Source organism: Pseudomonas sp. MD330_10 (assembly GCF_042610415.1).
In the GTDB taxonomy this organism is placed as follows: Bacteria; Pseudomonadota; Gammaproteobacteria; order Pseudomonadales; family Pseudomonadaceae; genus Aquipseudomonas; species Aquipseudomonas rhodesiae.
In genome coordinates, this window is sequence record NZ_JBHGZU010000007.1 from 55,843 (window position 1) to 113,513 (window position 57,671).

The 57,671-nt window shown below is 60.6% G+C and carries 48 protein-coding genes and 1 other RNA gene (2 of these 49 only partly in view); 30 read left to right on the forward strand and 19 right to left on the reverse strand.

Annotated features, from left to right (window positions below; genetic code table 11):
- Both moeB and ACFZPT_RS13215 read right to left on the reverse strand, forming a co-directional pair.
- A protein-coding gene (moeB, locus tag ACFZPT_RS13210) for a molybdopterin-synthase adenylyltransferase MoeB (protein WP_099312255.1) crosses the window boundary here: on the reverse strand, window positions 1–808 show its 5' portion. 1,055 nt of this gene lie to the left of the window's left edge; the window shows 808 of its 1,863 coding nt (coding positions 1–808); the start codon lies at window positions 806–808; its stop codon lies beyond the left edge, outside the window.
- 38 nt (window positions 809–846) lie between these two features.
- The gene (locus ACFZPT_RS13215; protein WP_167389909.1) at window positions 847–1,740 is read right to left on the reverse strand and encodes a DMT family transporter; all 894 of its coding nucleotides are present in this window, start codon (window positions 1,738–1,740) and stop codon (window positions 847–849) included.
- A 160-nt stretch (window positions 1,741–1,900) separates the two neighbouring features.
- Here ACFZPT_RS13215 and ACFZPT_RS13220 point away from each other — a divergent pair, with 160 nt between their 5' ends.
- Window positions 1,901–3,325: a PLP-dependent aminotransferase family protein gene (locus tag ACFZPT_RS13220; RefSeq protein WP_040269118.1), complete on the forward strand. Its 1,425-nt coding sequence runs from the start codon at window positions 1,901–1,903 to the stop codon at window positions 3,323–3,325.
- A 69-nt stretch (window positions 3,326–3,394) separates the two neighbouring features.
- Here the strand turns inward: ACFZPT_RS13220 and ACFZPT_RS13225 are convergent, their stop codons facing one another.
- The gene (locus ACFZPT_RS13225) at window positions 3,395–4,213 is read right to left on the reverse strand and encodes a pyruvate, water dikinase regulatory protein (RefSeq protein ID WP_034099722.1); all 819 of its coding nucleotides are present in this window, start codon (window positions 4,211–4,213) and stop codon (window positions 3,395–3,397) included.
- A gap of 177 nt (window positions 4,214–4,390) precedes the next feature.
- Between ACFZPT_RS13225 and ppsA the strand changes: the two genes are divergently transcribed.
- From ppsA to ACFZPT_RS13265, 8 genes are all read left to right on the forward strand, one after another.
- Window positions 4,391–6,766 carry a phosphoenolpyruvate synthase gene (ppsA, locus tag ACFZPT_RS13230; RefSeq protein ID WP_034099721.1) on the forward strand — a complete coding sequence of 792 codons (2,376 nt, stop codon included), beginning with the start codon at window positions 4,391–4,393 and terminating at the stop codon, window positions 6,764–6,766.
- 105 nt (window positions 6,767–6,871) lie between these two features.
- A complete protein-coding gene (locus ACFZPT_RS13235; protein ID WP_034114829.1) occupies window positions 6,872–7,861 on the forward strand; it encodes an alpha/beta fold hydrolase in 990 nt (329 codons plus the stop codon).
- A gap of 187 nt (window positions 7,862–8,048) precedes the next feature.
- On the forward strand, window positions 8,049–8,540 hold the full coding sequence (gene rraA, locus ACFZPT_RS13240; RefSeq protein ID WP_034114828.1) for a ribonuclease E activity regulator RraA: 492 nt from the start codon (window positions 8,049–8,051) through the stop codon (window positions 8,538–8,540).
- A gap of 25 nt (window positions 8,541–8,565) precedes the next feature.
- On the forward strand, window positions 8,566–9,561 hold the full coding sequence (locus ACFZPT_RS13245; RefSeq protein ID WP_034099718.1) for a zinc transporter ZntB: 996 nt from the start codon (window positions 8,566–8,568) through the stop codon (window positions 9,559–9,561).
- A gap of 86 nt (window positions 9,562–9,647) precedes the next feature.
- Complete coding sequence (locus ACFZPT_RS13250; protein WP_005790375.1) at window positions 9,648–9,893, forward strand: hypothetical protein; 246 nt, start codon at window positions 9,648–9,650, stop codon at window positions 9,891–9,893.
- A 2-nt stretch (window positions 9,894–9,895) separates the two neighbouring features.
- Window positions 9,896–10,720, forward strand: a complete 825-nt coding sequence (locus ACFZPT_RS13255) for a mechanosensitive ion channel domain-containing protein (RefSeq protein ID WP_034099717.1) — start codon at window positions 9,896–9,898, stop codon at window positions 10,718–10,720.
- An 87-nt stretch (window positions 10,721–10,807) separates the two neighbouring features.
- Entirely contained in the window at window positions 10,808–11,398 is a 591-nt protein-coding gene (sigX, locus tag ACFZPT_RS13260) for an RNA polymerase sigma factor SigX (RefSeq protein WP_034099716.1), read from the forward strand.
- Window positions 11,399–11,505: 107 nt separating this feature from the next.
- Complete coding sequence (locus ACFZPT_RS13265; RefSeq protein ID WP_034099715.1) at window positions 11,506–12,486, forward strand: OmpA family protein; 981 nt, start codon at window positions 11,506–11,508, stop codon at window positions 12,484–12,486.
- A gap of 59 nt (window positions 12,487–12,545) precedes the next feature.
- On the opposite strand, the gene cobA is transcribed toward ACFZPT_RS13265, so the two are convergent.
- The 5 genes from cobA to ACFZPT_RS13290 all read right to left on the reverse strand — a co-directional run bounded on the left by cobA (window position 12,546) and on the right by ACFZPT_RS13290 (window position 18,219).
- Window positions 12,546–13,289, reverse strand: a complete 744-nt coding sequence (cobA, locus tag ACFZPT_RS13270) for a uroporphyrinogen-III C-methyltransferase (RefSeq protein ID WP_040269115.1) — start codon at window positions 13,287–13,289, stop codon at window positions 12,546–12,548.
- Window positions 13,290–13,313: 24 nt separating this feature from the next.
- The gene (locus ACFZPT_RS13275; RefSeq protein ID WP_099312271.1) at window positions 13,314–14,984 is read right to left on the reverse strand and encodes a bifunctional protein-serine/threonine kinase/phosphatase; all 1,671 of its coding nucleotides are present in this window, start codon (window positions 14,982–14,984) and stop codon (window positions 13,314–13,316) included.
- Window positions 14,984–16,195, reverse strand: coding sequence for a NarK/NasA family nitrate transporter (locus ACFZPT_RS13280; RefSeq protein ID WP_099312257.1), 1,212 nt, complete (start codon window positions 16,193–16,195; stop codon window positions 14,984–14,986). The genes ACFZPT_RS13275 and ACFZPT_RS13280 overlap by 1 nt, the downstream gene beginning before the upstream one ends.
- 208 nt (window positions 16,196–16,403) lie before the next feature.
- Window positions 16,404–16,979, reverse strand: coding sequence for an ANTAR domain-containing response regulator (locus ACFZPT_RS13285; protein ID WP_034114824.1), 576 nt, complete (start codon window positions 16,977–16,979; stop codon window positions 16,404–16,406).
- Window positions 16,980–16,992: 13 nt separating this feature from the next.
- On the reverse strand, window positions 16,993–18,219 hold the full coding sequence (locus ACFZPT_RS13290; RefSeq protein ID WP_099312259.1) for a CmpA/NrtA family ABC transporter substrate-binding protein: 1,227 nt from the start codon (window positions 18,217–18,219) through the stop codon (window positions 16,993–16,995).
- A gap of 271 nt (window positions 18,220–18,490) precedes the next feature.
- On the opposite strand from ACFZPT_RS13290, the gene sctC reads away from it, so the two are divergent.
- The 5 genes from sctC (at window position 18,491) to ACFZPT_RS13315 (ending at window position 22,282) form a co-directional block, all read left to right on the forward strand.
- On the forward strand, window positions 18,491–19,933 hold the full coding sequence (gene sctC, locus ACFZPT_RS13295; protein WP_379555456.1) for a type III secretion system outer membrane ring subunit SctC: 1,443 nt from the start codon (window positions 18,491–18,493) through the stop codon (window positions 19,931–19,933).
- Between the two features lie 12 nt (window positions 19,934–19,945).
- Window positions 19,946–20,173 (forward strand): FliM/FliN family flagellar motor switch protein, encoded by a 228-nt coding sequence (locus ACFZPT_RS13300; RefSeq protein ID WP_034099709.1) that lies wholly within the window; start codon window positions 19,946–19,948, stop codon window positions 20,171–20,173.
- A 152-nt stretch (window positions 20,174–20,325) separates the two neighbouring features.
- A complete protein-coding gene (locus ACFZPT_RS13305) occupies window positions 20,326–20,715 on the forward strand; it encodes a winged helix-turn-helix domain-containing protein (RefSeq protein ID WP_034099865.1) in 390 nt (129 codons plus the stop codon).
- The gene (locus tag ACFZPT_RS13310; protein WP_034099708.1) at window positions 20,708–21,166 is read left to right on the forward strand and encodes a transglycosylase SLT domain-containing protein; all 459 of its coding nucleotides are present in this window, start codon (window positions 20,708–20,710) and stop codon (window positions 21,164–21,166) included. Before ACFZPT_RS13305 ends, ACFZPT_RS13310 begins: the two co-directional genes overlap by 8 nt.
- Window positions 21,167–21,253: 87 nt before the next feature.
- Entirely contained in the window at window positions 21,254–22,282 is a 1,029-nt protein-coding gene (locus ACFZPT_RS13315) for a quinone-dependent dihydroorotate dehydrogenase (protein ID WP_034099707.1), read from the forward strand.
- 123 nt (window positions 22,283–22,405) lie between these two features.
- Here ACFZPT_RS13315 and rmf read toward each other — a convergent pair whose 3' ends face one another.
- Window positions 22,406–22,621, reverse strand: coding sequence for a ribosome modulation factor (gene rmf / locus ACFZPT_RS13320; protein ID WP_002553055.1), 216 nt, complete (start codon window positions 22,619–22,621; stop codon window positions 22,406–22,408).
- A 532-nt stretch (window positions 22,622–23,153) separates the two neighbouring features.
- On the opposite strand from rmf, the gene rlmKL reads away from it, so the two are divergent.
- Entirely contained in the window at window positions 23,154–25,418 is a 2,265-nt protein-coding gene (gene rlmKL, locus ACFZPT_RS13325; RefSeq protein WP_034099706.1) for a bifunctional 23S rRNA (guanine(2069)-N(7))-methyltransferase RlmK/23S rRNA (guanine(2445)-N(2))-methyltransferase RlmL, read from the forward strand.
- 138 nt (window positions 25,419–25,556) lie between these two features.
- Window positions 25,557–27,944 carry a diguanylate cyclase gene (locus ACFZPT_RS13330; protein ID WP_099312261.1) on the forward strand — a complete coding sequence of 796 codons (2,388 nt, stop codon included), beginning with the start codon at window positions 25,557–25,559 and terminating at the stop codon, window positions 27,942–27,944.
- 100 nt (window positions 27,945–28,044) lie between these two features.
- On the opposite strand, the gene dacB is transcribed toward ACFZPT_RS13330, so the two are convergent.
- Entirely contained in the window at window positions 28,045–29,505 is a 1,461-nt protein-coding gene (gene dacB, locus ACFZPT_RS13335) for a D-alanyl-D-alanine carboxypeptidase/D-alanyl-D-alanine-endopeptidase (protein ID WP_034099704.1), read from the reverse strand.
- Window positions 29,506–29,742: 237 nt separating this feature from the next.
- Here dacB and ACFZPT_RS13340 point away from each other — a divergent pair, with 237 nt between their 5' ends.
- Window positions 29,743–30,087, forward strand: a complete 345-nt coding sequence (locus ACFZPT_RS13340; RefSeq protein ID WP_034099703.1) for a YggL family protein — start codon at window positions 29,743–29,745, stop codon at window positions 30,085–30,087.
- Window positions 30,088–30,141: 54 nt separating this feature from the next.
- Here ACFZPT_RS13340 and ACFZPT_RS13345 read toward each other — a convergent pair whose 3' ends face one another.
- Window positions 30,142–31,332 (reverse strand): benzoate/H(+) symporter BenE family transporter, encoded by a 1,191-nt coding sequence (locus ACFZPT_RS13345; RefSeq protein ID WP_099312263.1) that lies wholly within the window; start codon window positions 31,330–31,332, stop codon window positions 30,142–30,144.
- 244 nt (window positions 31,333–31,576) lie between these two features.
- Here ACFZPT_RS13345 and ACFZPT_RS13350 point away from each other — a divergent pair, with 244 nt between their 5' ends.
- Entirely contained in the window at window positions 31,577–32,341 is a 765-nt protein-coding gene (locus ACFZPT_RS13350; protein WP_015885332.1) for a GntR family transcriptional regulator, read from the forward strand.
- 139 nt (window positions 32,342–32,480) lie between these two features.
- Here the strand turns inward: ACFZPT_RS13350 and guaD are convergent, their stop codons facing one another.
- The 4 genes from guaD to xdhA form a co-directional block, all read right to left on the reverse strand.
- Window positions 32,481–33,785 (reverse strand): guanine deaminase, encoded by a 1,305-nt coding sequence (guaD, locus tag ACFZPT_RS13355; RefSeq protein ID WP_034138943.1) that lies wholly within the window; start codon window positions 33,783–33,785, stop codon window positions 32,481–32,483.
- Window positions 33,786–33,792: 7 nt separating this feature from the next.
- Window positions 33,793–34,635, reverse strand: a complete 843-nt coding sequence (xdhC, locus tag ACFZPT_RS13360) for a xanthine dehydrogenase accessory protein XdhC (RefSeq protein ID WP_040269108.1) — start codon at window positions 34,633–34,635, stop codon at window positions 33,793–33,795.
- A 117-nt stretch (window positions 34,636–34,752) separates the two neighbouring features.
- Window positions 34,753–37,152: a xanthine dehydrogenase molybdopterin binding subunit gene (xdhB, locus tag ACFZPT_RS13365; RefSeq protein WP_099311927.1), complete on the reverse strand. Its 2,400-nt coding sequence runs from the start codon at window positions 37,150–37,152 to the stop codon at window positions 34,753–34,755.
- Window positions 37,145–38,593 (reverse strand): xanthine dehydrogenase small subunit, encoded by a 1,449-nt coding sequence (xdhA, locus tag ACFZPT_RS13370; protein WP_034099698.1) that lies wholly within the window; start codon window positions 38,591–38,593, stop codon window positions 37,145–37,147. Before xdhA ends, xdhB begins: the two co-directional genes overlap by 8 nt.
- Before the next feature lie 279 nt (window positions 38,594–38,872).
- Between xdhA and ACFZPT_RS13375 the strand changes: the two genes are divergently transcribed.
- From ACFZPT_RS13375 to ACFZPT_RS13420, 10 genes are all read left to right on the forward strand, one after another.
- The gene (locus ACFZPT_RS13375; protein ID WP_034099697.1) at window positions 38,873–39,532 is read left to right on the forward strand and encodes a GntR family transcriptional regulator; all 660 of its coding nucleotides are present in this window, start codon (window positions 38,873–38,875) and stop codon (window positions 39,530–39,532) included.
- A 2-nt stretch (window positions 39,533–39,534) separates the two neighbouring features.
- The gene (gene smc / locus ACFZPT_RS13380; protein WP_099311929.1) at window positions 39,535–43,023 is read left to right on the forward strand and encodes a chromosome segregation protein SMC; all 3,489 of its coding nucleotides are present in this window, start codon (window positions 39,535–39,537) and stop codon (window positions 43,021–43,023) included.
- Between the two features lie 292 nt (window positions 43,024–43,315).
- The gene (gene zipA, locus ACFZPT_RS13385) at window positions 43,316–44,179 is read left to right on the forward strand and encodes a cell division protein ZipA (protein ID WP_040269103.1); all 864 of its coding nucleotides are present in this window, start codon (window positions 43,316–43,318) and stop codon (window positions 44,177–44,179) included.
- Window positions 44,180–44,265: 86 nt separating this feature from the next.
- Window positions 44,266–46,632 carry an NAD-dependent DNA ligase LigA gene (ligA, locus tag ACFZPT_RS13390; RefSeq protein ID WP_099311931.1) on the forward strand — a complete coding sequence of 789 codons (2,367 nt, stop codon included), beginning with the start codon at window positions 44,266–44,268 and terminating at the stop codon, window positions 46,630–46,632.
- A gap of 119 nt (window positions 46,633–46,751) precedes the next feature.
- Window positions 46,752–47,918, forward strand: coding sequence for a putative zinc-binding metallopeptidase (locus ACFZPT_RS13395; protein ID WP_034099693.1), 1,167 nt, complete (start codon window positions 46,752–46,754; stop codon window positions 47,916–47,918).
- 147 nt (window positions 47,919–48,065) lie between these two features.
- Window positions 48,066–48,162, forward strand: an RNA gene (gene ffs, locus ACFZPT_RS13400) — signal recognition particle sRNA small type.
- Between the two features lie 174 nt (window positions 48,163–48,336).
- On the forward strand, window positions 48,337–48,765 hold the full coding sequence (locus ACFZPT_RS13405) for a hypothetical protein (protein ID WP_034099692.1): 429 nt from the start codon (window positions 48,337–48,339) through the stop codon (window positions 48,763–48,765).
- Between the two features lie 59 nt (window positions 48,766–48,824).
- A complete protein-coding gene (locus tag ACFZPT_RS13410) occupies window positions 48,825–50,786 on the forward strand; it encodes a hypothetical protein (protein WP_099311933.1) in 1,962 nt (653 codons plus the stop codon).
- A gap of 157 nt (window positions 50,787–50,943) precedes the next feature.
- Entirely contained in the window at window positions 50,944–51,990 is a 1,047-nt protein-coding gene (locus ACFZPT_RS13415; protein WP_099311935.1) for an N-acetylmuramidase family protein, read from the forward strand.
- A gap of 1 nt (window position 51,991) precedes the next feature.
- Entirely contained in the window at window positions 51,992–52,588 is a 597-nt protein-coding gene (locus ACFZPT_RS13420) for a hypothetical protein (protein ID WP_034099689.1), read from the forward strand.
- Between the two features lie 58 nt (window positions 52,589–52,646).
- Here ACFZPT_RS13420 and ACFZPT_RS13425 read toward each other — a convergent pair whose 3' ends face one another.
- Together ACFZPT_RS13425 and ACFZPT_RS13430 are read right to left on the reverse strand one after the other, a co-directional pair.
- Window positions 52,647–53,558, reverse strand: a complete 912-nt coding sequence (locus tag ACFZPT_RS13425; protein ID WP_034099688.1) for a DUF2167 domain-containing protein — start codon at window positions 53,556–53,558, stop codon at window positions 52,647–52,649.
- 74 nt (window positions 53,559–53,632) lie between these two features.
- A complete protein-coding gene (locus tag ACFZPT_RS13430; protein WP_099311937.1) occupies window positions 53,633–54,496 on the reverse strand; it encodes a LysR family transcriptional regulator in 864 nt (287 codons plus the stop codon).
- Between the two features lie 102 nt (window positions 54,497–54,598).
- Between ACFZPT_RS13430 and ACFZPT_RS13435 the strand changes: the two genes are divergently transcribed.
- Window positions 54,599–55,558, forward strand: a complete 960-nt coding sequence (locus ACFZPT_RS13435; protein WP_099311939.1) for a DMT family transporter — start codon at window positions 54,599–54,601, stop codon at window positions 55,556–55,558.
- Here the strand turns inward: ACFZPT_RS13435 and ACFZPT_RS13440 are convergent.
- Window positions 55,472–55,843 carry a VOC family protein gene (locus ACFZPT_RS13440; protein ID WP_099311941.1) on the reverse strand — a complete coding sequence of 124 codons (372 nt, stop codon included), beginning with the start codon at window positions 55,841–55,843 and terminating at the stop codon, window positions 55,472–55,474. The two genes, ACFZPT_RS13435 and ACFZPT_RS13440, sit on opposite strands and share 87 nt — an antisense overlap.
- A gap of 54 nt (window positions 55,844–55,897) precedes the next feature.
- Entirely contained in the window at window positions 55,898–56,659 is a 762-nt protein-coding gene (locus tag ACFZPT_RS13445) for an ABC transporter substrate-binding protein (RefSeq protein ID WP_099311943.1), read from the reverse strand.
- A 134-nt stretch (window positions 56,660–56,793) separates the two neighbouring features.
- Here ACFZPT_RS13445 and dnaX point away from each other — a divergent pair, with 134 nt between their 5' ends.
- Window positions 56,794–57,671: the 5' end (the start) of a DNA polymerase III subunit gamma/tau gene (gene dnaX, locus ACFZPT_RS13450; RefSeq protein WP_034099684.1), read on the forward strand. It continues 1,159 nt past the right edge of the window; 878 of the gene's 2,037 nt are visible here — the first part of the coding sequence; the start codon lies at window positions 56,794–56,796; its stop codon lies off the right edge, out of view.

Sequence of the window (57,671 nt, forward strand, 5' to 3'; positions counted from 1 at the left end):
TGAGGTTCAACTGACCTTCGCGACCCACGCCGGGGAGCGTGATGTGGCGCACGTAGCGCTGTACTTCTTCGTTGCTCAGGGTGTCCACGTCCATCCCACCGGACGTGGCGAGCAGCACTTCGATGCTGGCTTTTTCCGGCAGCGGGTCGTCGGCGCTGATCAGCTCTTGCTCGGCGGTAAACAGGAAGTGTTCCTTGAGCTGGTTGTTCTTTTCGTGGAACAGATGCGGACGCAGTTGCGGGTGGCTGCTGCAGAGGTTTTCAATGACTTCGCGCAATGTCGATCCGGTGCCCTCAAGGGTCGATTCCGGCAGCTTGGCCACGCGGACCAGAATGTCGGGGAAAGAGACAGCGTTCATGGACAACTCCGTGTGCAGGTCGTTGAAAGGGTTAAGAGCGAACTGTTTGCCATCCCAGGCAAACAGCTTGGAACCCAGGGCCTGGCCCTGGCGAACATCGACCACCAGGTAGCTGACCGGGTAGATCGGTTCGCCCATGAACAGTGCCTTGTCCTGGTCTTCGTCGCTGAAATAGGCGCCGACATCCGGGTGTGAGTGGTAGATCACTACCACCGGGTTGTCGCTGCGAAACGCCTTGTTCATCAGCAGGGTGTCGGCTACCGAGAAGGTGTAGCCATTGGCCGCGCTGCGCGGGTACATCTCGGGGTTTTTGCGGTGCAGCTCATTCTGGATATTGCTGCCCTGGTACACACTGCCGTCGGCGAAGACGAAGCCACAGCATTCCTCTGGATAGGTGCGGCTGGCGTGGGTGTAGATCTGTTCCAGGGCGTCGGGGCGGAGCACGTCCATGTTTCTCTCGCGTGGTTGAAGGTGATGGGTCGGGCAGGTCAATTTTTCTTGGCCAGCAATTTTTCGATCGGCAGTTTGGTGATTGCAAAACCGGCCAGCAGGATGGCCGAGTACAGCATCAGGTCGCGGGAAATCGGCACGCCTTCGTACCAGGCGCCGATGATCACTGCGAACACCGGAAAAATGATGAACACAAACGACAGGATGATCGGGCTCAAGCGCTTGAGCAGCATGAAATACACGATGAACCCGCCCACCGAGGCCACCAACCCGAGGTAAACCAGCGCGCTCCATGAACGCAGGGTAATGGCATCGAAAGTGGGGGTTTCAAATAACAGGCCGGCGATAAACAGCATCATTCCGGCAATCCCGATGGGCAGGGTGTTGTAGGTGATCACGCTGATGGCGCTACCTTTTTGCTTGGTAATGACATAGCACAAGGCATGCATGATCGCGGCGGTCAGAATCGCCAACACCCCGAAGAACTCGGCGTGGTCCAGGTGCAGGCCCTGGCTGCGGATGATCATGTAGAGACTGCCGAAGCCGATGCCGATGCCGACCACCTGGGAAAAATAGATGCGCTCGCGCAGGAACAGCGCCGAGAAAATCAGGATAAACACTGGCATGCAGCTGAACAGCAGGGCGGTGAGGCCGGACGACACATGCATCTCACCGTAATTGAGCAGGTAGTAGGGCACGCTGAAGTAGGACAGGGTCACGAACACAAAGAACCAGCGGCTCTCGCGGGGAAACAGAATCGGCTCGCGACGGGCCATGGCAAAGCATAGGAACAGTGGAAAGGCGATCAGAAAACGCAGGCCCGCCGAGGTCAGTGGCGGCACGCTCTCCACGGCGATCTTGATCCCCAACCAGGTGGTGCCCCAGCTCAGGCAAACGATCAGAAACATGACGCTGGTGACCAGCCCGGCCACCCACTGTTTCTGGGTTTTGGTTTTGGCGGTGTTTTCGAGGACGGCGGACATTGGCATCGTTTATTGCTTCCCTGAGCCGGAATTGAACTCTATATTGAACTTGTAATGAGTGATTAAATTCGGCGATTGAACCCGTAAAAGCACACTATTAGGGCGAAAGATGGCTGTCAAAACAAATATTGACATGGTGTCAATTATGCGTGAGGGGCTGTCCAGCGGGCAGGGCGTGAAGTACAAGCGCCTGTCTGATGTGATGGAGCGAGGCATCCTTGAAGGCTTGATTGAACCGGGGCGAAAACTGCCGCCCCATCGGGTGCTGTCCGATAACCTGGGGGTGACTATCGGCACCATCAGCCGGGCTTACGGTGAACTGGAGCGCCTTGGGTTGGTGGTGGCTCGGGTAGGTGACGGCACTTTCGTGCGCAAGCGTGGGATGGAGCGCCAGCGCGATGAAGGGTTTCGCAACTTCAGTGAGGAACCGCGCCAGTACTTCGACATGAGCCGCAATATGCATATCCCAGGGCAGGAGACCGCCTTCCTGGCCCAGAGCTTTCAGACCCTGTCGACCAACGCCAAGTTCTTGCAGGACATCAGTGCCTACACCCCGGATGCCGGTCTGCCGCGCTACCGCGACGCGGGCGCGCAGTGGCTGGTGCAGCGCGATTTCCATCCGATTCCCGAACAGGTTATCTGCGTCAATGGCGGCCAGCATGGCTTGCTCTGCGCAATGATGGCGCTGTTGCGCGCGGGCGACACCGTGGTCACCGAACAACTGACTTACCCTGGGCTGATCACTGCCGCGCGTATGCTCGGCGTCCGCTTGATCGGCCTGGAAATGGACGACGAAGGGGTACTGCCCAGTGCGCTGGATGAAGTCTGTCGTAATCACCGGATTTCGGCGTTGTACTGCACACCGACGATTCAGAACCCGACCACCGCAGTGTTATCGGTGGCGCGTCGCGAAGCACTGGTCAAGGTGTGCCGCGAACACAACCTGCTGATTCTGGAAGACGAAGCCCATGGTGTGCTGGTGGAAGATCGGCCACCGCCGCTGAGTTTTTTCGCACCTGAGCGTACGATTTTGATCAGTAGCCTGAGCAAGGCCGTATCCGCGGGCCTGCGGGTGGGCTATGTGCATGCACCGCCGGCGTTGGTCAGCCGCATTTCGGCAGCGTTGCGTTCGACGTGCTGGATGGCCACGCCGGTTACCCTGGAACTGGCCACGCAGTGGATCGAAAATGGCACGGCGCAATACCTGCTCAGCCAGCAAATCAATGAGATCAGCCGGCGCAAAGCCCTGGTGCGCGACCTTCTGGAGGGGCTGGAGTACCGCACCCATCTCAACAGTCCGCACTTCTGGATTGAAGTCCCTGAGCCGTGGCGTGCTTCGGAAATCGAGGCGGAACTCAAGCAGAATAATTACCTGATCGCCACTGCCGAAGCTTTCGCCGTGGGGCAGACCGCCGTGCCGCAATTTATCCGGGCGAGTATCTGCAACACCTCGGGGGACGATCAGTTGTTGCGCGCGGGGTTCGATGCGTTGGCCACGGCCTTGGGGCAGGGAGGGGGGCGGTTTCAGCTGTAGTTGGGATAGCGACAAGCTGCAAGCTTAGAGCTGAGTGGCCGTGGCTTGCGGCTTCAACTTGCAGCTGCCTCACTTAAACCTACGCTCTACGCCCTTTTCCACCAGAATCTTCGCGGAAATCTCTTCCACCGAAAAATGCGTGGAATTGATGTGCGCAATATTCTCGCGGCGGAACAGATTTTCCACCTCGCGCACTTCAAATTCGCACTGGGCGTAGCTCGAATAGCGGCTGTTGGGCTTGCGTTCGTTGCGGATGGCGGTGAGGCGGTCCGGGTCGATGGTCAGGCCGAACAGTTTGTGCGAATGGGCGCGCAGAGCGGCCGGCAGGGTCAGGTGCTCCATGTCATCCTCAGTCAGCGGGTAGTTGGCCGCGCGGATACCGAATTGCATGGCCATATACAAACAGGTGGGCGTTTTGCCGCAGCGCGACACGCCCACCAGAATCAGATCGGCCTTGTCGTAGTAGTGGGTGCGGGCGCCATCATCGTTGTCGAGGGCAAAGTTCACCGCCTCGATACGCTCCATATAGTTGGAGTTATGCCCAATGGAATGGGACTTTCCGACCGAATAGGAGGAATGTTCGCTCAACTCCTGTTCCAGTGGCGCCAGGAACGTGGAGAAAATGTCGATCATGAAACCATTCGAGGTTGCGAGAATCTCACGAATGTCTTGATTGACGATGGTGTCGAAAATGATCGGCCGAAAACCGTCTTTTTCAGCCGCCAGATTGATTTGTTGTACCATGGCCCGCGCTTTTTCCACGCTGTCGATGTAAGGCCGCGTGAATTTGGCGAAGGTAACGTTTTCGAACTGCGCGAGCAGGCTTTGACCCAGTGTTTCGGCTGTAATGCCGGTGCCGTCGGAAATAAAGAAAGCAGATCGTTTCATTTGAGCCCTGGGCCTTAAGCTGATGACGAATCTTGGATATGATAGGCGCGATTTTGCCGTCCCACAGTGGGCCGCATTCTCACTTATTTTCCAGGTCCAGGCCACAAACGCTGGTGAATGCTCCCACGAGCAGCCGGCGTCCTGAGCTTTTCCAACACAGTTAGTGGAGAGATCACCTTGGTAGAGTACGTAGTTTCCCTCGATAAGCTCGGCGTCCATGATGTAGAGCATGTGGGGGGCAAGAACGCATCCCTCGGCGAGATGATCAGTAATCTTGCGGGCGCCGGTGTCTCGGTGCCGGGTGGTTTCGCCACCACGGCCCAGGCTTACCGCGATTTCCTCGAACTGAGCGGCCTCAATGCTCAGATCCACGCCGCGCTGGATGCCCTGGACGTCGACGACGTCAATGCCCTGGCCAAGACCGGTGCCCAGATCCGCCAATGGATCATGGAAGCCGAGTTCCCCGAGAAGCTCAACGAAGAAATCCGCACCGCGTTCGCCACCTTGTCGGCCGGCAACCCGGACATGGCCGTTGCCGTGCGCTCCTCGGCTACCGCCGAAGACTTGCCCGACGCTTCTTTCGCCGGCCAGCAGGAAACCTTCCTCAACATCCGCGGCGTGGAAAACGTGATCCGCGCGGCCAAGGAAGTATTTGCCTCGCTGTTCAACGATCGCGCGATTTCCTACCGCGTGCACCAGGGCTTCGACCATAAGTTGGTTGCCCTGTCTGCCGGCGTGCAGCGCATGGTCCGTTCCGAAACCGGCACCGCCGGCGTGATGTTTACCCTCGATACCGAATCCGGCTTCCGTGACGTGGTGTTTATCACCGGCGCCTACGGCCTGGGTGAAACCGTCGTACAGGGCGCGGTCAACCCCGACGAATTCTACGTACACAAGGGCACCCTCGAAGCGGGTCGCCCGGCCATCCTGCGCCGTAATCTGGGCAGCAAGGCCATCAAGATGATCTATGGCGACGAGGCCAAGGCCGGTCGTTCGGTAAAAACCGTTGAAGTCGACAAGGCCGAACGCGCGCGTTTCTGCCTGACCGACGCTGAAGTCAGCGAGTTGGCCAAACAAGCGATGATCATCGAAAAGCACTACCAGTGCCCGATGGACATCGAATGGGCCAAGGACGGTGACGACGGCAAGCTGTATATCGTGCAGGCCCGTCCGGAAACCGTGAAGAGCCGCACTTCGGCCAATGTCATGGAGCGCTACCTGCTCAAAGAAACCGGTACCGTATTGGTGGAAGGCCGCGCCATCGGCCAGCGCATTGGCGCCGGCAAGGTTCGCATCATCAAAGACGTCTCCGAGATGGACAAAGTCCAGCCAGGCGACGTGCTGGTCTCCGACATGACCGACCCGGACTGGGAACCGGTGATGAAGCGCGCCAGTGCCATCGTCACCAACCGTGGCGGGCGTACCTGCCACGCGGCGATCATTGCTCGTGAGCTGGGCATCCCGGCCGTAGTCGGTTGCGGCAACGCCACCCAGCTGTTGAAAGACGGCCAGGGCGTGACCGTTTCCTGCGCCGAAGGCGACACCGGTTTCATCTTCGAAGGCGAGCTAGGCTTCGATATCAAGCAAAATTCCATCGACGCCATGCCGGACCTGCCGTTCAAGATCATGATGAACGTCGGTAACCCGGACCGCGCCTTCGACTTCGCGCAGTTGCCGAACGCCGGCGTGGGCCTGGCCCGCCTGGAATTCATCATCAACCGTATGATCGGCGTGCACCCCAAGGCTTTGCTGAACTACGACGGCCTGCCGCTGGATATCAAGGAAAGCGTCGATAAGCGCATCGCTGGTTACAACGACCCAGTGGGTTTCTACGTCGAGAAACTGGTGGAAGGCATCAGCACTCTGGCGGCGGCGTTCTACCCGAAAAAGGTCATCGTGCGTCTGTCGGACTTTAAGTCCAACGAGTACGCCAACCTGATCGGCGGCAAGCTCTACGAGCCGGAAGAAGAAAACCCGATGCTGGGCTTCCGTGGCGCCTCGCGTTACATCAGCGAAACCTTCCGCGACTGCTTCGAGCTTGAGTGCCGCGCGCTCAAACGCGTGCGTAACGAGATGGGCCTGACCAATGTCGAGATCATGGTGCCGTTCGTACGGACCTTGGGCGAGGCGAGCCAGGTGGTTGACCTGCTGGCTGAGAACGGCCTGACCCGCGGCGAGAATGGCCTGCGTGTGATCATGATGTGCGAACTGCCATCCAACGCGATCCTGGCTGAAGAGTTCCTGGAATTTTTCGACGGTTTCTCCATTGGTTCCAACGACCTGACTCAGCTCACCCTGGGCCTGGACCGTGACTCCGGGATCATTGCGCACCTGTTCGACGAGCGTAACCCGGCGGTCAAGAAGCTGCTGGCCAATGCCATCCAGGCCTGTAACAAGGCCGGTAAGTACATCGGCATTTGCGGTCAGGGCCCTTCGGACCACCCTGACTTGGCCAAATGGCTGATGGAGCAGGGTATCGAAAGCGTTTCGCTGAACCCAGACTCGGTGCTGGAAACTTGGTTCTTCCTGGCGGAAGGCCAAGCGTCCGCCTGAGGTCGATCCGTGAAAAGTGCCGGTCAGCCGTGAGGTTGACCGGCATTCTTATCTGTACAGGGCGGGAATCCATGTGGACGCCGCCCTTTTTTGTGCAAGAACATTATGCAAAGCAGCAGCAACCTGTTTCCCGTCGCCTTGATCAGCGCTGAGCGTCGTGGCGACCTGAGTGAAGATGTGTATCGCCTCAAACCCGGCAACAGTCCGGACGGCAGCGTCGAACTGGCGGTGACCCGTTTGGGGCTGGCCGATGTCCCGGAAAACCGGGGCATCCCGGTTATTTTGTTGCACGGCAGTTTTTCCAATCGACGTTTCTGGTACTCGCCCAAGGGCATTGGCCTGGGCGCCTATCTGGCTCGTCGAGGCTTTGACGTGTGGATTGCGGAAATGCGCGGCCATGGTCTGTCCAAGCGCAATCAAGCATATGCGCGTAACCGGGTGGCCGATTATGCGCGTTACGACTTGCCGGCCATCGGCGCGTTCGTGCGTGAGCAAAGCGCGCAGATCCCGCACTGGATCGGCCATTCTCTGGGCGGCACGACCTTGGCGGCGGCCCTGGGCGGTCAGTATCTGGGGGCGCCGGCGGTGGCTTCGGTCGCGTTGTTTGGCTGTCAGGTCAGCCGCACCTACTGGCCGTTGAAAATTCCACCGGTGGAGTGGGGCGGGCGCTTTATTCTCAAGCGCATGGCTGAAGTGTCCGGTGCGCGTTTCAAACGCGGGCCCGAAGACGAGCCGGTGGGGGTATTGATTGAAAATATGCGCTGGCACGGGCTGTTCGGGCGCTTCGGCGATGCCGAGCGTGACTGGTGGAAGGGCTTGGCGGACGTCGACGTGCCGTTGTTGGCGGTAAGTGCGGCGGGCGACCATCAGGACCCGGACTGGGCTTGCCGCAAGCTGTTCGAACAAGTCGGCACTGAGCATCGGCAATATGTGTGTCTGGGACGCAAGCACGGGTTTACCGAAGATTTCGGGCACGTCGAGATGCTGGTCAGCAAAGCTGCCCAGGCCGAGGTCTGGCCTCTGGTGGAGCAATGGTTGAAAGACCCTATAACACCTTTGTTCGGCGCCCCGGCGCAGGCTCTCGCCGCTGTTTGACCAAGCGCTCTACCAAGGGCGTTTCACTCCTGCGAGGTTGCGGCTAAGATATGACGCGCCGGACGCTTCTGGTCATATTCAGTCGCGTAGAGGCTATTGCGTTGCAGTGAAACCGATGGGATGTTTCCCACCCGTTTCGCCCGGTACTTCTTTGAAAGACACTTCTCTGGCAGAAAGGATTTTTTCGATGAACCATTACGTGACCCCCGACCTGTGCGACGCCTACCCCGAATTGGTGCAGGTGGTCGAGCCGATGTTCAGCAATTTTGGCGGCAGAGACTCGTTTGGCGGCGAGATTGTTACCATCAAGTGCTTTGAGGATAACTCGCTGGTCAAGGAACAGGCCGACCAACCGGGGACCGGCAAGGTGCTGGTGGTCGACGGTGGTGGTTCCCTGCGCCGCGCGCTGCTGGGCGACATGATCGCCGAGAAAGCCGCGAAAAACGGTTGGGAAGGGCTGGTCATCTACGGTTGCATCCGCGATGTCGACGTCATCGCCCAGACCGACCTGGGCGTACAAGCCTTGGCCAGTCACCCGATGAAAACCGACAAGCGTGGCATTGGCGACCTGAACGTGGCGGTCACATTTGCCGGCGTCACCTTCCGCCCGGGGGAATACGTCTATGCCGATAACAATGGCGTGATCGTGTCGCCCAGCCCGTTGAAAATGCCTGAATAAATCGTAAAAGCCGACAGGGGTGAGGATGTTCGAGGAAGAAAACGCGCAATGGGGGCTGGTGCATGCCCTGGTGCTGGACGGTAAAGGCGGTGCGCGTTCGATTGCCCGGACTGAGCTGGATGACCTGCAGTTGCAGCCAGAGGAAAGTCTGTGGCTGCACTGGGATCGCAGCCATCCCCAGACGCAGACCTGGCTGCGCAAATCCAGTGGCTTGAGTGAATTCGCCTGCGACCTGTTGCTGGAGGAAAACACTCGCCCGCGCCTGTTGCCGCTGCCGGATTCGCAGCTGTTGCTATTTCTGCGAGGGGTCAACCTCAATCCAGGCGCCGAACCGGAAGACATGGTCTCGGTGCGCATTTTCGCGGCGGCCAACCGGGTGATTTCCCTGCGTCTGCGCCCGTTGCGCGCCACCGATGAGTTGCTGGTGCAACTGGCGGACGGCAAGGGGCCGCGTACCGCGTCGGAGCTCATCCTTTATATGGCGCAGTACCTGACCAATAAAGTGCAGGATCTGGTCACGGATTTGTCTGAAATCGTCGATGCCGAGGAAGAAAAACTCGATACCGACGAACGGTATACCCCAGAGCATGGCAGCGTGTTGCAGATCCGCCGGCGAGCGGCCGGGCTCAAGCGATTTCTGGCACCGCAGCGGGATATTTTTGCCCAGCTCACGCGGATCAAACTGCCGTGGTTCTGTGACGACGATGCTGATTACTGGAACGAATTGAACAACAGCCTCACACGCTATCTGGAGGAGCTCGAATTGACCCGGGAGCGCGTGGGGCTTGTGCTGGAGGCCGAAGACCGGCGTTTGAGCGTACGCATGAACCGCACCATGTACCGCTTCGGAATCATCACTGGAATCTTCCTGCCGATGAGTTTCCTGACCGGTTTGCTGGGCATCAATGTGGGCGGCATTCCGTTCTCGGCCAGCCCCTATGGATTCATGCTTGCGTGCCTGCTGATGGTCTCGGTGGCGCTCGGGCAATGGTGGCTGTTTAGACGGTTGCGCTGGGTTTGAGCTGAATATGAGCTGAACGTAGGAAGGGTCTCATGTGACCCCATGAAATTTACCCTCGTCTTTTAAATCACTTGCGAGAGGTCTTTATGCACGATCCGTTCGAACAGTCTTTGCGTGACATGCTCAATGCTTCGCCGTCCAACCGCGATGACGATGCTTGCCTGGGGCGCGTGTTGAAAACCGCCAACCGTCAGGTCGGGGCGGGGGATCTGTTCGGTCTGCTCGGTCGTTGGCTGCCGGCCTTGATGATGGCGCTGAACAATGGTTCTGCCCATGTTTCACCGGTTTCCCGTCGTAAACCTCTTGCTCGCACTGCTGATAAGGCTGATTGAATATGGAACTTGATCTCTGGACCCAGAGCCTGGTCACCGCGATGACCGCATTGTGGACCAAGGTGGCGAACTTCATTCCCAACCTGTTCGGTGCGCTGGTCCTGGTGTTGCTGGGTTTTGTCGTGGCCAAGCTGCTCGACACCCTGCTGTCCAAATTGCTCGCGAAACTGGGCCTTGATCGCTTGATGGCAGGCACCGGCCTGACCAAGCTGCTGGGGCGCGCCGGGTTGCAAGTGCCGATCTCCACACTGGTCGGCAAGATCGTCTACTGGTTCGTGTTGCTGATTTTTCTGGTTTCTGCCGCTCAATCCCTTGGCCTTGAGCGAGTTTCAGCTACGCTCGACATGCTTGCGCTGTATTTGCCGAAGGTTTTCGGCGGCGCGCTGGTGCTGTTGGTAGGTGTTTTACTGGCGCAGTTGGCCAACGGGCTGGTGCGCGGAGCCGCCGAAGGCGTGGGGTTGGACTACGCTGCCGGCCTGGGGCGGATCGCCCAGGGGCTGGTGATCATCATCAGTATTTCGGTCGCGATCAGCCAGTTGGAGGTCAAGACTGACCTGCTCAACCATGTGATTGTGATCGTTTTGATTACCGTTGGTCTGGCCGTTGCGCTGGCCATGGGCTTGGGTAGCCGGGAAATTGCCGGTCAGATTCTTGCAGGAATCTATGTGCGCGAGTTGTACCAGGTGGGCCAACAGGTGCGTGTGGGCGAGGTCGAAGGGCAAATCGAGGAGATCGGCACAGTCAAGACGACCGTGTTGACCGATGACGGCGAGCTGGTGTCGCTGTCCAATCGCATTCTCCTGGAACAGCAGGTCAGTAGCCGCTAAACCGGCAAACCCTGCTAATGTACGCCGCCGCGAACCCGGGTGACCGGGCCGCAGCGGACATTGACCTGACTGTCGGCACGACTTGTTTTGAATAAAGCCCAATCGCTGTCCACGCGCTATGACCCCCGTGAGCTCTCTGATGAGGAGTTGGTCGCGCGTTCGCACACGGAGCTGTTTCACGTAACTCGCGCGTACGAAGAATTGATGCGCAGATATCAACGCACTCTGTTCAACGTTTGTTCAAGGTATTTGGGGAACGATAGAGATGCTGACGATGTCTGTCAGGAAGTGATGCTCAAGGTGTTGTACGGCCTGAAGAACTTCGAGGGCAAATCGAAGTTCAAGACCTGGCTCTACAGCATCACGTACAACGAGTGCATCACGCAGTATCGAAAGGAACGGCGAAAGCGTCGCTTGATGGACGCTTTGAGCCTGGACCCCCTTGAGGAGGCGTCTGAAGAAAAGGCGCCGACACCCGAGGAAAAGGGCGGGCTCGATCGCTGGTTGGTGCATGTGAATCCGATTGACCGAGAAATTCTGGTGCTACGTTTTGTCGCAGAGCTGGAGTTTCAGGAAATCGCCGACATCATGCATATGGGTTTGAGTGCTACAAAAATGCGTTACAAACGTGCTCTTGATAAATTACGTGAGAAATTTGCGGGCGAGACTGAAACTTAGTGCGTGGCAAATATCTCTTACGTGTAGGCAAGTTCTGTTAGACTTGTCGCCGAGTTGTCCCCCGGTTTGTGGGACTGCTTTACAATCACCAGATGGGGATTTAACGGATGAAACTGAAAAACACCTTGGGCTTGGCCATTGGTTCTCTTATTGCCGCTACTTCTTTCGGCGTTCTGGCACAAGGCCAAGGCGCAGTTGAAGGCGAGCTGTTCTACAAGAAGCAGTACAACGATAGCGTCAAGCACATCGAAGACGGCTTCAATCCTGGCGCTCGCATCGGTTACTTCCTGACCGACGACCTGTCCTTGAACCTGTCCTACGACAAGACCAACCACACCCGTTCGAACGACGGTACTGGTAACCAGAAGATCAAAGGCGATACCGGCAGCCTGGTTGCCCAGTATCACTTCGGTCAAGCTGGCGTAGACTCCCTGCGTCCATACGTAGAAGGCGGTTTCGGTCACCAGAGCCGTACCAACGTACAGGCTGACGGTCACAGCGGTCGCGATCAGACCACTTTCGCCACTGTCGGTACCGGCGTTAAGTACTACTTCACCAACAACCTGTACGCTCGTGCCGGTGTTGAAGCTGACTACGGTCTGGACAACGGCAAGTGGGATTACTCCGCACTGGTCGGCCTGGGCGTGAACTTCGGCGGTAACGCTGGCGCAGCTGCTCCAGCTCCTACCCCAGCACCAGCTCCAGAGCCAACCCCAGAGCCAGAAGCTCCAGTTGCTCAGGTTGTTCGTGTTGAGCTGGACGTTAAGTTCGACTTCGACAAAGCCGTTGTTAAGCCTAACAGCTACGGCGACGTGAAAAACCTGGCCGACTTCATGGCTCAGTACCCATCTACTAACGTAGAAGTAGCTGGTCACACTGACTCCGTAGGTCCAGACGCTTACAACCAGAAGCTGTCCCAGCGTCGTGCTGACGCTGTTAAGCAAGTCCTGGTTAAAGACGGCGTGGCTCCTAGCCGTGTAACTGCTGTAGGTTACGGCGAATCCCGCCCAGTTGCTGACAACGCAACTGAAGCTGGTCGCGCTATCAACCGTCGCGTAGAAGCTTCGGTTGAAGCTACCGCTCAGTAATTACTGAGTTGTAGAAAAAACCCGGCTCAGGCCGGGTTTTTTTTCGCCTACCATTTGTGTCATGCGCTGGCGGCGGCTGCGACATATGCAGCTTGTTCTCTGGCGGCAACACGGCCAATGACCAGGATCGCCGGGCTTTTAAGGGCGAATGCGTGGGCATCCTTGTGCATGCGCGATAACAGGCTACGGTACTCGCGCTGCTGGGGCAGCGAGGCATTCTCGATCATCGCCACGGGCATATCTGCCGCCATGCCACCCTCCATCAACTGCTGACGAATCTCTTCCAGTTTTGCCACCCCCATGTACACGACCAGGGTAGTCCCGCCCTCGGCCAGGGCGCGCCAGTTCAGTTGGCTGTCATCCTGGGTGTGCGCAGTAACCAGCGTTACGCCACGGCTTACACCACGCAATGTCAGAGGAATCCCACAGTTGGTCGCGCCTGCCAGCCCTGAGGTGATGCCATTGACCAGTTCCACCTCAATGCCCCGATCCCGCAGCCACAGCGCCTCTTCGCCGCCTCGTCCGAAAATGCACGGGTCACCGCCCTTGAGGCGTACCACGCATTTGCCCTGGCGTGCATAGCGCAACATCAGGCGGTGGATAAAGTCCTGTGGGGTGGAGCGGCAGCCACCGCGTTTGCCCACGGTGATCACGCGCGCCGCGGCGCAGTGGTCCAAAATTGCCGGGTTGACCAGATCATCGATCAACACCACGTCGGCTTCACACAGGGCGCGGACCGCCTTGAGGGTCAACAACTCCGGATCGCCGGGACCTGCGCCCACCAACCAGACTTTTGCGTTCATAGGGTTGCCCTCGTGTAGAGATACTCAGTTGTGAAGGAGTGCATACAGCAGCACCAGATTGATCAGCACCGACAGCAGTGCCACGGTTTGCCAGACTTTTAGCGGTTCTCGCTCCAGCAAAGGCCTGGGGCGGATGCTCAGCTCGCGCCGGTCAGCCTGCTCCAGTACCAGTAGCCATTCTTCGGCGGTTTCGTAACGCTGCGACGGCTGGGCGGCCACCGCCCGTTCCAGGCTCAGCGGCAGCCAGTCCGGTAGGTCGGGGCGATAGCGGCTCGCGCTGACAGGCTGGGTGAATCTGGGCCGTTGGAAGGCTTCGATTTCGCCGTAGGGGTAATGCCCGGTCAGCAGGAAATACAAGGTGACGCCAACGCTGTATAAATCTTGCTGGGCGGTAGGCCCTTCGCCATTGAAGGCTTCGGGCGCGATAAAACTTGGAGTGCCCGGCAGTTGGTGGGCTCGATCTTCCGACAGGCCGGGGCAGTAAGCCAGGCCGAAATCCAGCACGCGCAACTCGCCGTCGTCCCCCAACAACAGGTTTTCCGGTTTGATATCGCGGTGCAGGATTTGCCGCCGGTGCAGCAGGCCCACGGCCCGCAGCAAGCGCTCGGCGACGGACTGCCATTGGGCCAGAGGCAGGGGCCCCTGAAGCTGGAACAGGGTGGCGAGGGTTTGTCCGGGATACTCGCGCATGACGTAATACAAGTGCTGCCGGCTACCGGCGCTGTGCACTTCTGGGAATGCGCGTCCGGCCATGCGCCGCAAAAACCACTCTTCGGCCAGCAAAGCCTGGCCGGCTTGGCTATCGTCGTCATGGCTCAGTGGCAAGGTTTTCAACAGCCAGGGCTGTTGCTGGGTATCGCGGACCCGGTAGAGCAAGGATTGTCGACTTTGCGCCACTAATGCTTCCACCCGCCAGCCTTCGAACGGTTGGCCGGGTTTCAATGGCGGTGGCAGCGGCCATTGCTGCAACTGCCCCAGGGCGTCGCCGAGGGTGGCGGCACCCAAGGCATCAACGCGTACCAGCAACGCGCTGGCATTGTCTTGGCTGCCGGCCAAGTGGGCAGTATTGACCAAGGTGGCCACAGCTACGTCCAGGTCCGCCTGCTCACGCAGGATGGTCTGGATGCTGTGCTCGGCCAAGGTTGCCCATACGCCGTCGCTGAGCAGCAGGAAGCACTCGCCCTCGCGCAAGTGGCCGTCTAGAAAATCCAGCACCACATGTTGATCCAGGCCCAGCGCACGTTTAAGGACGTGCTGCATGCCCGGCTGTTCCCAGACGTGATCCTCGCTGATGCGTTGCAGTTGGCCGTCCAGCCAGCGATAGACGCGGCAGTCTCCTACATGGGCCAGGGTAAAGCGCTGGCCCCGAAACACCAGGGCACTTAGAGTCGTTAGCAGCGGCTGGCCACCACCGTTGGCTTGCAACCAGCGATTCTGGGCCAGCAGTAAACGTTCCAGTGCCTGGGCTACGCTCCAGGTTTGCGGCGTGGCGTAGTAGTCCATCGCCAGGGCTTGCAACGTCGAGCGCGCGGCCAATCCGCCATCGGCACATTGGCTGACACCGTCGGCCATGGCGCACAGATAGCCTTTGCTGGCCGCCAGTTCCGCCACGGGGGTGACCACCCGCAGCGCATCCTGGTTTTCCGTGCGCGGGCCGATGGCGCTGGCCTGGGCGACGCTCAGTTGCAGGCTCATCAGACGCGTGCAGCCGTTACGGCGGCCGAGCCCCAAGTGGTTCTCCAGCGACGCTTGACGCCGTGCAGACCGAACCATGCCAGTACGCCCAGGCTGGCGAACAACCACAGGGCCAGTTGATAGCTACCGGTGCTCTGTTTGATCGCGCCCATGCCGGCCGCGAGCGCGAAGCCACCGATGCCGCCGGCCATGCCGATCAACCCGGTCATCACGCCGATTTCACGGCGAAAGCGCTGCGGAACCAACTGGAACACCGCGCCGTTGCCTGCGCCGAGACCGAGCATGGTGCAGACGAAAAGCGCCAATGCTGCGTACGAACTGGGTAGGTTGAAGCCCACGGCGGCAATGCAGATGGCCGCGATGCTGTACATGCCCAGCAGGGTGCGGATGCCGCCGAATCGGTCCGCCAGAGCCCCCCCCAGCGGACGCATCAGGCTGCCGCCAAACACGCATGCGGCGGTGTAGTAGCCGGCAGTCACCGGGTTGAGGTGGTATTGATCGTTGAAATAGCCGGGCAATGCGCTGGCCAGGCCGATAAAGCCGCCGAACGTTACGCTGTAGAAAAACATGAACCACCAGCTGTCACGGTCGCCCAGGGCCTTGAAGTAGTCGGCCATGGATTTGGCTTTCGGCCGTTCAGGGGCATTGCGCGCCAGCCAGGCGAAGACCACAAGCGTCAAGATCAACGGAATCAGCGCAAACCCGAACACGCTGCTCCAGCCAAACGCCGCTGCGAGCATCGGGGCCAGCAAGGCAGCGAATACCGTGCCCGAATTACCGGCACCGGCAATACCCATGGCCTTGCCTTGGTGCTCGGCGGGGTACCACTGTGAAGCCAGGGGCAGCGCCACGGCGAAGGACGCGCCGGCCATACCCAGAAACAGCCCCAGCAGCAGGGCCTGTTCGTAACTGTGGATGCCCAGTTTCCAGGCCCCGAACAGCGCGACAATCACGATCACCTGGCCGATCAGCCCGGCGGTCTTGGGCGACAGCCTGTCGGCCAGCATTCCCATCAGAAAACGCAGTACCGCACCGGCCAGGATCGGTGTCGCTACCATCAGGCCGCGTTGCTGGGTGGTCAATTGCAGGTCGGCGGCAATCTGCACCGCCAGCGGGCCCAGCAGATACCAGACCATGAAACTCAGGTCGAAATACAGGAACGCGGCAAACAGGGTCGGGGTGTGCCCGGATTTCCAGAAGCTTGATTTCATCACGCACCTCAACGGTTAGGAGTCTTGTAAGAAGGCCTGGTGATGGAACAGCCACTACGGCCGCCCCACCGGCCCCACACAGGGGCCAAAACGAAAAAAACGCCGCCACCGGGTTCGCGAGGGCAAACCGGATGTGCGACGTCTTTGTCGTGGAGGGGCAACCGCCGTTGGTTACCTGTGATGATTCATTAGCAAGAGCTGAGCCAAATCAACCGAGCAGCTCACTCATGGCGATGATCTGCTCCGCCACCTGGATCAATTTCTGCTGACGACTCATGGCTTGGCGGCGCATCAAGGTGTAGGCATCTTCTTCATTGCAGTCCTTCATTTTCATCAGCATGCCCTTGGCCAGCTCGATGCGTTTGCGTTCCGCCAGCTGTTGGTCCCGCGCCTGTAACTGCGCGCGCAAGGCCTGATCGCTCTCGAAGCGGGCCATGGCCACATCGAGGATCGGCTGCAGACGCTGGGCCTGGATGCCTTCCACGATATAGGCGCTGACCCCGGACTTGATGGCCTGGCGCATCACATTCGGGTCATGTTCATCGGTAAACATCACGATGGGGCGTGGCTGGTCGCGACTGACCAGCACCACTTGCTCCATCACATCGCGGCCCGGTGACTCGGTATCGATCAGGATCACGTCCGGACGCACCGTTTCGACGCGCGCCGGCAGGTCGATGGTCAGGCCGGACTCGTCGATTACCTCGAAACCGGCCTCTATCAGCGCCGTACGCAGGCGCCCGACCTTGCGGGGTGTGTCATTGATCAACAGGATACGCAGCATGGCAGTTCTCCTGTCAGCGCAAGGCTTGGCGGTTGGCGTGATCGGCCAGCGCATGCAAGCGGAAGCTGCGGGCGTAGCCGCTCGGGTCCGAGCCGTCCCAGACTTTGCCGTCGATCAGCTGGCTGCTGCGCAGGTCCTGGTCCCCGGCGTTGAGGCCCAAGGCGGTGGCGGCCTCGCGATACAGCGCCAGTTGCTGCACCTGGCGCGCCACGCCCAGGTAATCCGGGTCGTCGCGCAACAGGCCCCAGCGGCGAAACTGGGTCATGAACCACATGCCGTCGGAGAGGTACGGCAGGTTGACCTGGCCACCCGCAAAAAACCGTAGCGCGTGAGGGTCCTGCCAGTGGTTGCCCAGGCCGTCGTCATAAGCCCCGAGTAAACGTGGCTCAATACAATCGAGTGGCGCGTCGAGGTATTCGCGGCCGCTGAGCAATTGCGCCGTGGAGCGCCGGTTCTCAATGCTCTGTTCAATGAAGCGGCTGGCTTCGAGGATGGCCATCACCAGTACCCGCGCCGTATTGGGGTATTGCTCGACGAACGCGTGGGTACAGCCGAGGACCTTCTCGGGATGGTTTGGCCAGATCGCTTGGCTGGTCGCCAGGGTAAAGCCCTGATCTTGCGCGACCGCGCTGGCGCTCCAGGGCTCGCCCACGCAAAACCCGTCGATCCGGCCGGCTTGCAGATGCGCAAGCATTTGCGGGGGCGGCACCACCACACTGTCAACGTCCTGCAACGGATGAATGCCTTGGCTCGCCAGCCAGTAGTACAGCCACATCGCATGGGTGCCGGTGGGAAATGTCTGAGCGAAGGTCAGTTTTGTTCGGCTTTGGTGCACATGGCGATCCAGTGCCTCAGGAGTGACCACCCCTTGTTGTTGCAGACCACGGGAAAGATTGATGCTCTGACCGTTTTGGTTCAGGCCCATCAACACGGCCATGTCGGTGGGCGCCACGCCACCGATACCCAGGTGTACGGCGTAGATCAGCCCATACAGGCTGTGGGCGGCATCCAACTCCCCACTGACCAGCTTGTCACGCAGGTTGGCCCATGAAGATTGACGTTTGAGATTCAGGGTCAGGCCGTAGGGTTGTGCGAAGCCCTGGGTCGCCGCCACTACCAGCGAGGCGCAATCGCTCAAGGCCATAAAGCCCAGGTCGAGGCTGCTCTTTTCCGGCGCATCGCTGCCGTTCACCCACGCCAGCGCGTTGCTTATCGGGCCGTTGCCCACCGAATCTTTCATCCGCACCTACCTTTTCATTCAAAAAAAAGCGTCGCCCCCTCAGATGGCGATGCAAGGCCATTGCGGGTAACGACGCCTTTGTCCCTAAGCCCGTTCCGCCGTTGGTACGCGCTTTGATGCAGAGTTCATAGCAAGGCACATGCCACGGGGTAAGCGTGATGGGCGGCCGTTAACTTTCCATCAAGATTGAAAAGAGGCGGCCTCGCAGTATGGCCGCTTCCCTCTGCAGGCCCCAGGAACTTCCACGGTGTACGCTGACTTCCTCGAACGCATGTCCCGCCGCCGCCTTCGCCACTGGTGGCTGTGTGCCCTGCTGTGGCTGGCATGTGCAGTGGCCTGGGGCGAGACCTATCAGGCACAGGAGGAGAGCCTGCACACGGTGTTCACCGCGCTGTCGGTACCCTTGGGGCTGCCGATCGTGGTGAGTCGCGAGGTGGCGCGCAAACGTGTCAGTGGTCTGTTTGATTTGACTGCGCCGCAGCAGACCCTGGAAGAACTGGCGCAGCAGCATGGCTTGATCTGGTACAGCGACGGCCAAGGGTTTTATCTCTATGACGCCAACGAAGCGAAAAGCTCGGCGGTGTCGCTGCGGCATATTTCCATCGATCGGTTTCGCAGCCTCATGCGTCGCGCTGGGTTGCAGGAATCCCACTTTCCCCTGCGTGCCGACGGCCCGCGAACGTTCTATGTGTCCGGCCCGCCGAGCTATGTCGACCGGGTGTTGCGGCTGGCGCAATTGATGGACCGCGAGCGCGCTGAACTGCGTGTGGGGGACCACGCCTTTGGGGTGGTTCAGGTACTCAACACCCATGTGGCGGATCGTGAGTACGCGATGGGTGAGGGCAAGGTCAGGGTCGCGGGGATAGCGTCAATAATCGAAGCGGTACTGGCCAGTGAGCACAAGGGGTTGCTGGCCGACAAAAGCCTTGCAGTCATTGCCTATCCGGATACCAACAGCCTGTTGATCAGAGGCAAACCGGCGCAGGTGCGGTTTATCGAACAACTGGTGGCGGAACTGGATACGCCCAGGCGAGCGGTCGAAGTGTCGCTGTGGCTGGTCGACCTGGGCCGCGATGAGCTGAAAAAACTCAACTTGGCTATGGACGAAGATGCCAAAAACTCGACCACTCGTGTCATGGAGCCGCTGGAGGATAACCGCCTGATGGCGCAGATCGCTGCGCTGGAGCGCCGCCGTCGAGCAAAGGTGGTGACGCTGCCGGTGATTCTGACTCAGGAGAACGTGCCGGCGGTGTTTAACGACAACCATACGTTCTATCTGCCAGCCCGTGCGGATGACACCGCCGAGTGGAAGCCTGTGCATTACGCCACCCAGGTCAGTGTGGTGCCGCGTTTTGCTGAGGCGAACGAAATCGAGATGCTCCTGGATATTGAGGATGGTCGCCCCATGAGTGCCAAGGGGCAGCGCGATAAACCGGCAGGGGTCGGGCGGGTAGGGGTCAGCAGCGTGGTGCGCGTCTCACAGGGCAAGCGCCTGTGGCTGGGCGCATTCCCCCGTGTCCCGCGCGAGCAGGGCCGTAGCACGGTGCCCGGAGGTTCGGCCGACGTTCGCCTGTTTGTGATTCAGGCCCGCGCTGCCGCAGCAGACGCGAAAGACGCGGCCGCAGGCAGCGGGCCGCCTCCATTGACCGCGGCGCAATACGAGCGTGTGCAACGTGCGTTCGTGCGGCCAAATCGCGACGGATCCCGTGAATAAAGGCATTGACCCATGCATTTGGAAATTCTTCTGCAGGAACAACTGATCAGCCGCAAGCGTCTGGCCGCTTTTGCGCCAGGGAAGGTGTTGCCGTTGGCGCCAGCGGTCATTCACTGCGTGGAAGTTCGGGTCAACGGCCAACTGCTGGCCTTGGGCGAGTTGGTGCAACTGGAGGACCGCTTGGGGGTTGAGCTGCATGAGGTTTATCAAGAGTGGGCCCCAGGTGCGTTCACGTTGTGAAACGCCCTACGCAGTGATCCCAAAAAACGCAGGATCTCTGAGCTTTTTCCTAGGGTGGGTTGTCAGGCGGGTTTTTATAGTCGTCGCGTGGGCGCAAGCGCCAGTCAAGGAAATAAGGACTTCAATGTCAGTTGTCGGATACCGAGGTGGATATGGGCGTCGTGAATGATGAATTGACGACGGTTTCCCTGGTTTTTGCCTGTTGGACCTTGCATGGCGATGGGCGCTTGACCGGTGAGGGCGCCGATATTCAATTGCCGCCCAAGGAGTGGCATGTCTTGCGATTGCTGCTGGTGTCGGGTGGTGCGCTGATGACTAAGGATCGCTTGCTGGAGCTGGTTTGGCCCCAAGGCGAGGTCGCCGAAGAATCCCTGACACGGTGCATCTACTCGCTGCGCAAACATTTGGGCGCCGACAAGGGGTTTATCAAGACGATCTACGGTAGGGGTTATCGCTTTAACTGTCCGGTCAAGGTGCGCCGAGACGGGCACACTCAAGGGGGGCAAGTGTGTTCTGCCTGCGGTCAGGTCCGACATGGATAAGCGTTGGAGCAAGGCGCTGCTCTTTGGTTGGTTGATGAGCGCGCATCCGGCGTTGGCCTACTGCTGGGAGGAAATTGCCGGTCGTTACGATATCGAACCGGAGTTATTGCAAGCCATCGCCGCGGTGGAGTCGGGCTATCGAGCTGACGCGGTGAACACCGCCAACAACAATGGCACCCGGGACATCGGCCTGATGCAGATCAACAGCATGCATTTGCCGCGCCTGCTCAAGTTGGGGATTACCGAGGAGCGATTGTTGAACGAGCCTTGCCTGTCGGTGGAGGTTGGTGCGTCGATACTCGCCGAGTTTATCCAGCGCTTCGGCTACAACTGGACAGCAGTGGGCGCCTACAATGCGGGGCCGGGTTCTGGGCCGGAGCGCGATGTACTACGCCAGCGCTATGCCGAAAAAATCTGGGCGCGTTATGAGGCCCTGGTCATGCAGCGTTAGCGGCGTTGGGCGGCACGCCTCGCCTGCGCGCGGTTACCCCGGCTATAATCGCCGCCACCTTCGTCGCCATCCGAGTCTAGCCCGCCCATGTATACCCTGGCCCGCCAGCTGTTGTTCAAACTCTCCCCGGAAACCTCCCACGATCTGTCCCTGGACCTGATCGGTGCCGGTGGCCGCCTGGGACTCAATGGTCTGGTGTGCAAGGCGCCGGCAAAAATGCCGGTATCGGTGATGGGGCTGGACTTCCCCAACCCGGTCGGGCTGGCTGCCGGCCTGGACAAGAACGGTGCGGCTATTGATGGTTTCGCGCAATTGGGCTTTGGCTTTGTTGAGATTGGCACCGTGACGCCGCGACCGCAGCCGGGCAACCCCAAGCCTCGCATCTTCCGCCTGCCGGAAGCCGAGGCGATCATCAATCGCATGGGCTTTAACAACCTGGGCGTCGATCACCTGCTGTCACGGGTCCAGGCCGCGAAGTACAGCGGCATTCTCGGCATCAATATCGGCAAGAATTTCGACACGCCGGTTGAGCGCGCGGTGGACGACTACTTGATCTGCCTGGACAAGGTCTATGCCCACGCCAGCTACGTCACCGTTAACGTCAGTTCGCCGAATACCCCAGGCCTGCGTAGCCTGCAGTTCGGTGATTCCCTCAAGCAATTGCTCGAAGCCCTGCGCCAGCGTCAGGAAGACCTGGCCGTTCGCCATGGCAAGCGCGTGCCGCTGGCGATCAAGATTGCGCCGGACATGAGCGACGAAGAAACGGTGCTGGTAGCCCAGGCCCTGGTGGATTCCGGTATGGACGCAGTGATTGCCACCAATACCACGTTGAGCCGTGTCGGTGTTGAAGGTCTGGCCCATGGTGACGAGGCGGGCGGCCTGTCGGGTGCGCCGGTCCGCGATAAAAGCACTCATATCGTCAAGGTGCTGGCCGCCGAGCTGGCGGGGCGCTTGCCGATCATCGCGGTGGGCGGCATCACTGAAGGCAAGCACGCGGCCGAGAAAATCGCCGCGGGTGCGAGCCTGGTGCAGTTGTATTCTGGCTTTATCTATAAAGGCCCTGCGTTGATTCGTGAGTCGGTGGATGCAATTGCGGCGTTGCCCAGAAAGGCCTGAACGGCGCCCATAAAAAAGGGCTCCATCAAGGAGCCCCCTGGGCCGAAGCCCGCCGCCCGGATGGGGCGCGCATGGTAAGTCGTTACAGCTTCAAAGGTGGTGTGTCGGAATTAAGTGCCCTGATTAGCCGACGGCGTGAAGTTCGTTGAGTCTGTGGATTCCCGCAGTGCCTGTCATACCGTCCCAGTTGTCGCCGCGTCCTTCGCGCCAGCCGTTGATCCAGGCTTGGCGTACCGACGGTAGAGTAAATGGGCAAAGCTCACGGGATTTGCCATGAACGCCATATTGATATCCGCGTAAAAACGCTCTTTCCAACGGATCACGCTTAAGTCTTCTCATAGGGTGTTTCCCTCACTTGTTGACTGTCTTGATATCCTTCGGCCTCGTCTGAGGCCGGGCAGAGTTTTTCTGCCGTTGGTGGGCTCGCTGCCGGCGTGGCGAGCCGATGTGTCGGCGTCGTTACGGCGCCAACCTGTGGTGAGTTCTAACCAATAGGTCACATGGATTCAATGATCGTTTTGTCATAAGCACGTAACTATAACGATGCTATAGCCATAAGCTGGGATGGCTTTACGCCCCATTTGTCTGGCAAAGCCAGCTATGATGCACCCCGCGTAGAGGAATGGTTTGATCCTTAAGTAAGAATGTCCGTCTGATGCAGTCGGTTATTATTCGACGAAGGGTCGGAATATTTCTTTTTGTTGCTGCACATTCTTTATCTGCCCCGTGAATAAAGGCCCAACGGCCTGGCAGCCGGGGTGGAACGGCACATTCGTGCCACGCGAGCACTCTTCAAGAAAAGTGCTTGATTGAAAACCGAGCCGGCGATGCGTCGCCCGTTCACTTATTGCTGAAAAGCCTGGAATGCCCCATGTCGGACCGTTTTGAACTCTTCCTCACCTGCCCCAAGGGCCTCGAAGGCCTGCTGATCGAGGAAGCCGTCGGGCTTGGCCTTGAGGAAGCGCGCGAGCACACTTCGGCCGTGCGCGGCATGGCCGACATGGAGACCGCTTACCGGCTGTGCCTCTGGTCGCGCCTGGCCAACCGCGTGCTGCTGGTACTCAAGCGTTTCCCCATGAAGGACGCCGAAGACCTCTACCACGGCGTGCTGGATATCGACTGGGCCGACCACATGGTCCCCGACGGCACTCTGGCAGTGGAGTTCAGCGGTCACGGCTCCGGTATCGACAACACCCACTTCGGCGCGCTGAAGGTCAAGGATGCGATCGTCGACAAACTGCGCACTCCGTCCGGCGAGCGCCCGTCCATCGACAAGATCAACCCGGACTTGCGTATCCACCTGCGCCTGGACCGTGGCGAAGCCATCCTGTCCCTCGATCTCTCCGGTCATAGCCTGCACCAGCGCGGCTATCGCCTGCAGCAGGGCGCGGCGCCGCTGAAGGAAAACCTGGCGGCCGCGATCTTGATTCGCGCCGGTTGGCCGCGTATCGCCGCCGAAGGCGGTGCGCTGACCGACCCGATGTGCGGCGTGGGTACCTTCCTGGTGGAAGGCGCGATGATTGCGGCCGACATGGCGCCCAACCTCAACCGTGAGCTGTGGGGCTTTACCACTTGGCTCGGTCACGTCCCGGCGCTGTGGAAAAAGCTGCACGCCGAGGCCAGCGAGCGCGCCGCGATTGGCATGAACAAAACGCCGCTGTGGATTCGAGGTTACGAAGCCGACCCGCGCCTGATCCAACCCGCGCGCAACAACATTGAGCGCGCCGGTCTCAGCCATTGGATCAAGGTGTACCAGGGGGAGGTCGGGACCTTCGAGCCGCGCCCGGACCAGAACCAGAAAGGCCTGGTGATCTGCAACCCGCCCTACGGCGAGCGTCTGGGCGATGAAGCCAGCCTGTTGTACCTCTACCAGAACCTCGGCGAACGTCTGCGCCAAGCCTGCATGGGCTGGGAAGCCGCAGTGTTCACCGGCGCGCCCGATCTGGGCAAGCGCATGGGCATCCGCAGCCACAAGCAGTACTCGTTCTGGAACGGCGCCTTGCCGTGCAAATTGCTGCTGATCAAGGTCAACCCCGACCAGTTCGTCACCGGCGAGCGCCGCACCCCGGAACAGCGCCAGGCCGAACGCGAGCAGGCTGCGTACGACCAGGCCCCGACCGAGCCGCAAGAACGCCAGTACAACAAGAACGGTAACCCGATCAAACCGGCCCCGGCTCCCGTGGTCGAACAGGCGCGCCTGAGCGAAGGCGGGCAGATGTTCGCCAATCGCCTGCAAAAAAACCTCAAGCTGCTGGGCAAGTGGGCCAAGCGAGAGGGCGTGGATTGCTACCGTGTGTATGACGCCGATATGCCGGAATACTCCATGGCCATCGACCTGTATCACGACTGGGTGCATGTACAGGAGTACGCCGCTCCCAAGTCCATCGACCCGGAAAAAGCTTCCGCGCGCATGTTCGATGCCCTGGCGGCCATTCCCCAGGCGCTGAACATCGACAAGAGCCGCGTGGTGGTCAAGCGGCGCGAGCGTCAGAGCGGTACCAAGCAGTACGAGCGCCAGAGCGCCCAGGGCAAGTTCACTGAGGTGAGCGAGGGCGGTGTGAAGCTGCTGGTCAACCTCACGGATTACTTGGACACCGGCCTCTTCCTCGACCACCGCCCGATGCGTATGCGCATTCAGAAAGAGGCGGCCGGCAAGCGCTTCCTCAATCTGTATTGCTACACCGCTACTGCCAGTGTGCACGCGGCCAAGGGCGGTGCGCGCAGCACTACAAGTGTCGATCTGTCCAAGACTTACCTGGACTGGGCACGTCGCAACTTCTCCCTCAACGGTTTCTCCGACAAGAACCGCCTGGAGCAGGGCGATGTGATGGCGTGGCTGGAAGCCAGTCGCGATGAGTTCGACCTGATCTTCATCGACCCGCCGACCTTCTCCAACTCCAAGCGCATGGAAGGCATCTTCGACGTGCAGCGCGACCATGTGCAGTTGCTCGACCTGGCCATGGCCCGCCTGGCACCGGGCGGCGTGCTGTACTTCTCCAACAACTTCCGCAAGTTCCAGTTGGAAGACAATCTCAGCGAACGCTATGCGGTCGAGGAAATCAGCGACAAAACCATCGACCCGGATTTCGCGCGCAATGCCAAAATCCACCGCGCGTGGAAAATCACCGCCCGTTGATGACTGCATAAAAGGCCGCAAGCCAGGATATTCCAGGCTTACGGCTTTTTTGCGCTGGTCAAACTACTGGCCGATAGCTATAACTTAAGGCCAAGCCAAAGTGACACCCCCCGCACGCTGGCGTTGTGAGTGTTGCCTATGCCGTTGCAAGCCGTTCGCCCGAAAATCCTAGGCTTCATCAGTGAGCAGGCATCGGCTTGGCTGGTGGCATTGGTGGTGCTGTTGGCCGGTTGTACCTTGACGGGTATCGTCGCCTGGGCCACTCACGATCTGTATCAGCAGCAGGTGCGCCAGCGCTTTCAACTGCTGGTCAACGAGCGCTACACCCGTTTGCAGGAGCGCTTTGAAGATCAGGAACAACGCCTTAACAGCCTGCGGCGTTTTTTTGTCAATTCCTCCGATGTGTCCCGCGAAGAGTTCGATGGGTTTACCCAACCGTTGCTTCTGCGCGCCCGCGCGTACGCCTGGGCGCCACGGGTGCTGCGTCAGCAACGCAGCGAGTTTGAACAGCAAGTGTCCCGTGAAAGGGGCGTGGATTTCGTGATCCGTGAGTTGAACCCGGCGGGTGAACTGGCCCCCGCGCCGGAGCGCGAGGAGTACGTACCAGTGCTCTACAGTCAAACCCAAAGCCTGTTGGGCTCGCCCTTGGGCTTCGATCTATTGGCCCAGCCCTTGCGGCGTTCGGCGCTGGAGCGCGCGCATAAAAGCGGCAAGCTGGCAGTATCTCAACCCATGCAGTTGGTGGGCGTGGAGCCAGCTTATGCAGCCGGCGTATTGCTGGTGGCGCCCGTGAGCCGTGAGGTGGGCGCAGAACAACCTTATGGCTACGTCATGGCGGTGATCAGCATGCGCCAGCTGATGGCCGACGGTTTGCCCAAGCCGGAGCGGGACAACCTGGTGATGCAGATTGTCGACACCTCCGACCAGCAACAACGTGTGCTTTATGAATCCAACAATGCCGTGGCCGACAGCGGCCTCGTTGGGGTGCGGCGCTTGACCCTAGGCGATCATGTCTACGCCTTGACCCTGCGGCCGAGCGAAGTATTCGCCCGGGCCAACCATTCTTCGCTGGCCGCTATCCTGACCATGGGTAGCTTGCTCAGCCTGCTGCTGAGCATCTTGCTGTATATGCTGGTCAGCCAGCGCCAGCGTGCTTTGAAGATGGTCGAGCAGCGTACTCAGCAGTTGCGTCTGCGTGAGCAGGAATTGCGCGGTGCGCACGGTCAATTGCGCAGTGTGCTGAACGCGGCCACCCAGGTTGCCATCATTGCCACTGACTTGCGCGGTGTGATCAACACGTTCAATGCCGGTGCCGAACAGATGCTTGGCTTCACGGCCGATCAAGTGGTGGGCAAGTTGACCCTGGAAAGCCTGCACCTGGCGACGGAGCTGGAAATGCGCTCTGTCAAACTGGGCGTGACCCTGGGTAAGCGCATCCCCGCGAGCCAGGCCATGTTGGTAGAAAGCCCCGACAGCTTGCACGAGGCCCGTGAGTGGACGTTGATTCGAAACGACGGCAGCCCGTTGAACGTCACCATGTTGGCCACCGTTCTGCTGGACGACCACGGCCTTTGGGTCGGGCATTTGGCGATCTACCTGGACGTGACCGAGCAAAAGCGCGCCTACGAAGCCTTGGCCGCGCGCGATCGATTGCTCAAAAAACTCAGCGCCCATGTCCCCGGTGGGATCTTTCAGTTCACCCTGGAACCTCAGGACAACTGGCGCTTCCTCTATGCCAGCGACGGCATGCGCGATATCTACGAAATTGAAACGGGGCTGTTGCAGCAGGATGCCAAGCGCGTGTTCGAACGCATCCATCCGCTGGACGCGGAGCGGGTGCGCGCCTCGGTGCGCTTGTCGGCGTTGCAACTGAGCCACTGGCGCGAAGAATATCGCGTGCTGTTACCGCAACGTGGCCTGCGCTGGATTCGTGGCGAAGCAACCCCGGAAGAGTTACCCGGCGGCGGCACACTGTGGCATGGGTATGTGTCGGATATTTCCGATCTCAAGCGGGTAGAGGAGGAGCTGCGCGCCTTGTCCATCACCGACTCGCTGACAGGCATTTATAACCGGCGCTACTTTCAGGATCGCTTGCGCGCCGAAATCGCCAGGCTCAATCGAACCTGCGGAGCGTTGTCGGTGATCATGCTGGATATCGATCATTTCAAGCGCATCAATGACAAGCATGGCCACGCGGTAGGCGATGGCGTGTTGCAGGAGTTGTGCTCGCGTATCAGCCAACGTCTGCGCCGCACCGATGTGTTCTGCCGTTTTGGGGGCGAAGAGTTTATGGTGTTGTGCCCCACCACCGATGGCGAACAGGCCTACAGCCTGGCGCTGGAATTGTGGCAGTCGTTGCGCAGTGCGCCGATGGACCCGGTGGGGATCGTCACCGCCAGCTTTGGCGTGGCCAGCTGGCGGGGCGATGAAGGCATCGATGGGCTGCTGCTGCGCGCCGACTCGGCGGTGTATGTGGCCAAGCAGGCGGGCAGGGACCGGGTGGAGGCCGAAAGGGTTCAGGCTTGAAAGGCTGGCGGGATACTTAAAGGCTTATGCATGACTCGGTGGTGAGCAGGCCAAGCCTGCTCGCCAGTAAATCCCTTCCACAGGTGAACGATGGTGTGTGCTAGAGCACCGGTGCCGCCGCCGTCAGTTTTGGCTGGCGATACAGATCCAGCAGCACCTGGTCCAGTACCGACGACGCGCCCCATGGCTTCGGATCGTTGAGGATCGCCACCACAACCCATGAATTGCCGTTGTTGTCGCGGCTGAACCCGGCGATGGCGCGCACAGTGTTCAAGGTGCCGGTCTTGACGTGGGCTTCGCCGCGCATGGCGGTGGTCTTCAAGCGCTTACGCATAGTGCCGTCGGTGCCGGCGATGGGCATCGAGCTGATGTACTCCGCCGCGTAAGGGCTTCTCCACGCGGCTTGCAGCATGGCCGCCATCTCACGAGCGCTGACCCGTTCGGCGCGGGACAGGCCGGAGCCGTTCTCCATCACCAAGTGCGGCGCGGTGATGCCTTTTTTCGCCAGCCACTGACGCACCACGCGCTGCGCGGCCTTGGCATCGTCGCCGTCGGCATCGTTACGGAACTGCGCGCCCAGGCTCAGGAACAACTGCTGGGCCATGGTGTTGTTACTGTATTTGTTGATGTCGCGGATGATTTCCGCCAGGTCCGGCGAGAACGCGCGTGCCAGGACCTTGGCATCCTTGGGCACCGGCGCCTGGATATCGCGGCCCTGGATGCTGCCGCCCAGTTCCTTCCAGATCGCCCGCACCGCGCCGGCGGTGTAGGTGGCGTGGTCGAGCAGCGACAGGTAGGTCTGTGAACTGCAGCCGTCGGCCAGTTGCCCGCTGACGGTCACCGTCACGCTGCCATCGGCGGCGGTTACCGGGTTGTAACGCACATCGCCGGTGCATTGCTTGGCGTTGGAGACCTTGACCTGATTGTCGATACGAATGCTGGCAATCGGTGGCTCTACCGAAACGAGCACCCGTCCGCCATCGTTGCGCGTGACGAAACGCAGGGCCTTGAGGTTGACCAGCAGCGCATCGGGCTTGACCAGGAACGGCTTGTTCTCGTCATTGCCATCGTCGTTGAATTCCGGCAATTGCGGCGGGATAAAGAAGCCGCGATCCAGCACCAGGTCACCAGTGACTTGCTGCACACCGTTGGCGCGCAAATCGCGCATCAGCAGCCAGAGCTTTTCCATGTTCAGCTTGGGGTCGCCACCGCCCTTGAGGTACAGGTTGCCATGCAGCACGCCACCGTTGAGGGTGCCGTCGGTATAGAACTCAGTTTTCCACTGGTGGTTGGGGCCGAGCATTTCCAGGGCCGCATAGGTGGTGACCAGTTTCATGGTAGAGGCCGGGTTCACCGAAACGTCGGCGTTGAATACGGTGGGCGTGCCGGGGCCGTTGAGCGGCAGCATGACCAGGGACAACGCAGTATTTTGCAGTTTGGCTTTTTGCAGGGCCTGCGCGACGTTGGGCGGCAGGGTGGTGTTGATCGGAGCGGCGGTGACGGAAAAGGCCAGTGGCAGAAGAAACCCGGCAAGTAACAATGGACGCAAAGATTTGATCATAAAGAATAAGACCCTACTGCTGAGGAGGGTGAAAAAGGCGAGGGGTAAATAGGAAAAATCCCTCAATGGTCAAGAAAGTGTCGGCATTATGCCCCAAGGCGCGGGCTCTTGTAGCTGAACGATAGCTGCTAATGCGCGTTTTTTTCCACACAAACCGCCGCCCGTCCCAGAGAGTCGGGCAATCGCCGTCTTAAACTGCTAAAGTGCCGGCCGTTATTACTTAAGAGGACTGTTCCAATGGCGACTAACCGTTCCCGGCGTCTGCGCAAAAAACTGTGCGTTGATGAATTTCAAGAGCTGGGTTTCGAACTGAACCTGGACTTCAAAGAAGGTTTGGACGATGAAGCGGTTGACGCTTTCCTCGAAGCATTCCTGACTGAAGCGATGGACGGCAATGGCCTGGACTACGTAGGCGGCGACGACTTCGGTCTGGTGTGCTCGGCCAAACGCGGTTCGGTCAGCGAAGAGCAGCGTGCAACCGTCGAGGCGTGGCTCAAGGCCCGCCCAGAGCTGACTCGCGTTGAAGTGAGCCCGCTGTTGGACGCATGGCACCCAGAGACGCCGATCAACCCGGTAGCCTGATGTGCTGAAACAGCGACCCGCCCGGGTCGCTGTTTCGTTTGGGGCTTTGAAAACTCAGGCCTTGCGCCCATTTAGAATCAACAGCGTCAACACCCCCGCCACGATCCCCCAGAACGCCGAGCCGATGGAAAACAACGTCAAGCCTGACGCGGTGACCATAAAGGTGATCAGCGCCGCTTCCCTTTCCTTGGGTTCATTCATGGCAATGCTCAAGCCGTTGATGATCGAGCCAAATAACGCCAACGCCGCAATCGACAGCACCAGCTCCTTGGGCAACGCTGCGAACAATGCCGCCAGTGTCGCGCCGAACACCCCGGCAATGCCGTAGAACACACCGCACCAAACCGCTGCTGTGTAACGCTTGTTACGGTCTTCGTGGGCGTGGGGGCCGGTGCAGATGGCCGCGCTGATCGCCGCCAGGTTGATGCCGTGGGAGCCGAACGGTGACAGCACCAACGAGGCCAGGCCGGTGGCGGTGATCAGCGGCGAGGCCGGCACGTTATAGCCATCGGCACGTAACACCGCCACGCCCGGCATGTTCTGCGAGGTCATCGCTACCACGAACAGCGGAATGCCGATGCTGATGGTGGCTGCCAGCGAGAAGTGCGGGGTGGTCCACACCGGCGTGGCGACTTCCAGATGAAACCCGCTGAAATCCAGTAACCCCATCGCGCCCGACAACAGGGTGCCGATGATCAGCGCGGCAAGCACGGCATAGCGCGGTGACACGCGCTTGATGATCAGGTAAGTGAAGAACATCCCCAGCACCAGGCCGGTGCGATGCTGCGCCGCGACGAAAATCTCACTGCCGATCTTGAACAGAATGCCGGCCAGTAACGCGGCCGCCAGTGACGCCGGAATGCGCTTGACCAGTTTTTCAAAGCTGCCGGTCAGCCCGCACAGCGTCACCAGCACCGCGCAGGTGATATAGGCGCCGATGGCTTCGCCGTAGGTGACACCGCCCAGGCTGGTGATCAACAGCGCCGCGCCGGGGGTGGACCAGGCGATGGTAATCGGCGTGCGGTAACGCAGGGACAGGCCGATGCTGCACACCGCCATGCCGATGGAAATCGCCCAAATCCATGAGGAGATCTGCGCCGTGGTCAAACCTGCGGCCTGTCCGGCTTGAAACATCAGCACCAAGGAGCTGGTGTAGCCGGTCATCATGGCAATAAAGCCGGCGACAATCGCCGAAGGGGAAGTGTCGGCCAGTGGGCGCAGGGGCGCTTGGGTGGCGTCAGTCATGAACGCTGTTCCTTTTTACCTGGGGTTTGCCGGTGAAGGCGCAGATTCAAGCCTAAACTCAAACGTAACGACGCATTGCAATACAGCCGAGGGCGCAAACAGCCGTACAGTGTGTTGGCCTGTTGGGTTGTGTACAATGTGCGCTGTTTTTAGCGGATACTTGCCAGCGACCCGCTGTTGCCGTATTACCGTAAAGTCGCCGTATCACCGATAATTCGCCGCCGTTCTCCAAACCCGAGTGCCCATGAACGAACAGTTGCAACCTCTCAAGAAACAACCGCGAGCCGGCAAGGCCGGTCGCAGCGGAACCCAGGACGATATTGTCTATGCGCATATCTTCGAGGCCATCCTTGAACAACGCCTGGCGCCTGGAACCAAGTTGAGTGAAGAGGCACTGGGGGAAATCTTTGGCGTGAGCCGCACCATCATTCGTCGCGCCCTGTCGCGCCTGGCCCATGAAGGCGTGGTATTGCTGCGGCCCAATCGCGGCGCGGTGGTGGCCAGCCCGAGCGTCGAAGAAGCGCGTCAGGTGTTCCTGGCCCGTCGCCTGGTAGAGCGGGCGATCACCGAGCTGGCGGTGCAGCACGCCACCGCCGAGCAACTAGCCGAGTTGCGCCAGATGGTCAACGACGAGCGCGACAGTTTTTCCCGTGGTGATCGTGGTGCCGGTATCCGCCTTTCCGGCGAATTCCACCTCAAACTGGCCGAAGCGGCAAAGAATGCACCGCTGATCAGCTTCCAGCGCAGCCTGGTGTCCCAGACCTCGTTGATCATCGCTCAGTACGAAAGCGGTAACCGCTCCCACTGCTCCTACGATGAGCACACCCAGTTGATCGATGCCATCGAAGCCCGCGACGCGGCGTTGGCGGTGAACCTGATGATGCATCACATGGATCACATCGACAGCAAGCTCAACCTCGATGAAGAGAGCGCGTCGGATGATCTGCATGCGGTGTTCTCGCATCTGTTGCAGACCAAGAAGCCTGGGCGTTCCTCGATAAAGCTGTAATTTTCCTGGTTTGCCAAGGACAAAATGTGGGAGGGGGCTTGCCCCCCGATAGCAGTGGAACAGTCACCTCATGCAGTGACTGACACTCTGTTATCGGGGGCAAGCCCCCTCCCTCATTGGTTTTGTGCTGGTGCCAAGATCAGCGTTGGTGCACCCGTTGGCCGGCGGCATAGGTCTGCAGCACGGTGCGGTCATCTCCCAGGGTCATCAATACAAACAACGTTTCGTCGATGCTGTTCGACTGCTTCAGGCGGTAGCTGAGCAGCGGTGTGGCGTTGTAGTCCAGCACCAGGAAGTCCGCATCCGTGCCCGGTTGCAATGTGCCGATCTTGTCTTCCAGGCGCAGCGCCCGCGCGCCGCCCAGGGTCGCCAGGTACAGCGATTTGAACGGGCTCAACCGCGCGCCCTGCAACTGCATGACTTTGTAGGCTTCGTTCAAGGTTTGCAGCAGCGAGAAACTGGTGCCGCCGCCCACATCGGTACCCAGGCCAACGTTCAGTTTGTGCTTCTCGGCCATCGGCAAGTTGAACAGGCCGCTACCCAGGAACAGATTCGAGGTCGGGCAGAAGGCGACCGCCGAGCCGGTTTGCGCCAAGCGCGCGCATTCGTCGTCGCACAGGTGCACGCCGTGGGCAAACACCGAGCGCTCGCCCAGCAGCTTGTAATGGTCATACACGTCCAGGTAGCCGCTGCGCTCCGGGAACAACGCCTTCACCCACTGCACTTCCTGCAGGTTCTCGCTGATGTGGGTCTGCATATACAGATCCGGATATTCCCCCAGCAGCTGCCCGGCCAGTGTCAATTGCTCCGGCGTGCTGGTGGGGGCGAAACGTGGCGTGACCGCATAGTGCAGCCGGCCTTTGCCATGCCAGCGCTCGATCAACATCTTACTGTCCTGATAACTGGACTCGGGCGTGTCGGTCAGATAGTCCGGCGCGTTGCGGTCCATCATCACCTTGCCGGCGATCATGCGCAGGTCGAGTTTCTGCGCCGCTTCGAAAAACGCGTTCACCGATTGCGGGTGCACACTGCCGAACACCAATGCGGTGGTGGTGCCGTTGCGCAGCAGTTCCTTGATGAAAATATCCGCCACTTGCTCGGCATGGGCCTTGTCGGCGAACTGGCTTTCGCAGGGGAAGGTGTACGTGTTGAGCCAATCCAGCAACTGTTCGCCATAAGCGCCGACCATTCCGGTTTGCGGTAGGTGGATATGGGTGTCGATCAGGCCGGGGGTGATCAGCGCGTCCTGGTAGTGGGTCACGTCGATATCGGCCGGCAGCGTCGGCAGCAATTCGCTGGCGTGCCCGAGGGCGCTGATCTGGCCGTTATCAATCACCAGCAGGCCGTCTTCGAAATACTCATAGGACGCTTCGATGCCCACCTCGGCGGGGTCGGCAATGCTGTGTAGGATGGCGGCGCGGTAGGCTTTGCGGGTCAAAGGCATGGTCTTCTCAATGGGTCGCTTGGCTGCGGCGTGACACCGGCAGCAGTTTGGCAATCGGTTCGGCGCTGGCGTTGTGCTGGCCGAAATTGGCGTTGTAAGTGGCGATGATTTCGCCGGCGATGGAAATGGCGATCTCCACCGGTAATTTGCCCTTCACCTCGGTGAGGCCCATGGGGCAGCGCATGCGTTGCAATTGGGCGGCGTCGAAGCCGCGATCGCGCAGGCGGTGTTCGAACTTGACGCGTTTGGTCTGCGAGCCGATCAGGCCGAAATAGGCGAAATCGTTGCGTTTGAGCAACGCGGCGCTCAGTTCCAGGTCGAGTGCGTGATTGTGGGTCATGACGATGCAGTAGCTGCCCACCGGCAAGTCGGCGATTTCGTCGACCGGTTCTTCGCTGACGATTTTACGCACGCCCTCGGGGATCTGTTGCGGAAACTCCTGCTCGCGCGAATCGATCCAGCGCACCCGGCACGGCAGGCTCGCCAGCAACGGCACCAGGGCGCGTCCCACATGGCCGGCGCCGAATACCGCAATCTGCGCCTGCACCTGGCCCATGGGTTCGAACAGCAGCACGGTGACACCACCGCAGCACTGGCCCAGGCTCGCGCCCAGGCTGAAGCGCTCCAGATGGGTGTTTTGCTGGCCACGGGCGAGCATCTCGCGGGCGATCTGCATCGCTTTGTATTCCAGGTGCCCACCGCCAATGGTGTCGAAGGTTTGCGACGCACTGATGACCATCTTGGAACCGGCATTGCGTGGCGTGGAGCCGAGTTCTTCGATGATGGTCACCAGGACGCAAGGTTCGCCCTGGTTCTGCAGGTCGGCGAGGGCGCTGATCCAGTTGTTCATAGTCACCTCTAGTGATGTCTGTCAGGCCGCTATCTGGGGCAAGCCCCCTCCCACATTTGAAAGCATTCGCAGATCACTATGGGGGAGGGGGCTTGCCCCCGATGGCAGCACCTCGATCTAGAGCGAAGCCATCTCGGCTTCAGTCTCAACGGCTGTCGCCGCCTGCAACTGGCGCATCTGTTCGCAACCCCACAACACCCGCTCGGGTGTCGCCGGCGCGTCGATCTTCGGCTGATGGCGATAACCTCCAAGGCTCGCCACCGCATCCTTGATCGCGCACCACGAGGCAATGCCGAGCATGAACGGCGGTTCACCCACGGCCTTGGAGTGGAACACCGTGTCTTCCGGGTTCTTGCGGTTTTCCACCAGCTTCACCCGCAGGTCCAGGGGCATGTCGGCGACCGCCGGGATCTTGTAGCTGGCCGGGCCGTTGGTCATCAATTTGCCTTTGTCGTTCCACACCAGTTCCTCCATGGTCAGCCAGCCCATGCCCTGGATGAAACCGCCTTCCACCTGGCCGATGTCGATGGCCGGGTTCAGCGAAGCGCCCACATCGTGAAGAATGTCTGTGCGCAGCATCTTGTATTCGCCGGTCAGGGTATCGACGAGCACTTCGCAACACGCCGCGCCGAACGCGTAGTAATAGAACGGCCGGCCACGGGACTGGCTGCGGTCGTAAAAGATTTTCGGGGTCTTGTAGAACCCGGTGCTCGACAGCGAGACCTGGGCGAAATACGCCTGCTGAATCAGCGCCTCGAAGGTCAGGATTTGCTCGCGCACCCGCACATGGCCGTTATGAAACTGCACATCCGCTTCACTGACGTCGTACTTGCGCGCAGCGAATTCCACCAGGCGCTGCTTGATGGTTTCGGCGGCATTCTGCGCGGCCTTGCCGTTCAGGTCGGCACCGCTGGAGGCGGCGGTCGGCGAAGTGTTGGGCACCTTGTCGGTGTTGGTGGCGGTGATCTGCACGCGTTCGATGCTGACCTGGAACACTTCGGCCACCACCTGGGCGACCTTGGTGTTCAAACCCTGGCCCATCTCGGTGCCGCCATGGTTCAGGTGGATGCTGCCGTCGGTGTAGACATGGATCAGCGCGCCGGCCTGGTTGAGGAAACTGGCGGTAAACGAAATGCCGAATTTGACCGGGGTCAGCGCCAGGCCTTTTTTCAGGATCGGGCTATGGGCGTTGTAGCGACGAATGGCTTCGCGGCGTTCGGCATATTGGCTGCTGGCTTCCAGTTCGGCAGTCATCTCTTCGAGCATGTTGTGCTCGACGGTCTGGTAGTAGTGGGTGACGTTGCGCTCGGTCTTGCCATAGTAGTTGGCCTTGCGCACGGCCAGTGGGTCGAGCGCCAGATGGCGGGCGATGGCGTCCATCACTTCTTCGATGGCAACCATGCCTTGCGGGCCGCCGAACCCCCGGTAAGCGGTGTTGGACGCGGTGTTGGTCTTGCAGCGATGGCCGTTGACCGTGGCATCGCCCAGGTAATACGAGTTGTCGGCGTGGAACATGGCGCGGTCGACAATCGAGTTCGACAGGTCCGGCGAGCAGCCGCAATTGCCGGCAAGCTCCAGATTGATGCCGTGCAGACGACCGGTGTCATCGAAGCCCACGTCGTATTCGATATAGAAGGGGTGGCGCTTGCCGGTCATCAGCATGTCTTCGACCCGCGGCAGCCGCATCTTGGTCGGCTGGCCGGTCAGGTGGGCAATCACCGCGCACAGGCATGCCGGGCTGGCGGCCTGGGTCTCCTTGCCACCGAACCCGCCGCCCATGCGACGCATGTCCACGACGATTTTATTCATCGAAACGTCTAACACTTCGGCCACCAGCTTCTGTACTTCGGTGGGGTTCTGCGTGGAGCAATAGACGATCATGCCGCCGTCTTCGGTGGGCATCACCGAGGAGATTTGGGTTTCCAGGTAGAAGTGCTCCTGGCCGCCGATATGCAGCGTGCCCTGAATGCGATGTTGAGCCGCGGCCAACGCGCCCGCCGAATCGCCACGCTGGTGGGTGTGGCTGTCGAGCACGAAGTGTTTATTGCGATAGGCCTCGACCACATCCAGCACCGGTTCCAGGTCCTGGTATTCGATCACCGCCGCCATCGCCGCTTTACGCGCGGTCTCCAGGTCGCGGGCGGCGACGGCCAGCACCACCTGGCCGACGAACTGCACAGTGCCGATGGCCAGCAGCGGATCGCCAGGCAACAGCGGGCCGATGTCTTTCAAACCCGGCACGTCTTCATGGGTGATGACGATGCGCACACCATCGAAGGCGTAGCAGGGGGCGGTGTCGATGCTGAGGATGCGGGCGTGGGCGCGGTCGGACAGACGCGCGTACACATGCAACTGGTTGGGGAATTCCAGGCGGTCGTCGATGTACTGCGCCTCCCCCGATACGTGCTTGGCGGCGCTGTCATGCTTGACGCTGCGCCCGACTCCGCTGGTCAAGTCCTGGGCGAACAGTTCGGCCAGCTCGGCCTGGGTTTTTTCCACGGCGTGATGGTTAGACATAAGCGGTCACCCGAGTCTCGATATGCGGCGTTTGCAGCTCGATGAAATATTTGCGCAGCAGGTTCTGCGCGCTGAGCAGGCGGTATTCCTTGCTGGCGCGGAAGTCCGACAGCGGGGTGAAATCCTCGGCGAGGGCGGCGCAGGCTTGCTCGACCGTGGCGGCGTTCCAAGTCGCGCCCACCAGCACGGCCTCGCAGTGCCGCGCGCGTTTGGGTGTGGCGGCCATGCCGCCGAAGGCCACGCGGGCGGCTTGGACCACACCGTTGTCGAGGGTCAGGTTGAACGCGGCGCAGACCGCGGAAATATCGTCATCCAGGCGTTTGGAGACTTTGTAGGCACGGAACAGCGTATGGCCCTTTGGCACGATGATTTTCTCGATGAACTCGCTGTCCTGGCGCGCGGTCACGCGGTAATCGATGAAGTAGTCCTCCAGCGCCAGGGTGCGCCGGGTGTTGCCTTTGCACAGCACGATCTGCGCGCCCAGGGCGATCAGCAGCGGCGGCGAATCGCCGATCGGCGAGGCGTTGCCGATATTGCCGCCCAGGGTGCCCTGGTTGCGGATCTGCAGGGAGGCGAAGCGGTGCAGCAGATCGCCGAAGTCCGGATACGCTTGGTGCAACGCGGCGTAGCAGTCGGAGAGCGGGGTGGCGGCGCCGATTTCCAGGCGGTCGTCGAACGACTCGATGCGCTTCATTTCTTCAATGTTGCCGACGTAGATCATCACCGGCAGCGTGCGGTGGAACTGGGTGACCTCCAGCGCCAGGTCGGTGCCGCCGGCCAGTAAGCGGGCTTGCGGATAGGCGTCGTAGAGGTCTGCCAGGTCGGCCACGGTCAGGGGCACCAGGCAGCGTTTATCGCCACTGTTGAGTTCGCCGGTCTGGGTCGGGGCGATGGCTTTAAGGCGTGCAATGGTCTGGGCTTGGCGGCTGTCGAACTGGTCTGCGGGCTTGTTGCAGCAGGCCTGTTCGGCGGCGGCGAGAATCGGCCGGTAGCCGGTGCAGCGGCACAAGTTGCCGGCCAGGGCCTCATGGGCCTTGGCGCTGTCGGGGGCGTCGCTGTTTTTTTGCAGGGCAAACAACGACATCACGAAACCGGGGGTGCAAAACCCGCATTGCGAGCCGTGGCACTCGACCATCGCCTGTTGCACGCTGTGCAGTTGGCCTTGGTGCTTGAGGTCTTCGACGCTGATCAGTTGTTTGCCGTGCAATGACGAAACGAAGGTCAGGCACGAATTGAGGCTGCGATAGCGAATCTGCTCGACGCCCTGAGCATCGCTGTGCAGCTCGCCGACTACCACGGTGCAGGCACCGCAATCGCCGCTGGCGCAGCCTTCCTTGGTGCCGGATTTGCCCACATGCTCACGTAAATAGTTGAGCACGGTCAGGTTGGGGTCCAGGGCGTGCTCGCTACGGAGTTCCTGGTTGAGTAAAAACTGGATCACGGAAGGCCTCGCAGACTCATTATTGTTGTTAACCGCTGTGGGCCGAATCTAGTCATGTCTGACTTTTCGGTCAATTGTTTTCTGACCTAAGGGTCAAGAAAATGCGGTCACAACCCATTCAATTATGGTTCAGTCTTCTGGAACCGGCGTTTTTGGCGGCGTGTAGACAGGCAGAGCTGCTTATTTCATGCCAATTCGCGACAGTGGGCGTAGCGCCATCAGCGGGCCAATGCGCTACACTGCCGCGCTTGTACCGATAGACGATTTTGAAGGAAACCCATGACGTTCAAGGCGCCGGACAGTCTCGCCGAGCAGATCGCTCACCACCTCGCCGAACGTATCATTCGCGGCGATCTCAAGCCTGGGGAGCGCATCCAGGAACAGAAGGTCACGCTGGCACTCAATGTCAGCCGCGGCTCCGTGCGCGAAGCCTTGCTGATCCTTGAACGCCGGCACCTGATCGCGATCCTGCCGCGCCGTGGCGCCCACGTCACCGAACTCACCGCGCATAAGGTGCAAAGCCTGTGCACGTTGATGGGCGAGCTGTACATCCTGCTCGGCAATGCGGTGGCGCAAGGCTGGCAGACCCAGGCCGATATGGCGCCGTTCGTGCAGATCCAGCAGCGTCTGGTGAGCAATTTCGAACGTCAGGACATCCGCGCGTTCGTCGAAGAAAGCTTCAATGTGATGCGCGCCGCGTACCCCTTCGCTAACAACCCGTACCTGCAGGAAACCGTCGAAAACCTGCAGCCGGCGATGAACCGCGCCTATTACCTGGCCCTGGACCAGCGCAAGGCCGAGATGAGCGAGTACCTGGCGCTGTTCGAGCAACTGCTCGCCGCCGTGCTGGCCCGTGACTTGCCGCAGATCCGCCAGGTGCTGTCGGCCTACGGTCAGCGCAGTTGCTCGCTGGTTATCGCAGCGTTGGCGGACGTCTAAACGTGCGGCTCAAGTGCATCAAACTGGCGGGGTTCAAATCCTTCGTCGACCCGACCACGGTGAACTTCCCCAGTAATATGGCGGCGGTGGTCGGGCCCAATGGTTGCGGCAAGTCGAACATCATCGACGCCGTCCGCTGGGTGATGGGCGAGAGCTCGGCCAAGAACCTGCGCGGCGAGTCGATGACCGACGTCATCTTCAACGGCTCCACCAGCCGTAAGCCGGTGAGCCAGGCCAGCATCGAGCTGGTGTTCGACAACTCCGACGGCACCCTGATCGGCGAATACGCGGCCTATGCGGAAATCTCCATCCGCCGCAAAGTCACGCGCGACAGCCAGAACAGTTATTTCCTCAACGGCACCAAGTGCCGCCGTCGCGACATCACCGATATCTTCCTCGGCACCGGCCTGGGCCCACGCAGCTATTCGATCATCGAACAGGGCATGATCTCCAAGCTGATCGAAGCCAAGCCCGAGGACCTGCGCAACTTTATCGAGGAAGCGGCCGGCATCTCCAAGTACAAGGAACGTCGCCGCGAGACCGAAAACCGCATCCGCCGCACCCACGAAAACCTCGCCCGCCTGACCGACCTGCGCGAAGAGCTGGAGCGCCAGTTGGAGCGCCTGCACCGGCAGGCCCAGGCCGCCGAGAAGTATCAGGAATACAAGGGCGAAGAGCGCCAGCTCAAGGCCCAATTGTCGGCCCTGCGCTGGCAAGCCTTGAACGATCAAGTGGGCCAGCGCGAAGCGATCATCGGCACCCAGGAAATCAGCTTCGAAGCGCTGGTGGCCGAGCAGCGCAACGCCGACGCCAGCATCGAACGCCTGCGCGACGGGCACCACGATCTGTCCGAGCGCTTCAATCTGGTGCAGGGCCGCTTCTATTCGGTGGGCGGCGATATCGCCCGGGTCGAGCAGAGCATCCAGCACGGCCAGCAACGTCTGCGCCAATTGCAGGACGATCTGAAGGAAGCCGAGCGCGCGCGCCTGGAGACCGAATCCCACCTGGGCCACGACCGCACCTTGCTGCTGACCCTCGGCGAAGAGCTGGACATGCTCACCCCTGAGCAGGAGATCACCAGCGCCGCCGCCGAAGAAGCCGCCGCCGCCTTGGAAGAAGCCGAAACCACTATGCACGGCTGGCAGGAACAGTGGGACGCCTTCAACCTGCAATCGGCCGAACCGCGCCGCCAGGCCGAAGTCCAGCAGTCGCGCATCCAGCAACTGGAAACCAGTATGGAACGTCTGGCCGAGCGCCAGCGCCGCTTGCAGGAAGAGCGCGTGCTGCTCGCCGCCGACCCGGAAGATGCAGCGATCATGGCGCTCAGCGAGCAACTGGCCGAAAGCGAAATGACCCTGGAAGAACTCGAAGCCAGCGAAGAGCAGCAAGTCGAGCGCCTGGAGCAACTGCGCCAGCAACTGCAACAGGCGACCCAGGCCCAGCAGCAGGCCCAGGGCGACCTGCAACGGCTCAACGGGCGTCTGGCGTCCCTTGAAGCCTTGCAACAAGCCGCGCTGGACCCGGACATCGGCACGGCCGAGTGGCTGCGCGACCAACACCTGGCCGAGCGCCCGCGCCTGGCTGAAGGTTTGAAGGTCGACGCCGGTTGGGAGCTGGCCGTGGAAACCGTGTTGGGCGCCGATCTGCAAGCCGTGTTGGTGGACGATTTTGGCGGCTTCGATCTCTCCGGCTTTGCCCAGGGCGATCTGCGTTTGCTCAGCCCCGCCGCGGATGGTGCGCGGGTGCCGGGCAGCTTGTTGGATAAGGTCGAAGCCGCGATCGATCTGGCGCCGTGGCTGGGCCAGGTGCGGCCGGTGGAGTCCCTGGAGCAGGCCCTGGCCCAGCGCGGTCAACTGGCGGTCGGCGAAAGCCTGATCAGCCGCGACGGTTACTGGGTCGGCCGGCACTTTTTGCGCGTGCGTCGCGCCAGTGAAGCGCAAAGCGGCGTTCTGGCCCGTGGCCAGGAAATCGTCAATCTGAGCGCCGAGCGCGAAGAGCGCGAAGCCACCCTCGAACGCCTGGAAACCGAACTGCAAACCCTGCGCTCCACCCAGCGTCAGCAAGAGACCGGCCGCGAGCACCTGCGTCGGCTTTTGCAGGATGAGGCGCGCCAGCAAGGCGAACTCAAGGCGCAGCTATCGGCGAGCAAGGCCAAGGTCGAGCAACTGAGCCTGCGTCGCACCCGTCTCGACGAAGAAGTCGCCGAGATGGGCGAGCAACGCGCGCTGGAGCACGAACAAATCGGCGAAGCGCGCCTGCACTTGCAGGAAGCCCTCGACAGCATGGCTCAGGACACCGAGCAACGGGAACTGCTGCTGGCCCAGCGCGACAGCCTGCGCGAACGTCTCGACCGCGTGCGCCAGGAAGCGCGCCAGCACAAAGACCACGCCCATCAGTTGGCGGTGCGCCTGGGCTCGCTCAAGGCCCAGCACGCGTCCACGGCCCAGGCCCTTGAGCGCCTGGAGATGCAATCCGAGCGCCTGACCGAAAAGCGCGAACAACTGAGCCTGAATCTGGAAGAGGGCGAAGCGCCGCTGGAAGAGCTGCGCCTCAAGCTCGAAGAGTTGCTCGACAAGCGCATGACCGTCGACGAAGAACTCAAGACCGCACAGATCGCCCTGGAAGACGCCGACCGCGAACTGCGCGACGCGGAAAAACGCCGGACCCAGGCCGAGCAGCAGTCCCAGTTGATTCGCGGCCAGCTCGAACAGCAGCGCATGGAATGGCAAGCCCTGACCGTGCGCCGCAAAACCTTGCAGGACCAATTGCTCGAAGACGGCTACGACCTGCACGGCGTGCTCAATACCCTGACCGCCCAGGCCAACGAGAAAGACGCCGAAGAAGAACTCGAACGCATTGCCGCGCGGATTCAACGCCTCGGCGCAATCAACCTTGCGGCCATCGACGAATACCAGCAGCAATCCGAACGTAAGCGCTACCTGGACGCTCAGGACGCGGATCTGGTGGAGGCGCTCGACACCCTGGAAAACGTAATTCGCAAGATCGACAAGGAAACCCGCAACCGTTTCAAAGATACCTTTGATCAGATTAATGGCGGTTTACAGGCGTTATTCCCAAAAGTTTTCGGTGGCGGCAGCGCTTACTTGGAACTGACGGGCGAAGATCTACTCGATACAGGGGTGACGATCATGGCGCGCCCGCCGGGTAAGAAGAACAGCACCATTCATTTGCTGTCTGGTGGGGAAAAAGCCCTGACCGCCTTGGCGTTGGTGTTTGCCATCTTCAAGCTGAACCCGGCGCCGTTCTGCATGCTCGATGAAGTGGATGCACCGCTGGATGATGCGAACGTTGGACGCTATGCGCGGTTGGTCAAAGAGATGTCCCAGACCGTGCAGTTCATCTATATCACCCACAACAAGATCGCCATGGAAATGGCTGATCAACTGATGGGGGTGACGATGCACGAGCCGGGATGTTCGCGCTTGGTGGCGGTGGATGTGGAAGAGGCGATGGCGATGGTGGACGCCTGACGGCAAGCTTCAAGCGGTAAGTGAGTCAGCTTGAAGCTTGTCGCTCAGGGGCTGTGGTTCACAGTTGGCGTCTGCTGTAGGAGATTGCCTGCTACGCCTGAAAGCTGGCAATTCGACACATTTCGCGCCAACTGTGTAAAGTTATCTTTGGTCGTGCTAGTTTAATGTCAATTTTTCGTGTGCGTGGGCAAAACGTCAGTCAGAACATAGAGTTGGCGCCACGTTTTAAAGCGGTTTGCACGATGCTAAACCCCTTATTTTTCAGCATTTTTTATTAGAGGCACGGGATTACATGGAAATCGGTCTGCGCGAGTGGCTGATCGTCATCGGCATTATTGTCATTGCCGGTATTCTTTTTGATGGCTGGCGCCGCATGCGCGGTGGCAAGGGCAAGCTCAAATTCCGTCTGGACCGTAACCTGTCCAACCTGCCCGACGACGACGGCAGCGCCGAGCTGCTGGGGCCGCCCCGTGTGCTGGACACCCATAAAGAGCCGCAGCTGGACGAGCACGACCTGCCGTCGATGAGCGCGCCGGTGCGTGAAGCCCGCGAGCCATCGTCCAAACGCGGTAAACGCAGTGGCGTAGCGGTTGCCGAACCCCATCAGGGTGACCTTAACCTTGACGTGGATGAAGGCCCGAGTTTCAGCAGCCGTGACGACGATTTCCCCGATGAGAACGCCGCCAAGAACGCGCCGCGCCAATCGGTCAACGATCAGCCGGCCGCCGAAGAAGTGCTGGTGATCAGCGTGATCTGCCGCGACGCCGCCGGTTTCAAAGGCCCTGCGCTGTTGCAGAACATTCTCGAAAGCGGCCTGCGGTTCGGCGAGATGGATATCTTCCACCGCCACGAAAGCATGGCGGGCAACGGCGAAGTGCTGTTCTCCATGGCCAATGCCGTCAAGCCAGGTACTTTCGATCTGGACGATATCGACTTGTTCAGCACGCCTGCGGTGAGCTTCTTCCTCGGTCTGCCAGGTCCTCGTCACCCGAAACAAGCGTTCGATGTGATGGTGGCCGCAGCGCGCAAGCTGTCCCAGGAACTCAACGGCGAGCTGAAGGACGACCAACGCAGCGTCCTGACCGCCCAGACCATCGAACACTACCGTCAGCGCATCGTCGAGTTCGAGCGTCGCGCCCTGACACAGAAACGCTGAGGATTGGCCTCAAGCGTTGTCGATAGAATAAGCGCACCACCATTTGAGCAGCTTCGGCTGCTCTTTTGCTTTATGAGAGAACACCCATGACCGCCGCCCATACCCGCATCCTCGAACTGCGCGCTGAACTGGATCAGCACAACTACCGGTATTACGTCCTCGACGAGCCAAGCATCCCGGACGCCGAATACGACCGACTGTTCCACGAACTCAAGGCTCTCGAAGACGAGCACCCGGAGCTGGTCACGCGGGATTCACCGACGCAGCGGGTCGGTGGCGCGGCGCTGTCGGCGTTCACCCAGGTCAAGCATGAGATTCCGATGCTCAGCCTGGGCAACGCCTTCGATGAAGCCAGCATGCTTGAGTTCGATCGTCGCGTTACTGAAGGTCTCGATCTGCCTGTGGGCGATCTGTTTGGCGGTGGCGCGGCGGTGGAGTACAGCTGCGAGCCGAAACTCGATGGCCTGGCGGTCAGCCTGTTGTATCAAGACGGCGAGCTGGTGCGCGGTGCCACCCGGGGCGACGGCACCACCGGCGAAGACATCAGCGTCAACGTGCGCACCGTGCGCAATATCCCCCTGAAGCTGCATGACAGCGGCTGGCCGGCGACCCTGGAAGTGCGCGGCGAGGTGTTTATGTCCAAGGCCGGTTTCGAGCGGCTTAACGCTTCGCAACTGGAAGTGGGCGGCAAGACCTTTGCCAACCCGCGCAATGCCGCTGCCGGTAGCCTGCGCCAGTTGGATTCGAAAATCACCGCCAGCCGCCCGCTGGAGTTCTGCTGCTACGGGATCGGTCAGGTCACGGCGGATATCAGCGACACCCATATCGGCAACCTCAAGCAGTTGCAGAAGTGGGGGCTGCCGATCAGTCACGATCTGAAGCTGGCCAAGGGGATTCAGGAATGCCTCGATTACTACCGTGACATCGGCGAGCGACGTAACAGCCTGCCGTATGAAATCGACGGTGTGGTGTTCAAGGTCAACAGCCTTGCCTCCCAGCGCGAACTGGGCTTTCGCGCCCGTGAGCCGCGCTGGGCCATCGCCCACAAGTTTCCGGCCATGGAAGAACTCACCGAACTGCTCGACGTGGAATTCCAAGTCGGCCGTACCGGCGCCGTGACCCCGGTGGCCCGCCTGAAACCGGTCAAGGTCGCGGGTGTGACCGTGTCCAACGCCACCTTGCACAACATGGACGAAGTGGCGCGCTTGGGCCTGATGATCGGCGACACCGTGATCATCCGCCGTGCCGGTGATGTGATCCCTCAGGTGGTCTCAGTGGTCACCGATCGCCGCCCGGAACATGCGCGTGCGGTGCAGATCCCTGAAAGCTGCCCGGTGTGCGGTTCCCATGTGGAACGCACGCAACTGGTCAAGCGCAGCAAGGGCAAGGAAACCGTCAGCGAAGGCGCGGTGTACCGTTGCGTCGGGCGCCTGGCCTGTGGCGCGCAGCTCAAGCAAGCGATCATCCACTTTGTGTCCCGCCGCGCCATGGACATCGACGGCTTGGGCGACAAAACCATCGAGCAATTGGTGGATGAACATCTCATCGCGTCACCGGCCGACCTGTACAAGCTCACGTACGAGCAGATCATCGACCTGGAAGGCTTTGCCGATATCTCCAGCAAAAAGCTGATCACCGCCATCGAAAACAGCAAATCGCCGACCCTCGCACGCTTTATCTACGCCCTGGGCATTCCCGATGTGGGTGAGGAGACCGCCAAGGTGTTGGCGCGCTCGCTGGCGTCCCTTGCGCGCGTGCAGCAGGCGTTGCCGGAGGTACTGACGTACTTGCCGGACGTGGGTCTGGAAGTGGCGCACGAGATCCACAGTTTCTTTGAGGACAGCCATAACCAGCAGGTGATCGGTGCGTTGCTTTCTCCGGACGAATGCGGCCTGCAATTGCAGGATCAGGGCGACCTGAGCGCGGAATTTGCCGCCAGCGCGACGTTGGGCGGGCTGCTCGACAAGCTCAATATCCCCAGCGTCGGCCCTGGCGCCGCGCAGAAACTGGCGGACAAGTTCGGCAGCCTTGACGGCGTAATCCAGGCCGACTGGCTGGACATGCGCCAGGCACTGCCTGAAAAGCAGGCCAAGGCCGTGCGCGACTTCTTCGATAATCCGCAGAACGCCCGCCGTGCCCAGGCCATCGAGCAGCAGCTCAAGGATTTCGGCATGCACTGGCACAGCGCGAAGAAAGTCGTCGAAGGCTTGCCGGAAGCCGGCCACACCTGGGTACTGACCGGTTCGTTGGAGCTGATGAGCCGCGATGTGGCCAAGGACAAACTGGAAAGCCTGGGCGCCAAGGTCGCCGGTTCCGTCTCGGCCAAGACCCACTGTGTGGTGGCGGGCCCTGGGGCTGGTTCAAAGCTGGCCAAGGCCACCGAGCTGGGCCTGAAGGTGCTGGATGAAGAGGCGTTTGTTGCCTTTCTTGCCCAGCATAACGTGACTGTCTGATGGCGTGTGCCGGGCGCGGGCTTGCCGCGCGTCGGGCGGCGCTGCAACCCTACAGCAGCGAAGTGGAACGATCCCGAGCCCTGAATGATCTAGTCTGGGTCACCTAGGGAGAGATCGCCATGTTCCGCTATTTCGAGCAACTCAGTTCGCGCATCGCCGCACCGTTCATGGCCGACACTTCGCGTAACAGCAAAGTCTGGCAATGCCGCTGCGGCCAGCCGCTGTTCTTTCGCAATAGTCAGTGCCTGGCTTGCTCGGCGCTGTTGGGTTATCAGCCGCAGCAGAGCCGCTTGGCGTCCCTTCGGCCCGGGCCCGTTGCCGGAACGTGGCTGCAGGACGGCAATCTCGACGCCGGGGCCTTCCGCCGTTGCGCCAACCTCGACACCCCGGCGGCCTGCAACTGGCTGATCCCGGCCCACAGCACTGCGCCGTTGTGCGTGGCCTGCAGCCTCAATCGCACCATTCCCGACCTGTCCATCGTGGACAACCATGAACGCTGGCGCAAAGTGGAAACCGCCAAGCGCCGCCTGGTGGCGCAATTGATCAGTTTGGGCCTGCAGGTCGTGCCTAAGAGCGTCGACGAAGAGACCGGCCTGGCCTTCGACTTTATCGGTGTCGACCTGGAGGGCAACGCGCCCACCACCGGGCATGCCAACGGCCTGATCACCCTCGACATCAAGGAAGCCGACGACGCCCACCGCGAAAAAGTCCGCGTGCAGATGCACGAGCCTTACCGCACCTTGCTCGGCCATTTTCGCCATGAAGTCGGCCACTACTATTGGGATCGCCTAATCGCCGGCAGCCACTGGATCGAACCGTTTCGCCAACTGTTCGGTGACGAACGCGCCAGTTACGCCGAGGCCCTCGACCGGCATTATCAGCACGGCCCGCGACCGGACTGGCAGGAGGCCTGCGTCAGCGCCTACGCCACCATGCACCCCTGGGAAGACTGGGCGGAAACCTGGGCGCATTACCTGCACATGATGGACGCCGTGGATACCGCCCTAGGCTTCGGCATGAGCGCGCGGGAGATGGACCTGGATTACCAACCATTCCCCCTTGCCACCCTCTACGATCCCGCGCACCCCGGCGGTCCGGCGTTTCTGGCGTTCGTCAATGCGTGGATCGAACTGGCCGGCATGCTCAACGAACTGTCGCGCAGCATGGGTCAACCGGATTTCTACCCCTTCGTACTGCCACCGGCGGTGATCGCCAAACTGCACTTTATCCATCTGGTGATCCAGGAAGAGGGCGGCCGTGCGGACGAGGTGCTGCAAGCACAATGATCAACCCATGTGGGAAGGGCATGCTGAGGGCCATGGCAAGTGCTTGAACCTCTTCATATTTTTAATCCGTCACCAACGGTTGTAACTTCCGATGAGATCGGTACAATGGCGCGGCTTGCCGAGAGGCCAGCGTCGTTATGGTGACCCCATCGGTCCCCCCGCAACGATTACCCGTTAACCTGGTCAGGCCCGGAAGGGAGCAGCCACAGCGGGAACATTGTGTGCCGGGGTGTGGCTGGTGGGGTTGCCTCCATAACGCTCTTCTTTAGTTGTTCATCCCAATATCCAAAAAAACTGTTTGCGAACCATCTGCCCTTGAGCAGTCCATGGTGGCATTGTCGCGACGGCCAAAAACTCACGCCAGCTCGGCAGTTTATCGGTGGCATACTTCACTGCCTGGCAACCGGAGGCAGCGCAAGTGGAAAAAGTTGACGACCTCACACGAGAAAAACTGCGGGAATGGCAGATGCGGCGCTTGGAGATCAAGGACCGTATCCAGGCACACCCGGAGCAGACCCTGGCGTTGTCGAAGGTGTTGGACCTTATGGACGAGGAGCACGCCGAGATTATGAGCGGTGCGCAGTTTGTCCGTACTGCCGAGCCGAGCCCTGGGCCGAGCGTCGATCAGCCTCCACCGGTCACCGCTACCTACCAATTGCACTTGGACGTGTCCGCCCACAGCGCCGAAGACCTGCGGCGTTTGCTCGATATGGCCGTTCATGAACTGCAACGGCAGATTGAACTGGCCAGCGCCCCGGCCTCCACCGGGCCACGGCGTTACCCCGGTGGCATGGCGGGTTCTCTGGGTGGCTATCAATTCGAGGTGGGCGTCGGTCAGGATGCCTGACAGGCTTAGCCGCTGAATCCATTTGACTGACCTCATTCGGCCCCTGGCCGAGAGGATGTATGCAACCGGAACACTTCGATTTATCCAGCCCCGTTTTCCTGCCGGTTACCGACGACACCTGCAGCGCCTTGCTCGGTGCCGACGGTGCCACGCACCTGGACACCATGACAGACCCGGAGCTGGCGGCGGTGCTGGTCATTCAGAATCTGGCGCAGGCCGCGCCAGCGGACCTCAACGGTGCCGCCGCCGAGCGTGTGCTGGTCAAGTTGATCGGTTGGGCGCTGAACACGCCGACGTCCGGCACGGCGGCGTTGCTGCCCGAAGCGCGGCGGTTGTTCGATCCGCGCAAGTTGTACTTCGGCATCAATGCGCTCAAAAACCTCAACCTGCGCCTGTTACTGGCCGAAGAGGTCGCGGCGCGTGATTATCTGCTGCCCGACGGCCAGTGGGATGTGACCTACAAAGTCCGCCAGCGGCGCAGCAACGATCCCTTCAGCCAGCAGATGATCACTCCCCGGCACCGCGAGCGTTGGCTCAGCCCGGCGCAGGACAAGCTGGTGCGTACCTTTCGCGCCAATCTCAATGAAGACCTGCACGTGCAAGGCTATGCCGGTATCGGCAAGAGCCACTTGCTGGGCGCGTTGCTGGAGTGTCTGCGCCCGGAAAAAACCCTGATCCTGGCGCGCACCGGAGCCAAATTAGCCACGTTGCGCGAGCGCATGGGGCTGACGCGGGACAGCAAGGCCGGTTCGACCTTCGCCGCGTTTGCCAAAGCGCTGTTGCAGAACGGGCGGCCAACCGCAGACAAATCATCGGCCAGGTTGCCCAGTAAGCAGGCGGTGGCCCAAGCCCTGGATATCCTGGGTTGGCGCGGCCACGATGGTCAGGCGACGTTGAATGTGTGCCTCAAGGTGCTTGAGAACTACTGCGACTCCAGCCATCACAGCCTCTCGGCCCGGCACTTTCCTCACTTCAAGCACGCCTTGTCCAGCCTGGATGCCCAGGTCTTGCTGGAATACTCAAGCCGCGTGTGGACGTACCTGGAGCGCAACCCGCAGTGGGTCGTCCAGACCGAGTTCGCCACATTGTGGTTGATCAAGCGCGCCAGCCTGGAAGGCTGCGAAGTGCCGCCGCGGTTTACCCATGTGCTGATCGATGAAAGCCAGGACATCCCGGCCTCGTTGCTGCAGATCATCGAGCGCGGCCGTCAGGTGCTGATCACCCTGGGCGACGAATACCAGTTGGCCACCGGCGTGATGGTGCGGCGCAAGCGTGAAGTCCGGCACACCGATATCAGCTATTCGGTGCGTTCCGGTCGCAACGTCGAGCGCCTGGTCAACCCCTTGATCAGCGTGCATTCGCAGAAGAGCAAGGTTCCGTTCGAAGGCGCGCGGGACGCCGATGTCGGCATCGAACATTACCCCCAGGGCTTCGTGCCGCCGGAAGGCTGCGTAGTGTTGACCGCGTCCCCTTGGGACACGATGAAGTGGGCGATCCAATTGCAGCAGGCCAATTGCCCGTTCGCCTTGTTCGACAGCGCGGCGCAGCGCGATCTGGAGCGTTTTATGATCAGCGCCATTGCGTTGTTCAAACCGCAGTTCTACAGCACCGAGCACACCGACAAAGGCCCCCACGCCTATTTCAGCGACCTGGCTGACTGGCAGCAAGTGCGCGAGGCCGGGCAGTTCGACGAAGCGTTCCTGTGGGTCGAGCATGAGCTGGAAAAAGGCTTCAATGTGGCCGATGTCACCCGCCTGAACCGCCTGGCCGGCGAGCCCGACAAACGCTGCCGGCTGATGCTGGCGCAAGAGGCCGGCGGCATGGAGTTCGACTGCGTGTTGCTCACCCCGGAATTGCTGAGCAACGTGAAGTTCAAGGATGCGTATGCCTTCGATCAGCGATTGTGCGAGGTGTATATCGCGATTTCACGGGCCAGGCGCCAGCTCTATCTGCCTTACGATGTGGTCGAGTGGATCGATTACCACAAGTATCAGAAGACCCGTGAGACTCATGGTTATTAAGGGATTTAGTTCGGTTGTCTCACAACTTTTGAGCGCCCCTCTGGACAACCTAAAACTGCCTTGCTAGTTTCCGCCAGCCGCATGTTTCAGAATATGACAACAGTAACGCATTGATATTGAAGTGATATCACTTCTTTAACTAACAAGGATGTCTCTGATGAAAAGCCTGCAAGGGTTGCCCCGTCTGATCAGTGCTTCGGTGGGCGCTCCCGGTAAAGCCCGCAACTTGCCCGCCGATGTGCAGTGCATCCAGTATTTATTCAATCTGATCATTCCCAAAATGGGCTTTCCCCTGCCGGAAAACGGCAAGTGCGACGGCCAGTTGGTGCAGTGCATCAGCCAGTATCAGTTTCGCCACCTCAAGTACGCCCATCCCGACGGCGTGATCGACCCCACCGGTCGTACGTTCAACAGTCTGATCGAAGAGGCCGTCAAGGTGCCGGTCAAGGCCTCTCCGACGCTGCGCATTCCAACCTTCCTGAATGCCTTCGGCAATAACCACGGCGATGCAGTGCAGGCTACGGTGAATGTGTACTTGGACCGCATGCGCGCGATGATCGAAGCGGAGCGCCGCAACCGGCAACTGATGTTGCAGCCCACTTGCGACGGTGGCATGACCCTCTCCGACACTGATTTCCAGAACGCCGCCACCCAGTTGGGCAACGGCATTTCGGTCAATATCATCAAGGCCTTCGCCACCGTGGAATCCGGCGGGCGTTCGGGGTTCGGGCCGGCCAAGTTGCCGGTGATCGCTTTCGAAGGGCACCTGTTTCGCAAGTACACCAAGCGCATCTACGACCAGGCCCACCCGCTGCTGTCTTACCCCTACGTGAAAAAGGCCGGGCCGCAGTGGCAGACCAACAACAAGGACCAGGTCAAAGCCTGGGAAACCATGGCTACTGCGTTTGCCTTGGATCAGGAAGCGGCCTTGATGTCGGCGTCCTGGGGCATGTTCCAGATCATGGGCTTCAACTTCGAATCGTGCGGTTACAAGACCGTGTTTGAATTCGCGGCCGCCTTGAAAGTGAATGCTGGCAACCAGCTCAAAGCCTTCCTGGGTTTCTGCAGCAAGAGCCCAGCGTTGATGAAAGCCATGAAGGCCAAGGATTTCACCGGCATGGCGCGTAATTACAACGGTGAGGACTACGGCAACTACGACGTCCTGATGAAGAAAGCCTACGAAAAACTTGAAGGGAAAAAATAGGATGACGCGTTTTCTGACGATGGGTGTGTTGTCGTTGTGCTTTGCAGTGCCGGCATTGGCCGCCAGCAGCGCTTTGCATTCGGGCAAGTATGAAGGCCTGATGCTGGCGGTCACGCCGCAGCAGCAGGTCGAAGGCTACTACGCCGAAGAAATGGGCGAGGGCGTCACCCGCGGCTGCACGTTTTACCTGCAGGGTAAACCGGGCGCGCTGACCACTTGGGGCCAGGAAGCTTATCCCGGCAGCATCGCAGCGTCTGGCGATGGCGTGACCCTGACCGTAGAACAAGGCCGCCAACACCCCGGCTGCCTGAACGTGTTGATGCCGGAAATCGCCACCGGCCTGGACCTGAGCCAGACCTCCAGCAAAAACTGGATCGGCCTGGTCACGGTGTCCGCCGACAAGGCTTACTTGCAGAAAACCCCGGGTGCCAAGGCCGCTAAGCGCCCGTATATCGTCAAGCGTGACGTGGTCGGTGTGCTGGCGTACAAGGACGGCTGGGCCCAGGTCGAGTTCGTCAACGCCGAAGGCCGCTCGTTCATTGGTTGGATCAGCCAGGACCAGTACAGCCGTCTGGCTGCGCCCACCGCGCAAAACTGAGCCACAAAAAAACGCCGCCGTGTGTCTGGCACACGGCGGCGTTTTTTATGGGCGGGGTTCAGCCCTTATTGCGGCTGAACAACTTGCGGATACCGGCGAGCAACGCCACCACGCCGATGACCAAAAACTTCTTCGCCGCCAGCAGGAAAATGCCGATCTTGGCGAACAACCCGGCCTTGGCGGCAATCCCACCGGCCACCAGTGCCGCTAGGCCATAGGTGGCCATTTTGTCGGTGCTGGGGTTGAAGTCGGTGTACAGGTTGCCATCGGTGAAGTTGGTGAAGGCCAGCACCTTGGGCAGCTCTTGCTTGATGGTCGGCAGGTCGGCCATGGCGGCAACGGCATTGAGTTCCAGCACGCCTTCACGGCCCAGTACGCGGATGCTGTAGTTGAGGGTGTTCTGATCGGCGTCGTCGGCTTTCAGCTCGCGGGCCCAGTACATCTTGTGGGTGGTATCGTCATAGTGCGGCGGCTCGGCCCAGCCCAGCAGATGCAGGCCGGCGTAGCCTTGTTTCTTGCGTTCCTGGTTCTCGGCCTCGTCTTCTTCCTGCATCTGCTTGAGCAGGTCGGCGTAGTCGATTTTCGCCGCGTCCTCGTCGGAAATATGCCCATCGGCCTTGTAGCTGACGATCACGCCCCAGCCACGCTCGGACAGCGGGCTAACGGCTTTGGGTACGATCATGCCCAGGGTCTTGAAGCCCGGTGGGTTGCCCCAGCCGTCGGTCAGCAGGCGTTCGGTATCGGCCGGGTCGAGGTAGTAGAACTCGTCGTTGAGTTTGAGGGTGGCGATGCCGCTGGGCAGGGTGACCGTGCCGGTTTTTTTCTTCAGCGAAGCCAGGAAATGTTCGGCGGTTTCAGCCGGTTCAGCGGCGGCGCTGGCTTCGACCGGTGCAGGTGTGGCGGCGGCGAAGGCGGGTACGACGGGCAGGCTCAGAGCAGCCGCCGCAAGCAACAAGCGGAAGTAATTCACGGTAGTCCCTTACATTTTGAATTAATTTCGCGGGAGGATAACGGAAAAACCTGCTACGGGCATCCAGATATGGCTTAGCCGAAGGTTTCGCGCAGCAAATCGGCAAAGGCATCCCGCGCCAGGTGCCGCTGCGTGTCGGTGTGCCAGAACAGCAGATTGTCCACGGCCTCAAGCTCCTCGAACCGGTACGAAGCCAACTGACTGGCCTGCTCATAACGCGCCAGAATCCCTTCCGGCGCCAACGCCACGCCGATCCCGGCGCTGACGCAGCCGATGATCGTGCCCCAGCTGGCATAGGTGGCGATGCTCGGTGTGATGTCATGAGGTTTGAGCCAGTTTTCCAGCGCGGCGCGATAGGGGCAGCCACTTGGCCACACCAACAACGTGCGCCCCGCCAGTTCCTGTGCACCGTGAATGGGCGCACTGCACGCGCTGGCGATCAGCACCAGGCGTTCGCGGTAGACCACGCTGTGTTCGAGTTTGGCCCGCCGGTTACCGGCGGCCACCAGGGCCACGTCCAGGCGATGGTGTTGCAGGTCGTCCAGCAATGGGCTCCAGGCGCCGGTCACCAGTTCCAGGCTGACTTGCGGGTAACGCCGGTGATACTCCGCCAGCAGCGGTGGCAAGCGGCCGCTGGCGCTGGATTCCACCGCGCCGATGCGCAAGGTGCCACGGGGGATGGCAGTGGCATCCACTGCGCGTTTGGACTCATCCACCAGCGCCAGGATGCGCTCGCAGTAGTCGAGAAAAATTTCACCCGCCGCACTGATCGCCAGCCCGCGTCCGGCGCGGATAAATAACGGCGTGCCCAGCTCGCTCTCCAGCTGCTTGATGCGCGTGGTGATGTTGGAGGGCACGCAATGCAGCTGCACGGCTGCCTGGGCCACGCTGCCCGTCTGCGCCACGGCGCGCACCATTTTCAGTTGGGCCAGTTCCATTGCTCAATTCCCGTGATTTCAGAAGTCAGAAACGCTTAATTGTCCTGCGCCGCGTCCGGGCCAAGACTGAAGGCCTTCTTTCGCGGTTTCCGGACGCTCTCGATGAACACACCGTCACGCCTGAAGCTTACGCTAGTCACCGCCAGCGTGATCCTCTGCTGGGCCTATTCGCCGATTGGTGTGCATCTGGGCCTGCACAGCTACAGTCCCGGCCAGCTGGCGTTGTTGCGCTTTTTGATCGCGTCGCTGTTTATGGCCGGGGTGGCGCTGGTACTGGGCATCGGCCGACCGCGCTGGCGGGACGTGCCCTGGCTGCTGGTGCTGGGGTTCTTCGGCGTGTTCCTGCACCACACAGCCCTCAACTATGGACAGCAATGGGTCACGGCGGCGGCCTCCAGTGTGTTGGCGCAGTCGGCCCCGCTGTTCAGTGTGCTGATCGCGTTTTGGGTTTTGAAGGAGCGGGTGAGTGTGTGGCGTTGGGTGTGTGTGTTGTTGGGGCTGGTCGGGGTAGGGGTGGTGATCTGCGGTGATCGGGGCATCGGCGAGATCGACCCGCGCGGCGTGCTGATCCTGCTGGCGGCGCTGTCCTGGAGTGTGTATTTCGCCCTTCAGAAACACTACGCCCATCGCTACAGCCCGCTGACCATGGCGTGCTACATGGTGTGGGCGGGCACCCTGATGCTCTGCGTGAACCTGCCGGGCCTGCCCGCGGCGGTGCTGAGGGCGCCGTTGACGGAGAACCTGGCGGTGCTGGTGCTGGGCATTTTTCCCAGCGCTCTGGCCTATCTGGCGTGGGGCTATGTGTTGAAACATGTGGAGGTCAGCCGCGCGTCGGTGGCGATGTACCTGATTCCGCCAGTGGCGATGCTGATGGCCGCCACTCTGCTGGGTGAGCAGGTGACGCCCTGGGTGGTGCTCGGTGCGCTGATCGTGCTGGCCAGCGTGGCGGCCATCAGCCTGGAGGGGCGCTGGCGCTTAGTCGTGCAGGCAGAATGCGCGCAACCGGTGGCCGTCGAAGTCCTCGGCGACGAAGGTATAGCCGAAGTCCAGATCCGTCGGTGACTGAATGATCGTGGCGCCCCGTGCCGACCACTGCGCGTGCAAGGTGTCCACGGCGGTGTTGTCCGCCAGTGACAGCCCCACTTCCGCGCCGCCGCCCGTCAGCGTGGCGGCCGGTTCCACGGTGTGGCGCGACCACAGCCCCAGCTTGACGCCGTTATCGAGTATGAACAGGGCAAAGGTCGGGTTGAGTTCAACGGGCGGCTTATCGAGCAAGCGGCTGTAGAAATTCGCGCTGGTGGCGGGGCTGTCGACATACAGCAGGAAATAATGGGCGACGGTGTGCATGCAGGTTCCTTGAGGGCAGGCGGTTAAGTCAGCCCAGTCTAAAAGGTCGCACTGTCAGTTCTTGTCAGGAGCGTGGGGCACCGATGGAATCTGGCCGGTGTACAGCTGAATGATCTTGTCGATTTCCCCTGACATTTTCATGCGCTGCAACGTATCCAGGATTTGCTGCACCGGCAAATTGGGATCGTTACGCACAATGCAGCCCAGGCTCAACTCATCGACCACGGCGACCTTATGCAGACGCCGACCAAGCGGCAGGGACTGGTTGAAGCGATCAACCGTCCATTCGTTGATGACGGCGTACTGAAAGCGTCCGGCCAGCAGTTTGTGCAGGACCTGTTCTTCGCTGCGGGCATCGTCACGGGTCAGCCGTCCGCTGGCGAACAGCGCCGCCAGGCCGATGTAGCGGTAATTGAGCACGGTGCCGATGGCCTGCGGGGGCAGGTCGCTCAGTGTGACCGGTTGTTCGTCGGTACTGACCAGGACGCTGCGCTGCGCCATCAGCGGCACGCTCCAGGCGTAGTCGCCGGGCAGGTCATCGAGCCAGGCCTGGGTGACATAACAGCGCACGTCGATGTCGCCATGGAGCAAGGCAGTGGCGATGCGCGCGCGTGCCAGCACTTGGAACCGGGCCGGTAGGCCGAGCTGTGTGGCCAGGCTCGCCATCACGTCATACAAAATGCCCTGGGTCGGCTGACCGTTCTCCACTTGCACCATCGGCATCGCCCAACTGTCGGAAATCGAAAAACGCAGCGGGGCAGGCGCCGCCAAGCTGGCCGTGGTGATCATCCATAAAGCGCCCAGGACTACGCGCATACACTCTCCAGGTTCAGGCCGTTTCGGGGGCCAGTCAGCAGAGCTTAGTCAGATTAGACGAGCGTGCCGGATGCAATTTCCCCCTTGCTCCGCTAGCATTACCGGCCTCTGCTTCCCAGTTGCGACGGTTTTCGATGAGTTATCAGGTTCTTGCACGTAAATGGCGCCCGCGCTCGTTCCGCGAAATGGTCGGCCAGACCCATGTGCTCAAGGCTCTGATCAATGCCTTGGACAGCCAACGGCTGCACCACGCCTACCTGTTCACCGGTACCCGGGGGGTGGGCAAGACCACGATCGCGCGGATCATCGCCAAGTGCCTGAACTGTGAAACCGGGATCACCTCAACGCCCTGCGGCACCTGTTCGGTATGCCGGGAAATCGACGAAGGGCGTTTCGTCGACCTGATCGAGATCGACGCCGCCAGCCGCACCAAGGTCGAAGACACCCGCGAACTGCTGGACAACGTGCAGTACGCCCCGAGCCGTGGCCGCTTCAAGGTCTACCTGATCGACGAAGTGCACATGCTGTCCAGCCACTCCTTCAACGCCTTGTTGAAAACCCTGGAAGAGCCGCCGCCCTACGTCAAATTCATCCTGGCCACCACCGACCCGCAGAAACTTCCTGCAACCATTCTGTCGCGGTGCCTGCAGTTTTCCCTGAAGAACATGACTCCCGAGCGAGTGGTCGAGCATTTGACCCATGTGCTGGGTGTCGAGAACGTGCCGTTCGAAGACGACGCGCTGTGGCTGCTCGGCCGCGCGGCCGATGGCTCGATGCGTGACGCCATGAGCCTCACCGACCAGGCCATCGCCTTTGGCGAAGGCAAGGTCATGGCCGCCGATGTGCGTGCCATGTTGGGCACCCTGGATCACGGCCAGGTCTTCGACGTGCTGCACGCGTTGATCGACGGTGATGCCAAGGCGTTGTTGGAGGCCGTGCGCCATTTGTCGGAGCAAGGCCCGGACTGGAACGGCGTGCTCTCGGAAATCCTCAATGTGCTGCACCGCGTGGC

Bases quoted from the DNA above. Each gene is read 5' to 3' on its own strand.
- ACFZPT_RS13220 (WP_040269118.1), top strand. From the start codon at position 1,901: ATGGCTGTCAAAACAAATATTGACATGGTGTCAATTATGCGTGAGGGG.
- ACFZPT_RS13225 (WP_034099722.1), bottom strand. From the start codon at position 4,213: ATGAAACGATCTGCTTTCTTTATTTCCGACGGCACCGGCATTACAGCC.
- ACFZPT_RS13235 (WP_034114829.1), top strand. From the start codon at position 6,872: ATGCAAAGCAGCAGCAACCTGTTTCCCGTCGCCTTGATCAGCGCTGAG.
- rraA (WP_034114828.1), top strand. From the start codon at position 8,049: ATGAACCATTACGTGACCCCCGACCTGTGCGACGCCTACCCCGAATTG.
- ACFZPT_RS13245 (WP_034099718.1), top strand. From the start codon at position 8,566: ATGTTCGAGGAAGAAAACGCGCAATGGGGGCTGGTGCATGCCCTGGTG.
- ACFZPT_RS13250 (WP_005790375.1), top strand. From the start codon at position 9,648: ATGCACGATCCGTTCGAACAGTCTTTGCGTGACATGCTCAATGCTTCG.
- ACFZPT_RS13255 (WP_034099717.1), top strand. From the start codon at position 9,896: ATGGAACTTGATCTCTGGACCCAGAGCCTGGTCACCGCGATGACCGCA.
- ACFZPT_RS13265 (WP_034099715.1), top strand. From the start codon at position 11,506: ATGAAACTGAAAAACACCTTGGGCTTGGCCATTGGTTCTCTTATTGCC.
- cobA (WP_040269115.1), bottom strand. From the start codon at position 13,289: ATGAACGCAAAAGTCTGGTTGGTGGGCGCAGGTCCCGGCGATCCGGAG.
- ACFZPT_RS13275 (WP_099312271.1), bottom strand. From the start codon at position 14,984: ATGAGCCTGCAACTGAGCGTCGCCCAGGCCAGCGCCATCGGCCCGCGC.
- ACFZPT_RS13280 (WP_099312257.1), bottom strand. From the start codon at position 16,195: ATGAAATCAAGCTTCTGGAAATCCGGGCACACCCCGACCCTGTTTGCC.
- ACFZPT_RS13285 (WP_034114824.1), bottom strand. From the start codon at position 16,979: ATGCTGCGTATCCTGTTGATCAATGACACACCCCGCAAGGTCGGGCGC.
- ACFZPT_RS13290 (WP_099312259.1), bottom strand. From the start codon at position 18,219: ATGAAAGATTCGGTGGGCAACGGCCCGATAAGCAACGCGCTGGCGTGG.
- sctC (WP_379555456.1), top strand. From the start codon at position 18,491: ATGTCCCGCCGCCGCCTTCGCCACTGGTGGCTGTGTGCCCTGCTGTGG.
- ACFZPT_RS13300 (WP_034099709.1), top strand. From the start codon at position 19,946: ATGCATTTGGAAATTCTTCTGCAGGAACAACTGATCAGCCGCAAGCGT.
- ACFZPT_RS13305 (WP_034099865.1), top strand. From the start codon at position 20,326: ATGGGCGTCGTGAATGATGAATTGACGACGGTTTCCCTGGTTTTTGCC.
- ACFZPT_RS13310 (WP_034099708.1), top strand. From the start codon at position 20,708: ATGGATAAGCGTTGGAGCAAGGCGCTGCTCTTTGGTTGGTTGATGAGC.
- ACFZPT_RS13315 (WP_034099707.1), top strand. From the start codon at position 21,254: ATGTATACCCTGGCCCGCCAGCTGTTGTTCAAACTCTCCCCGGAAACC.
- rmf (WP_002553055.1), bottom strand. From the start codon at position 22,621: ATGAGAAGACTTAAGCGTGATCCGTTGGAAAGAGCGTTTTTACGCGGA.
- rlmKL (WP_034099706.1), top strand. From the start codon at position 23,154: ATGTCGGACCGTTTTGAACTCTTCCTCACCTGCCCCAAGGGCCTCGAA.
- ACFZPT_RS13330 (WP_099312261.1), top strand. From the start codon at position 25,557: ATGCCGTTGCAAGCCGTTCGCCCGAAAATCCTAGGCTTCATCAGTGAG.
- dacB (WP_034099704.1), bottom strand. From the start codon at position 29,505: ATGATCAAATCTTTGCGTCCATTGTTACTTGCCGGGTTTCTTCTGCCA.
- ACFZPT_RS13340 (WP_034099703.1), top strand. From the start codon at position 29,743: ATGGCGACTAACCGTTCCCGGCGTCTGCGCAAAAAACTGTGCGTTGAT.
- ACFZPT_RS13345 (WP_099312263.1), bottom strand. From the start codon at position 31,332: ATGACTGACGCCACCCAAGCGCCCCTGCGCCCACTGGCCGACACTTCC.
- ACFZPT_RS13350 (WP_015885332.1), top strand. From the start codon at position 31,577: ATGAACGAACAGTTGCAACCTCTCAAGAAACAACCGCGAGCCGGCAAG.
- guaD (WP_034138943.1), bottom strand. From the start codon at position 33,785: ATGCCTTTGACCCGCAAAGCCTACCGCGCCGCCATCCTACACAGCATT.
- xdhC (WP_040269108.1), bottom strand. From the start codon at position 34,635: ATGAACAACTGGATCAGCGCCCTCGCCGACCTGCAGAACCAGGGCGAA.
- xdhB (WP_099311927.1), bottom strand. From the start codon at position 37,152: ATGTCTAACCATCACGCCGTGGAAAAAACCCAGGCCGAGCTGGCCGAA.
- ACFZPT_RS13375 (WP_034099697.1), top strand. From the start codon at position 38,873: ATGACGTTCAAGGCGCCGGACAGTCTCGCCGAGCAGATCGCTCACCAC.
- zipA (WP_040269103.1), top strand. From the start codon at position 43,316: ATGGAAATCGGTCTGCGCGAGTGGCTGATCGTCATCGGCATTATTGTC.
- ligA (WP_099311931.1), top strand. From the start codon at position 44,266: ATGACCGCCGCCCATACCCGCATCCTCGAACTGCGCGCTGAACTGGAT.
- ACFZPT_RS13395 (WP_034099693.1), top strand. From the start codon at position 46,752: ATGTTCCGCTATTTCGAGCAACTCAGTTCGCGCATCGCCGCACCGTTC.
- ACFZPT_RS13410 (WP_099311933.1), top strand. From the start codon at position 48,825: ATGCAACCGGAACACTTCGATTTATCCAGCCCCGTTTTCCTGCCGGTT.
- ACFZPT_RS13415 (WP_099311935.1), top strand. From the start codon at position 50,944: ATGAAAAGCCTGCAAGGGTTGCCCCGTCTGATCAGTGCTTCGGTGGGC.
- ACFZPT_RS13420 (WP_034099689.1), top strand. From the start codon at position 51,992: ATGACGCGTTTTCTGACGATGGGTGTGTTGTCGTTGTGCTTTGCAGTG.
- ACFZPT_RS13430 (WP_099311937.1), bottom strand. From the start codon at position 54,496: ATGGAACTGGCCCAACTGAAAATGGTGCGCGCCGTGGCGCAGACGGGC.
- ACFZPT_RS13435 (WP_099311939.1), top strand. From the start codon at position 54,599: ATGAACACACCGTCACGCCTGAAGCTTACGCTAGTCACCGCCAGCGTG.
- ACFZPT_RS13440 (WP_099311941.1), bottom strand. From the start codon at position 55,843: ATGCACACCGTCGCCCATTATTTCCTGCTGTATGTCGACAGCCCCGCC.
- ACFZPT_RS13445 (WP_099311943.1), bottom strand. From the start codon at position 56,659: ATGCGCGTAGTCCTGGGCGCTTTATGGATGATCACCACGGCCAGCTTG.